Source organism: uncultured Aquimarina sp., assembly GCF_947492405.1.
GTDB lineage: Bacteria > Bacteroidota > Bacteroidia > Flavobacteriales > Flavobacteriaceae > Aquimarina.
Map to the genome: position 1 here is coordinate 576,717 of NZ_CANLMP010000002.1, position 57,671 is coordinate 634,387.

The window sequence follows — 57,671 nt, forward strand, 5'->3', positions numbered from 1 at the left end:
TATCTTCAGAAATAGACAAATCATCTAAGACTCTAAAAGCTTTATTAGTATACTTTTCGATTTCCAATCTTGTTTTTTCTTTAGCTCCAGTAGTTTCAAAAATACTTTTAACAGTCTGAATCTTCTCTGATGGATTTTCTGGGTTTAAAGAAAATAGACCTTCTAATTGTTTTTTTACACTACTATCTGCATCTTCAATTGCCTTAAGATACAGAAAAGTTTTTTTGTTTTCGATAATATCTCCACCAACCTGTTTCCCGAATGTAGCTGGATCACCAAACGCATCTAAGTAATCATCTTGTAATTGAAATGCAAGCCCCAATAATCTTCCAAAATCATAAATCGCAGATTTACAAATTTCAGAAGCATCAGCAATAATAGCGCCCATCTGCATAGCAGCAGCAACCAATACCGCTGTTTTATACTCGATCATTTTTAGATATTCTGGAATGGTAACATCGTCTCTAGTTTCAAAATCAATATCATACTGTTGCCCTTCACATACTTCAATCGCAGTTTTAGTGAACAACTTAGCTAATTCTTTAAATGTATCTCCATCATAGTTTTCGAAAAGTTGGTACGCATTAATTAACATAGCATCTCCAGAAAGAATACCTGTGTTAATATCCCATTTTTCATGCACTGTTTCTTTACCTCTTCTTAATGGAGCATCATCCATAATATCGTCATGTATCAAAGAGAAGTTATGAAAAACTTCAATCGCTAAAGCCGCATCTAACGCTTTCTGATATGAACCTCCAAAAATTTCGGAAGTCATTAACACCAATGTTGGTCTAAGTCTTTTTCCTCCTAGATTCAGAATATATGAGATGGGTTCATAAAGGTTTTTTGGCTCTTTTTGTATTGTATTTTTTGATAAGTAATCTAAAAAATATCCTTGATAATCTGAAATGGTATGCACTATATTTTTTTTATGCTAAAGTAAACGAATCTTTTCAATTGATATATATTAAAAACAAACTTCAATTCTACTTATTTAATAAACAACACATTAAGCCAATGTTAAAAAATTGTGAAACTTAGGAAACTTTTAATGTTTTTAAAGTTTCCTAACATATATTTGCCGACATAAAATTACCCTTAGATGAAGGAAAAAATAATTGAAAAAGCAAATGATATGTTTTTAAACCTTGGTTTTAAAAGCGTGACTATGGATGACCTTGCTTCTGAAATGGGAATTTCTAAAAAAACTATTTATGCACATTTTCAGAATAAAACAAAATTAGTAGAAGCTACTACTGACCATCTGTTTTGCACAATTAGCGATGGCATTGATGCTATTTTAGAAGAAAGTAAGGAACCTATTGAAGAATTATATGCTATTAAAGCTTTCGTGATGTATCACTTGAAGGATGAGAAAACATCTCCTCAATATCAGCTTCAAAAATACTACCCAAAAATACATAACAATCTCAAAGTAAAACAGTTCGAAACTATGCAAGAGTGTGTTATTGAAAACCTGGAAAGAGGCATTAAAAAAGGAGTTTTTAGAGAAAATATTGATATTGAAATTATATCAAGACTCTATTTTATGGGAATGATTGGAATAAAAGATCAAGAAATGTTTCCAAGGCAAATTTTTCCGGTATCAAAATTAATGGCGGATTACCTAGAGTATCATGTACGTGGAATTGCCACAGAAAAAGGATTAAAAATTTTAAACAAGCTAATAAAAGAACAATAAATTATGAGAAACAACCTTTGGTCTTTATGTTTCTTTAGCCTATTCACAGTATTTGGTTTTGCACAGGAAACTCCAGTTTCCTCTCAATATTCATTTACACTGGATGAAGCTATTGAATTTGCACTAGAGAATAGTTACCAGTCGATCAACGCCAGGCGTGATGTCGCTAAAGCTTTAAAACAAAAATGGGAAACCACGGCAACTGGTCTTCCTCAGATTAACGCAGCAATTGATTATCAAAACCAATTAAAACAACCTGTATCTTTATTACCAGCATCTGCTTTTGACAACAGAGAAAGTACTATTAATACCGTAGAAGAATTTTTTGACCTAACTGCAAATGGTTCTCCTGACCCTCTTGATGGTTTTATTCCTGTTGTTTTTGGAACCAAACAACAGCTTACAGCAAGTGCTACACTATCTCAGCTTTTGTTTGATGGATCCTATCTCGTTGGTTTAGAAGCAGCTAAGAGCTTTTTGCAATACAGCAATGATTCTGAGGAGAAAACACAACTTAATGTTCGTGAAAGTGTAATTAACGCTTATGGAAGTGTTTTAGTTTCTGAAGAAAGTGTGAAAATTCTTCAAAATAACAAGGCTGCTTTAGAAAAAAACTACGAAGAAAGAAAAAAGATTTTCGAAAATGGTTTAGCAGAAGAAGAAGATGTAGAACAATTACAAATTACATTGTTACAAATCACCAATCAATTGAATAATGCGGAAAGATTGTCCAAGATCGCATTACAAATGTTTAACCTTACTATTGGAGTTGATGTAGACTCTAATACTGTTTTGTCTGACGACCTCAATAGTTTAACGATCAAAAATGTTGATCAATCTGTGAGCTTGAAACCTTTTATGATTGAGAACAATATTGATTATCGACTAGGTTATTTATTAACTGAACAAAGAAGATTAGAGTTAAAATTAGAGAAAAGTAAAGCATTACCAACTTTATCTGCTTTTGTAAATTATGGTACACAAGCAAACAGTAATTCTTTTACGTTTTTAGATAGTGAGCAACGATGGTTTCAATCATCTATATTAGGAGTCAGTCTTAACATACCAATTTTTAGTTCTTTAGGAAGAAGTGCTAAAACACAAAGAGCCAGAATTGCTTTCGAACAAGCAAACACCTCTTTTATTGAGGCGCAACAACAAATTCAACTTCAATATAACAGTACACTCAGCGATTATCAGCTTTCATTGGAAACCTATGAAACTTCTAAACAAAACCTTTCTCTAGCTGAAAGGATAGAAAATAAAAATCAAATTAAATATACTGAAGGATTGGCTTCCAGTTTTGAATTAAGACAAGCTCAATTACAGCTATACAGTGTACAGCAAGAAGTGCTCCAAGCAATGCTGACTATCATAAACAACAAAGCTAAACTGGAATCAATTTTAAATACACCAAAAAACTAATATATACCCATGAAAAAGATACTTATCATATTATCTGTATTTCTTCTTATCGTTTCTTGTGGGCAAGAAGGCGGAAAATCTATAGAAAAAGTCATTGAAAAAGGCGATTTGACTGCAATCAGAGCTAAAAGAAGCGAAGTTGTTGCAGAGCAACAAGCCGTTGCTGATAAATTAAAACAATTGGATCAAGCAATTGCATCATTGGATACTATCAAAAAACTCCCTTTGGTAACCACTATTACAGCTAAAGACACATTATTTAATCACTATTTAGAGCTACAAGGAAGCGTAGAGACCAAAAAGAATATCGTTTTATATCCCGAAGCTGCCGGAACACTTGTTAGAGTCATGGTAAAAGAAGGACAACGAGTTTCTAAAGGTCAAATTTTAGCCAGAATAGACGACGGAGGACTAAGCCAGCAAGTTGCTCAAATGGAAGTTCAGGCAGCATTAGCCAAAACTACTTTTGAACGTCAACAAAAGTTATGGGAACAAAAAATTGGTTCTGAAATTCAGTACCTACAAGCTAAAACAAATTATGAGTCTTCAAAAAATGGTGTAGACCAAATGAAACGTCAATTAGCAAAAGCGACAGTAACTGCTCCATTCTCTGGGATAATAGATGATGTTATTGCCGAGCAAGGAAGTGTTGTTGCTCCAGGACAAACTGAATTGGTACGTATTGTAAATCTAAGTGATATGTATATCGAAGTAGAAGTTCCCGAAAGTTATATTTCGAGCATTGTAAAAGGGAAAGAAACTAAAGTATATTTTCCGGTTTTAGGAAAAACAATCGATACTAAAATTCGTCAGGTAGGAAATTACATCAACCCAAATAACCGCTCTTTTACCGTTGAGATATCAGTGCCTAATAAAGATGGGGTAATTAAACCTAATCTTACCGCTAAGGTAAAAATCAACGATTACACAAGCGAAAAAGCGATCCTAATTCCTCAAAGTATTATTTCAGAAAATTCTGAAGGCGATCAGTACACTTATATAACTTCTGGAAAAGACGGTAAAAATATAGCAGAAGCTAAACGTACGATCGTAAAAACTGGTAAAACCCAAGGAGATTATATCGAAATTCTTGATGGAATCACTAATGGAGATGATATTATAAGTGAAGGTGCAAGAAGTGTTAAAGATGGTCAGAAAGTAGAAATCATAAACTAAAGTCTTATGGAAGTAAATAAGAAAAAAGTAGATAAAGAATTTAAATTATCGTCCTGGGCAATAGACAACCCAACTACCATCTATGTAATGATGGCGATTTTCTTCATTCTTGGGTTATCAGCATATTTTTCTATGCCCAGAGAAAATTTCCCAGAAATAAATGAAACCAAAATTTATATCAGTGTTCCATATCCAGGAAACACTTCAGAAGATATAGAAAGATTAATCGTAGATCCTTTAGAAGATAAATTAAAGAATCTTGGTGGAGTTGTAGAAATCGTATCTACATCACAGGAAGATTATGGTATTATTACTGTAGAATTTGAAGAGAAGTTTACTGTTGCAGAAGCCAAACAAAAGGTGAAAGATGAAGTAGACTCAGAAAAATCCAATGAAGACTGGCCTACATTTAACGGAGCTAAAGTAGAGCCTAATGTTTTTGATTTGAGTATCTCAGAAGAAACTCCAATTATGAACATCAATATTACCGGAGATTATCCAGTTGATAAACTGAAATTGTTTGGAGAATACCTCGAGGATGAAATTGAAGATCTAAAAGAGATTAAAGGTGTAGATATTAGAGGTGCACAGGAAAAAGAAGTGGAAGTAGCTGTTGATATCTATAAAATGATGGCTGCAAAAGTAAGTTTTGATGATGTACTGAATACTATTAGAAATGGTAATATTACCATGTCTGCCGGAAACATGATTACCAGCGGACAACGAAGAACAATCAGAATTCTTGGTGAAATAGATGAGCCCTCGGAGCTGGATAATTTTGTCGTAAAATCTCAAGACGGCGCAGTATATCTTAGAGATATTGCAAAAGTTACTTTTAAAGAAGAAGACAAAACTACCTATGCCAGAGAGTTTGGTGATAATGTAGTAATGCTAGAGGTTAAAAAACGCTCCGGAAAAAACATGGTAGAAGCTGCTGATCAAATTAAAGTGATTGTTGCAGACGCAGAAGAAAATGTCTTTCCAACGGATCTAAATATTAGCATTGCTAATGATCAATCTACTAAAACCATTAATCAAGTGGATGATTTAGTAAACAATATCATTTTCGGAATCATTCTGGTAGTTGGAGTATTAATGTTTTTCTTAGGGTTTAGAAATGCCTTGTTTGTAGGGTTTGCTATACCTATGTCGATGTTTATATCCTTTATGATTTTGTCATTATTAGGATATACGATGAACACCATGATTCTTTTTGCCTTAATTATGGGATTAGGAATGCTTGTGGATAATGGTATTGTGGTTGTAGAAAATGTATACCGCTTAATGGAAGAAGAAGGTATGTCTAGGATTGAAGCTGCAAAAAAAGGAATAGGAGAAATTGCATTTCCTATTATTGTTTCGACGCTAACAACCGTTGCTGCTTTTGTACCTCTAGGTATGTGGCCAGGTGTAATGGGTCAGTTTATGATTTATTTCCCAATTACCTTATCTGTTGTACTAGGATCATCCCTTTTTGTAGCGATCTTTTTCAACTCTATGCTTGTTTCTAGGTTTATGGATATTGGAGAAAAAGAATTAACAGTAAAACAATTGATACGTTTAAGTCTTATTCTTGGTGGGTTCGGAATATTTATAATGATTGTTGGCGGTCCGGCAAGAGGTCTTGGTTCAGTAATGATATTTACTGCCATCATGTTCTGGATCTATAAGTACCTTTTAAAAAGAATGGCAACTTTTTTCCAAACAAGGATTTTGACTTGGTTAGAAAACACTTACCAACGCTTTCTTTCATTTGCATTAAGAGGATGGAGAACTTATGCTTTTGTCATTGGAACATTCCTGCTATTGTTTGTAGTATTTGGAGCATTTGGAGCATCTATAGGAAGTCAGCGAACTAAAGTAGAATTCTTTCCTGATAATACGCCAAATCAAATCATTGTATATATCGAATATCCACAAGGAACGGATATAGAAAAAACGAATAAAATCACTAAAGAAATTGAGAATCGTGTATATGCTATTATAAATGATCAGGAGTATATAGAAGGTGAAGACCATAACTTTTTGGTAGAAGCTGCGGTATCTCAGGTAGGTGAAGGCGCCGGAAATCCTCAAACAGATGGCGGTAGTAGTGCAGAAATGCCACATCGTAGTAAGATCATTGCAGCAATGAGAGAGTTTAAATTCAGAAAAGGAAAAGATTCTGAAAAATTACGATTCGAAGTACAAAAAGCATTAAAAGGAATTTATCCCGGTGTTGCTATTTCTGTGGAAAAAGATGCTGTAGGTCCACCTGCTGGATACCCTATTAATATCGAAATCGAAGGAAAGGATTATGATGAATTGATTAATGTCGCAGAACGTATGCGAAACTTCATCAATGAAAAGAATATCCCTGGTATCGAAGAACTAAAAATAGACGTAAACAAAGGAAAACCTGCTATGCAAGTAGCGGTTGATCGCCAAAAAGCTGGAGAACTAGGAGTAGCAGCAGGTCAGGTAGGAAATCAACTACGTCGTTCTATTTTTGGTGAAAAAGCCGGTGTCTACAAAAAAGAAGGAGAAGATTATGATATCTATGTGCGTTTTGATAAAAATGATCGCTATAATACCAGTGCTTTATTTAATCAAAATATTACGTTTAGAGATCAGGCAACGGGTCGACTTAAAGAAATTCCTGTTTCTGCAGTGGCTTCTAAAAAGAACACCTCTTCCTTTAGCGCGATAAAACATCGTGATACTAAAAGAGTGGTAACTGTATATTCAGGATTACAACCAGGTTACACCGATGCCGCAGCTATTGTAAGTCAAATACAAACTGAAATGGCAAGCTTTACAGGCAAACCAGATAGTGTGGATATTGATTACACAGGTCAGATCGAAGAGCAAAATAAACAAATGGAATTTTTAATGGGTGCATTTTTTGCTGGATTAGGGCTTATTATGTTAATACTAATTTTCCAATTTAGTTCTATCTCCAAGCCTACCATTATTATGATTGCTATCTTCTTAAGCTTTATTGGAGTTTTTGGAGGAATTCTAATCACTGGGGCAGCATTCGTAATTATGATGACAATGATGGGAATCATATCACTGGCAGGTATCGTAGTAAATAACGGGGTTGTACTTCTTGATTACACCCAATTATTGATTGATCGTAAGAAGGTAGAACTGAATATTCCAGAAAATGAACATCTTGCTAATGATGAAGTTATGAAACTCATTGTAAAAGGAGGAAGAGCACGTCTAAGGCCGGTAATTCTTACTGCAATTACTACGGTATTAGGTCTGATTCCTTTAGCGGTTGGATTTAATATTGATTTCTTCTCATTATTTGCCAATTTTGACCCTAAGATTTATATCGGTGGGGATAATGTGATTTTTTGGGGACCATTAGCTTGGGCTGTAATTTATGGATTGATCATCGCAACATTCTTAACCTTAATCATTGTACCTTGCTTATTCTTTATCGTTCATAAAGTAAAAGTAAGGTTTAGTAGAAATAAAATTACTAAAACAGTAATGGCAGAAGAGCAAGATCTTGAAAGTAATGAAGGAAGTGGAGAAATTCCTATACCTTCAGCTACGTAATTGAAAAACTTAATTGTACTAAAAAAAAACGCCGCGAATTCGCGGCGTTTTTTACTACTCAACATATTATTATGTTTATAGATTTTCTGATAATGGTATCGGTAAAACATTAAACACCTGATCTCCTGCTCTATCAATAGGCAAAGTATTAGATAACCCATATCGTCTAAGATCAAACATTCTATGGTTTTCTGCCCATAAAGAATAACGTCTCTGATTTAAAAGTTCAGTTGTTAAATCTGCAGTATTCTGTAAACCTGCATAATCTGCTAAACCAGCAGCATTACGAATTACATTAAGCGCATCCTCAGCATCTTGTAAGTTATTCGCTAATATACTTGCTTCGGCGTAAACTAAAATTAACTCTTCATTTCTAATAATATCAATATCAGATATATTAGAGACATATAACCTAGTCTCATTAGTTCCTGTTAGTCCATCCTGAATACTTGGATCTGGTCTAACCGCAGTTTTTGTAGTCACTCTTGTATCACCAGCTTCTGCTTCATTAATCCAACTATCGTGTACAATAATTTGATCTCCATTATTAGGTTCTGCCGCAGAGACCGATGCAACTCTAAAAACAGGATTTGCTCGATCTCCTCCACCGCCTAATCCGAAAACATACTTCGGACCTAAATCTAAATCACCTGAAAGACTAAAATACGAAGCATTCAATGCTGCTAAGGCTGTAGTTCCATCGCCATCATAAACTGCTGCAACTGATGATATTGCTCTATTAAACTGAGCAAACGTTGTTGGTGTATTAAAACCATCATAACCACTACTTAAAGAAAATGCAAATGACGATCCAGCACCACTTAAATCTGTATTCGCTTCATTCAATAAATTCCTGACAAATGTTAATACTTCTCCGATTTCAAGAAGAGGTCCCAAGTTATTTGGATCAGCTACATCTACTCTGGCCATTCCGTAAGACTTCAAAATTTGAATTAATTCATAAGCTATTATTGTCTTAGCGAATCCTAAATAACCATTTCTTTCCGCATCTGTAACTGTACTAGTATTGCTTGCTGCGTCTATTAAAATATTAGCATTTTTAATACATCTATAGCTCCCGTTCCATTGAGAAGTACTATAAAAAGAGTTATTATCAAGAGTTATTCCTTCTTTACCTAACAAATCCCCAGTATTTCTAGGATCTGCATCAAACAAATACAATTCTCTTGCCATAGTTCCACTTGCTGTGACCTCTACTCCTAAACCATTTCTGGTTGTAGACTCCACACCTACTGCTAATTCATTTAATTGAGCAACAGTAGCATTAGCAAGAACTCCTCCAACACTAGGACCATTTGGATCAACTACCTCATCTATTGAACAAGAAGTAGTTACAAAAGCGAAAAGGAATAATACAATTACATACCTAGTCGCGATTTTAAATATATTTTTCATCTTCTTTCTATTAAAAATTAACATTTAAATGCAAGTAAAATTGTTGCGAACTTGGGAATGGAGTTACCTCGATACCACTAGATAGACCTGCTCCACCATTTACGGAAACTTCAGGATCATAACTACTATAATCAGTGATCGTAAATAAATTTCTTCCAGACACCCCAAGTTTAATATCACTTACTGTATCTCCAAAAAGTGACTTAATATGGTCCGAAGAAATACGATAGTAAATTGCAGCTTCTCTTAATCTTACATAACCTGCAGGTTCAACAAAACGTTCTGCATTTGCAGGAGTTGCTAAACGAGCCTGCCCTTCTGGAGTTTCTAAATCGGGACTTGTTCCTCCTAAATCGGTAAGGAATCTAGATAAATTTAAGTTATCTCCACCTTTTTTCCACTGTAATAAGAATGAAACATCCCATTGTTTAAATAAGGTAAGCTGATTATTAAAAGCCATTTGAAAATCTGGTTCTACGTTTCCTACTTGAGTAAGAGTCCCATCAATATTACCCACTAACTGTGTTACAGGCTGACCTTCTTCTATAAAGAATGTACCCAATCCAGTTCCAAATCCAGCACCTGGTTGTGCAAAAGCAGGTACATCTAATCTCGTTACTTCGGATCTATTCAAGTAAAACTGAATCCCAGTATTCCAATAAAAATTATCTGAATCAAGTACATCTGCTCTTAAAGCTAATTCGATACCTTCATTCTTTAAGTCCGCCAAATTGGTAGTCTCAGTAGTAAAACCAGATGATGCTGGTAAAGATCTCGATAAGATCAAATCCTTAACATTCTTATTATAATATGTTGCTTCCAAAGAAACTCTACTATTCAAAAATCCAAGATCAAAACCAACCTCAAATTCGCTAGCTGTTTCTGGCTCAACGTCAGGATCTCCATTAAGGCCAGCAACAGATGAACCTCCGTTTCCTCCAATATTAGAAGAACCTAAACTTGTAAAAGTTGCACCAAAAGCAGCTGGATTTCCAGTCTCACCATAGGCAGCTCTTAACTTTAACTGGTTCATTGCTTCTATATTCCAAAAGTCAAAACTAGAAACATTTACAGCTAAAGATGCTTTTGGAAATCCATAAAACTCATTTGGATCACCATTTCTAGAAGATTTATCTAAACGGTACCCTAATGTTGCTATGAATTGATTTTTATAGTTAGCTTCTATTTGACCAAAATAACCAAAATCCTCTTCACTAGATAAAAACTGGTCAATGACCTGGTTTACAGATTGATCAACATTAGTTTGACCAACGGATAAATCGGAACCTCTACTATTTACTAAATTAGCTTCTTGATCTAAGTATGTAATACCAAGTTGTGTTGTTAAATCTAGATCATCTCCTAACATATCGTGATCCCAAATAGCAATAGCCTGAGCATTGATTTGAGTAAAATTATTTTTACCTTGAGAAATAAATCCTTCTTGCCCACCTACTTGTGCTTGATGCTCCTTTGGAACAAAAACATAGGTTTCATTTGCTAAGTAATCTATACCTCCATTAATTAAAAATCGAACTCTATTCCTATCATTAGTAAAAAGTTTTGTGTTCAATTTAAATCCTTGGATGATTCTATTATTTGTATCTTCATTTTTTGCCTGATCCCTTACAAATAATGGATTTCCTGGATAATTTGGATTATTTGGATAATTCCCATTAGCATCAGGAAATAAATTAACCCAAGGACGCGTAAATGCCAAGGTGTAACCATAACTTAATCCACCTTCATTCTCATTACCTGTAAAACTTCTGCTTGAGTTACTTCTAACAAAGTTGGTAGTAGATGTAAAATCAAATACATCAGAAATCTTATGATCAATATTTGCTCTTAAAGACAATCTATCAAATCCTGTGTTTTTTATAATTCCTTCTTCATCACGAAAAGAACCACCTACATAAAACTGTGTTTTTTCATTTCCACCTGTTACATTTAATCGCGTATCAGTTATGAAACCAGTATTTCCATAAATTTCATCTTCATAATCTATAAGACCACCATTAGCTATAGCATCTTCAAACCTTTGTCTCTCTGTAGCATCAAATGTATCTTCCACTGATTGCGCTGTCCAAGGTCTAAGTCCTAGTTTATTTTGAATTACTGTAATTCCTGTATCCTGGCTAAAACTAATTTTAGTTCTACCACCTTTACCTCTTTTTGTTGTAATTATTACTACCCCAGCATTACCTCTTTGTCCATAAATAGCTGCAGCTGATGACCCTTTTAAAACTTCAATATTCTCAATATCATTTGGATCTAAATCCGCTAATCTATTTCCTGAATTTTCTTCATTTCCTCGGTTTCCTCCAGATGCAAAACGCAATCCAGACGGAATCTCTACGTTATTTATGTATACTCCATCAACAATAATTAATGGTTGATTATTACCATTAATCGAAGATATACCTCTTAATCTTAATGCAAATCCTCCTCCAGGAGCACCAGAAGAAGCTGTTATATTTACACCGGTTACTTTACCATATAATGCGCCATCTACAGTAGTCTGACTAGTATTACCAACAAGTTCTTCAGAAGATACGGTAGAAACTGCATTCGCTAGATTTTTTCTCTTTATAGAAGAACCCAATCCAGTAACAACTATCTCGTCTAATGCTTCTAATGATTCTTCTACCTGTATTGTAATAGGTCCTGCATTATCAACGTTCACTTTTTTAGTTGTAAATCCAATAGAAAACACTCTTAGTGTTGTTGGAAGACTACTGACAGTAAGCGAAAAACTACCATCAATATCACTGGAAGTTCCGTTATTGGTACCGTCTTCTACGATGTTAATAAAAGAGACCCCTTCTCCGGTACTTTCATTGATTACCTTTCCAGTAATTGTCTCTTGTGCGAATAGCACAACTGGAAAGAAAAACAAGAATAGCAAAAGCCCCTTGCTAATTTGTGATTTTTTTTTCATAATGATTTGTTTATAAGTTTGGCTAAATCTATTAAAACATTCTTACAAAAAAAAGTTTAAGCTAACATATGTTAGTTCAGAACTCATTGATTTTCAAATCAATATATGTAAAAAACGTAATTATATTATGGTAAAACCATCTTTATTGAATGATTATTTCATTTTTATTTTACATCTTCATTTTCGCAAAAACTCCATATATTTAATATTAAACTTCTTATTTTTGCAGCCTTAACAACTAGCTATGTATAGAAGTCATTCTTGTGGTGAATTACGCACCTCGGATATTAACAAAGAAGTTACCCTATCAGGATGGGTACAAAAAGCACGAAATAAAGGCTTTATGATTTGGGTTGATCTAAGAGATCGATATGGTATTACCCAATTAATCTTTGATGAAGAACGTACACCTGCAGATGTTGTAGAAAAGGCTAAAACTCTAGGCCGTGAATTTGTAATACAGATTAAAGGAACTGTGATCGAACGCGAATCTAAAAATCCTAATATGCCAACAGGTGATATTGAGATTTTAGTTAAAGAATTACAAATTCTTAATGAAGCAATGGTTCCTCCGTTTACTATAGAAGATGAAACTGATGGTGGTGAAGATATCAGAATGAAATATAGATATCTGGATATAAGACGAAATCCTGTGAAGAACAGTTTGATGTTTCGTCACCAAGTAGCTATGAAAGTTCGTAACTATCTATCAGAAGAGGGTTTTATCGAAGTAGAAACACCATACCTTATTAAATCAACTCCAGAAGGAGCACGTGATTTTGTAGTACCTTCTCGTATGAATGAAGGACAGTTCTATGCACTACCTCAATCTCCACAGACTTTTAAGCAACTACTTATGGTTGGTGGAATGGATAAGTATTTCCAGATTGTAAAATGTTTTAGAGATGAAGATCTTAGAGCGGACAGACAACCAGAATTTACGCAGATTGACTGTGAAATGGCTTTTGTAGAGCAAGAAGACATTCTAAATATATTTGAAGGACTTACTCGTCATCTAATCAAAGATATTAAAGGTCAGGAAATTAGTGAATTCCCAAGAATGACGTATGACGAAGCTATGCGCACTTATGGTAATGACAAGCCGGATATTCGTTTCGACATGAAATTCGGAGAACTTAATGAAGTTGCTCAACATAAAGATTTTAAAGTTTTTAATGATGCCGAATTAGTAGTGGCAATTGCTGTTCCAGGTGGTGCTTCATATACAAGAAAAGAGATCGACAAGCTTATTGATTGGGTAAAACGTCCGCAAGTAGGTGCACTCGGAATGGTATATGTAAAATGTAATGAAGATGGAAGTTTTAAATCCTCTGTAGATAAATTCTATGATCAGGAAGATCTGTCAAAATGGGCAGAAACTACGGGTGCTAAAGCTGGAGATCTTATTTGTGTGCTTTCTGGACAAGCTAATAAAGTTAGAGGACAGTTAAGTGCTTTACGAATGGAACTTGCTGAAAGATTAGGGTTGAGGAATCCAGAAGAGTTTGCTCCATTATGGGTAGTAGATTTTCCATTATTAGAATGGGATGAAGATACAGAACGTTACCACGCGATGCATCATCCTTTTACTTCTCCTAAACCAGAAGATATTCCTCTTTTAGATTCTAAACCTGGTGATGTAAGAGCTAATGCATATGACCTAGTCTTAAACGGTAATGAAATAGGAGGCGGATCTATTCGTATTCACGATAAAGAAACCCAAGCTCTAATGTTTGATCATTTAGGATTTACTCCAGAAGAAGCAAAAGAACAATTTGGTTTCTTGATGGATGCTTTTCAATATGGTGCTCCTCCACACGGTGGAATTGCATTTGGGTTTGATCGATTAGTCGCCATTCTGGGAGGCCAGGAAACCATCAGAGATTTTATAGCCTTTCCAAAAAACAACAGTGGACGAGATGTAATGATAGACGCTCCTGCTAATATTGATAAGGAACAGCTTAAGGAATTACATATTCAACTAGATTTATAAAACAAAACATCCCGCCAAAAGCGGGATTTTTTGTTACCTTTAGTCTGAACCAAGTACTACCCTATACATGCCAACTAAAAATAAGACACTCCTTCATAGGTTTTTGATTTGGCGATATCGTCATATTTCTAATAAAAACTTTGTTCTTATACTAAGCATACTTGTTGGATTCTGTGCTGGTCTTATATCTCTTCTTCTTAAGAACATCACGCATTTAATCCAAGTGGTTCTGGAAAGTGATATTATTTCTTGGCAAACATCATTCTATTTTATCATTCCAGTAATCGGACTTCTTATTGTATATGTAATTACCAAATTTATAATCAAAAAGGATGTCAAATCGGCTATTCCTTTGATTTTATATTCTCTTTCTAAAAAAGATGGGAAGATAAAACCATTGAGTGGGTATTTACCGCTTCTTCTTGCTCCAATAACTGTTGGTTTTGGAGGTTCTGTTGGATTATTAGGACCGGCAGTAGGCTCTGGTTCAACTCTGAGTTCAAATATTAGTTCATTGTTTAAATTGGATAGTAAAACTCGATTTTTATTAATTGGTTGTGCCGCAGCAGGTGCTATTTCTGCTGTATTTAAATCTCCATTAGCTGGTTTGGTTTTCGCAGTAGAAGTATTTAGCCTTGATTTGACTCTAGCTTCGTTATTACCACTATTATTTGCTTCTGTGTCTTCGATCATTACCTCTTATTTCTTTTTAGGTGATGAAGTATTATTCAGTTTTGATGTTATAGAAAAATTTGATATTTATGACACTCCTTTTTATATAATTCTAGGAGTTGGAACAGCTATTGCTTCCATTTATTTTACCAAAATGTATTTTGGGATTCTACACTTTTTTGATCGCTTTCCGAAAAAAATTCATCGCTTATTAATTGGTGGGTTTGCTATTGGAGGTATGTTATATTTTATTCCTCCACTTTATGGTGAAGGTTTAGGCTTTATAAATGATCTTCTTAATGGAAATCACCTAGCTGCAATTGGAAATACTCCTTTTGATAATATGACTAGCAGTATTTGGATGATTATAGCCTTATTAACAGGAATTACAATATTCAAAGCCATTGCGATGACAGCTACCTTTGCGGCAGGGGGATCTGGAGGAATTATAATTCCTACCATGGTTATGGGTAGTGCTTTGGGCAATGTGGTTTCTAAAATAATAAACAACCTGGGTATGGGTTTTCAAGTATCTGAAGCTAACTTTACTCTATTAGGAATGGCTGGACTAATTGCCGGAGTGTTACACGCTCCTCTTACTTCTATATTTCTTATTGCAGAAATTACTTCCAGTTATGAACTTTTTGTTCCTCTAATGATTACAACAGCAATATCTTTTATTATCTCTAAAAATAGAATTGAACATAATATATATACTCGAGAACTTGCGGAACAAGGATATTTACTGACTCACGATAAAGATCAAACCGTGCTTACGCTTATGAAATTAGATGACTGCATAGAAACTAATTTCATCCCTGTAAACCCAGAAAATACGCTGAAGCACTTACTAAGCGAAGCAGTTGCTAAATCTAATAGAAACTTATTTCCTGTTATTGATAAATCAAAAATCTTATTAGGAATCGTTACACTTGATGATATAAGAGATATTATGTTTGATATTTCTTTATACCATAAAACAACTGTAGAAATGGTAATGACACAGGTCGCCACAGCAATTATTTATGAAGATGATGACCCGAAAACTGCTATGCGTAAATTTCAGGATACTGGAGCCTGGAACTTACCTGTCATTAAAGATGGAAAATATTACGGTTTTATTTCAAAATCGAAATTATTAACTGCCTACAGAAGAAAACTGATTAATTTCACTAGATAAAGTCAGTTTTCAATATACTTCGATACACTTTACAACTGAATTAATTACAAAACAAAACCTGCTAAAATTTTCTCAGCAGGTTTGTTTACTATTTAATAAAATCGAAATTATTTTTTGATTAATTGGACTACTTGTGTACGACCATTAAAAACTATTTTCATCAAATACATTCCTTTTGTAAGGTTTGGCGCTGAGATATCAACAGTATTTTGTTGAATATCAATTTGCTCATTTCCTAAAACTTTTTTACCTAAAATATCATACATTGCTACTTCTACCTCATTTAATTTTATATCATTTACTTGAAAAGAAACTTTTAATGAATTTGTAAAAGGATTAGGCCAAGCTTTTACAAAACTCGAATTCGAAGTATCAACTTCATCAACTCCAAGAGTTCTAGATGTAGGCTCTCCTATTAGGACTAATCCAAAAGTTGTCCCGAATGTAACTGTTCCATTAGAAACTGTAGCTAACGTTCCAGAAAAGTAATCCTGTAATTCTGTTCCATTTCCCCAGATTCCGAACACATCTAATGCTCCGATAAAATCGTTATCATTTCCAGTATACACAAGGGTTTTATCTTCGAAACCATTTTTAGCATACTCTCTTTTAAACGTATAAGGGTTGTCTTGTAATTTGGTATGTTTACCCGCTCCTACAGAAATATGTTCTCTTCTAAACTTCCCTATTTTCTGATAATGTTTCAATGTTAGAGAAGCTAAAGAATTGGGATTGTTTAATTCATCAAAATTCATATTAGATCGTAATGTCGCATCTCCGCTAGCACCACCGCCAGGAGTTAATGTTCTAGCCGTTTCATCTCCATAATAAATCTGTGCCGGTCCTGGTGTGAGTAATAGTTTAGTTCCTGCTTCAAAAGTTTTTTGTCGATTTCGATCAAATACCTCTTCAGTATCGTGATTTGTCAAAAAATTCATAGCACTTTTACCATCTCCAAGCTGATTCTGTAATAGATTATCGTATCTACTAAAAATGCTTTCTAATCCCTGATTTGCATTAAACCTAAACTCAAAGTTGATCAAATTAGCAAAACCATTGTTATAGTAATCCACATTAAAACCATCTCCGGTAAAATTTCTTCCCATAGTTGGAGCATTATAATTAAACACTTCTCCAGTCATCCAAAAGTCAAGATCATCTAATTTTTTATCCGGATTATTAGTCTTCCATTCTCTTAAAGCGATAATACCTTCAGTTTCTAGTTCTTTCCAAACAGCTTCTTCTACGTGTTTTACTGTATCCACTCTAAATCCGTCAACTCCATATTTTCTAATATAATCGGTTAACCATTTGATAATATAATTTCTTGGAGATCTGGTCTTTCCAGTTCTTGTAAAGAAGTCATTGAGTTCTGTTTCTTGTAACTCTTTTCTACCTTCCTGATCCCATTTATCCAATAACCAAGCTGGTAAACTTACATTGTCATTAGAGTCTGTTCTAATATCTGGTAGATTATTCACTAGCTCACATGGTATCGTACCTTCAGGACCTTGAAAATTACAATCAGGAGCTCTTCGAACCCATTCTTCTGGCCAAGATTGATTTTGATCTGTACTTGTATCTGGTCCAACATGATTTAATACTACATCGAGTAATATTCTAATTCCGTGTTCATGGGCTGTATCTACAAAAGTTCCAAAAAGTGCATTGGTTCCCAAATTGGCATCTATATTAGTCCAATCTTTTGCCCAATATCCGTGAAACCCATATCCCGCACCTGGAACCGATCCATAAATATTTTCGATAGGAGGTGTAATCCAAAGAGCGTTTACTCCTAGCTCATCAAAATATCCTTCTTCTATTTTATTAATTAACCCTTGAAGATCTCCTCCTTCATAATTTCTTAAAGGAGGTCCATCTTGTGGTCTGCCATATGCTATATCATTAGTAGTATCTCCGTTTTCGAAACGATCCGTAAGAACGAAATAAACCGTTGCGCTTTCCCAAACAAATGGTAGGTTTTTATCAGCTTGCGAATAACCCCACTTTACTGTAGAAAGTATAGTCATTACTCCGATTAGTAAACTTTTTTTCATTGTGCGAATTTTTAATTTTAGTTTGTGTTTGATTTATGTATAAAGTCGAATTAGTTTAAATTTGAATCATGTTTTGAACACCTTTATAGCCCAATTTAGAAGAACGAGTTTTTTATGAATCTATTAGATTGAGTTTTTACGAAAACCTTTGATTGTTAATAAATTATCCTAAAACCACTAAAAAAAGTAAATCGCATATCATGAAATATCTTATTCGAATATTATTTATCGTTGTTGTTATTCTTGTTGCTATTGGCTATTATCATAAGAATTCTGGAGATCACACTAATGGAGATAAATGGGTTGGAATCGGAATATTGGGTGCTACTTTTATTCTGATGCCTTTGTTTATATATCATAGATGGAAAAATAAAAAGGTGAAAGATTATATGTTAACTGAAGAAAACCTCAAAAAAATGAGAGATTTTAATACTAAGGAAAAATCTGACAAAAACTAAAATTCTCCAAATATTTACATTTTGATAACAAATTTTATTGTTTTAAAAGTTACCTTTATAATTCATATTATTATCTCATTACAATGGAAGGAACAGTAAAATTTTTCAATGAATCCAAAGGTTACGGGTTCATCACCAACGACGAAACAGGAAAAGACATCTTTGTACATGCTTCAGGATTAAACGGCGAAGCACTTAATGAAGGTGACAAAGTAGAGTATCAGGAAGAAGAAGGAAGAAAAGGAATTATAGCGGCTCAAGTTCGCGTAATTCACGACTAAGATAAAAATCTCTAAGTTTCATTGGCGCTATTTTATAGCGCTTTTTTTATTCGTTGACTTTGTATTTCTGTCTAAATATCTTACTCTGATTCATCAAAAATTGTAATATTTTAAGACGATCTTTTGTTTTTAGAACGGGTTCTAAATCCGTTTCTTCTTTTAAAAAATCTAAAAAATTATAAAACTGTGTCTCAGGTATTTTCAATTCTTTTATAAAAAATTCTTCCTTATACACATCTGTTATCTTAATTTTAGAATTAATTTCTTTTGACTTTTTTCCAAAAACTCCCGAAATCATGTTGATTAATAAACTTAGATCCATTGATATGGTTGCCAGATTATTACCATTTCCCAAAGCTATATTTTCCACTGGTGATTGAGCATCATTCGCCCAAGTCAATCTCATTCTCTTAATATCAGCAGCACTCCACAGTGGTAATCTATCCTCATAAGTAGGAATTTCTTCAATGTCCTTTTTCACCTCTCCAGATAAAGAATATTGGGATATCCTAACTTCAGCTAATTCATTAACTGCAAGTTCTAAAAAAATCTTAAAATCATCTGACTGCAAATCAGAATTATCAACTACGATCTTTTTTGATCGAAATCGTACAGAAGAAAACACAATACTATCACCTGGATTCGCTTCTATTGCAAAATACCCTAAGTCATTATTAATCGTACCTATTTCTTTTGTTAGATTGACAATATTGATAGGCTCTAATGCCAATGTATCCGCAATAATTCTCCCTCTAAGCCAAGAAGTCTTCTGACTAAAACACGAAAAAGTAATCAATAAAAAAGAAATACAGATAATTTTTTGCATTGGTTAACTGATAAATGATTGCGCTTGTATTTATTTTTTCAAGCTATTATTACTATTAAAAACTTCACTTTGATTTATTAAATATTCAAGGATTCTTAATTTGTTTCCAGATGTAAGTATTTCATTCGTTTCAGACTTCTGATTTATATAGTCAAGAAAATCGTACAACTTGGTTTCAGGTATTTTTAATTCATTTATCAAAAAACTACTATTATAAAAATCTGATATTTCTGGGACTGGAACCTCTTTTGATTTTTTGTCATCCGTTTTCTTAAAAAGACTCGCTATCATTCTACCGGTAGCTATAAAATTAAAAGCAGTTGCGTTTTTCCTATGATCAACAGTAGTATTCCTAACTGTTGCCGCTCCTTTTTCGTGAACAAAAGGAGTTAGATCTAGATACTTGGCACTATGCAATGGTAGGATATCTTCATACGTTTCTATTTTCTTGACATCTTCTTTAGATTTTCCTGTAAGATCATATTTCGAAACCATAACCTCATCTAATTCATTTACTTTAATTTCTAATCGAATGGATAGGTCTGCCTTCTTTAAGTCGCGTTTAGTAACTATATGTGCTTTTCGTTGATGTTGAACAGAAGAAAAAATAATCGTATCCCCTTTCGTAGCTTTTATTTGAAAAAACCCGACACCATCGCTAATCGTTCCAATACCTTTAGTAACATTTATAATATTTATGGATTCAGATTGAAGTGTATCCGTTACTATTTTGCCACGTATTATACTTTCGTTTTGAGAAAACCCAAAAAAACTTAATAAGAAAATTACAAAATATAGTGCCTTGTGCATTCATGTCGATTCTACAAAAAAGACGTAGATCTTCAGGCGCAGTTGCAAATCGCAGTTTACTATTCGGGTATTAGAAAAGAATCGATACTTTATCCGTTTTATCTATTTTTAATTTTGCCATAATTTTAAGAAATGCCATTGCAGTAATAAATGCATCTCCAGAGGCGGTATGTCTATCACTTTTAGAAATCATTAGATCGTCACACAATTCATCTAAACTATAATGCGTGTGTTTTCGATGACTGCGATATACCAGATGTTTCGTTTTACTAAAGAGAACACCTGTATCCAAAAATTTATTTTTCAATACTCCTAATCCGTGTCTCTCTAGTATCTTATTCATCATATTTCTATCAAAATTAGCATGATGTGCTATCAAAATAGAATTTCCAATATACTTAATAAACATCTCAATAGCAGTAGACTCTGATATGGTATCCAAATTATTATTTTTTCGAATTCCATGAATCTCCACGGTATCCGAATTAAAAACATCCTGCTCTAAGTATAATTCTAACTGATCTACCACATCAATAGCCTTATTATTGATGGCAATAGCTCCAATAGACAAAACTCTATCATCTATATAATCAAAACCTGTAGTTTCTGTATCAAAAGCAATAAAACGAACTTTCTCAATTGGTGATTTTTGTTGTTTTCTATCAAAAAGGGCAAGATAATCTACCCAGAAACCAGGAACCTCTTTACTATTTTTTCTTGACCATAAACCCATTTACATAAATGTTTTAAGCTGAAATCGAACTCTTAATACTTCTTGTATATCCCGTATAGGTCTAAAACATCTTTTAAGTCTTAGTTTATCGCTCTTGCTAAGTCTGGTTAACTTGATAAATCTTCCAGAATCTTTATGCATTAACCCTTGACGAGTTCTAAATTTAAGCAACACTCTAAATGCTTTGGCACAACTCTCGAAAAGTTCTTTATTATTAGGTTCTAGTTCCGCAAGTTTTTCATAACGAAGTAATGTATTATTCACTCCTTTTAAGTTATGATACAAGGTTAAAATTCGAGCGCCATCAATAAGCACCATCATTGCTCTCGTTTTAATATCAAAAGTATCCTTGTGTTCTCCATTTTGCTCTACTAAAAACTGTTTAAAAAACCCTAAAGGTGATGGTTTTTGTAATGCACTAACTCCCAATAAAGCCAAAAATCTGACGCTTTTATTCACACCATCAAAAATTACATCTGATAGCTTATTTGCCAAGCCTGAATCTCCATAAACCAATTGAAAATCAAAGAAAATAGATGATAATAATGTACTTTCTTCTGTGGAAGTTATCATCCACTCTTTAAATTGTGTTTCCCATTCCGAAACCGACATGCACCATCTTGGATTACTTGCCATCATTTCTGCTGGGCAATATTCAAAACCAATCGTGTGCAAGTTTTTAGTAACTTTTCTGGCTAGTTCTAAAAAGTACGCTTGAGTAGCTTCTCGTTTCTCTAAACTAACATCTTCAAATACAATGGCATTATCCTGATCTGTTAGTAATAGCTGCTCTCTTCGACCCTGACTTCCTAATACCAAAAAACTAAATTTTACAGGTGCTGGTGACGACATTTCTTCTAATGACAGTTCTATAGTCCGAACCACTAAAGCATCATTAATTTCAGAAATAAGGTTTAATATGTGTAGTGTTGGTATATCCTGCTCTAAATAGGTTTTAAGTAACTTTTCTACTTGTTTTCTTATATAACGAAGCCTTTCTATTTTCTTTACTCGCTTAATTTCTTTTATCAATACCGAAGGATTATTCCCAAAAGACACTAACAAATCATGATTAGAAAAAACACCTACCAGTTTTGTATTACGAGTTCCGTCTTTGGTAATACACAAGTGACTAATATTATTTTTGATCAATGCAATCTGAGCTTCGGCTACCGTAATTTTTTTATCATATGTCTTTACAGGAGCGGTCATTATATCAGTAACTACAGATGTAGCAGGAAACATGCCTGTTGCCACTTTTGCTCTTAGATTACTGTCGGTTATAATACCCAAAGGATATTTGTTTTCATCAACTACAACTATAGCGTTTGCTTTATTAAGATTCATCTTTAAGGCAATATCTTTTACAATAGCATTTGGTGAACATGTAAGTGGTTTTTTTCGATAGGAAATAGTACGCAAAGTAGAAAGATCCTTTGCGATATCAATAGAGATTGTATTATCAATCCTGTTACCTTTTGCTGTCTCGGTAAAATAGTTTCTGGCATGTGTCGCAAACGTTTCTAACAAAAATTTATTTACCTCTTTATTTCCGTCAATAAAAGGTTTAAAAACCTTAGATGCAATGGTGTAGACAATAGATTCTTCATCTGCCTTAGCAGACATTCGATAATCTTTCTTGATGATCATAATACGAAGCCCAAAAAGATCTCCGGAATCACAAATATCTACTAAATCTTGATCATTGTCTGAGTTACGATATAATCCAATCGCTCCTTCTCTTACAATATAAAATTCATCATGACATTTTTCATCTTGCTTAAAAACATATTCATCTTTTTCTAAATACAATACTCTGATCTGACCTGAAATCATAAGAAGTTCATGCTTTTCTAGCATGCTGAAAGGAGGAAACTGTTTTAAAAAATCCTGGATCCGCTCGGCAATTGTATTTTTCATAGTTTCAAAAGTGACATCAATTCAAATTACGTTTTTCAATAAAAAAGCGTTTCAATATATCACCGCACTCTTCCTCAAGTACACCACCGGTCATTTTTGTTTTAGGATGTAGTTTGGTTCCCATATTTATGCATCCTCGTTGTTCATCTCTAGCACCATATACAATTTTACCTATCTGAGACCAAAACAAAGCTCCTGCGCACATTTGGCAGGGTTCAATAGTTACATACAATGTACATTCTTTAAGATATTTACCTCCTAAAAAATTAGCTGCCGCTGTAATTGCCTGCATTTCCGCATGGGCAGTTACGTCATTTAATAGTTCCGTTAGATTATGTGCTCTTGCGATAACTCTATCAGACACAACTACTACCGCTCCAATAGGTATTTCTCCTTTATCATAAGCTGCCTCAGCTTCCTGAAGTGCTTTTCGCATAAAATGCGAATCGTCATATGGATCGAACATATATAATTGAATTTTAAGTAAAGCTAATAAATATAATCCTTCTTATTTCCATCCAATTAAAGTTTATCCAGAACTATTATATGGATTACTTTAAATATTTTTCGCAAATCGGATTAAATTAGTCATTAACAATCCCAGTTATTAAAAGTTTAAATTGTTCCAGCTCATTCCAAAATAGTACTTTTACAGTATGAAAGACACACTACTTTCTCATATTGAATATCCAGAAGATCTTCGGAAACTTTCTATTGATCAGCTACCTGATTTGGCTAAAGAATTACGAGACTTTGTGATTAATATTGTAGCCACCAAAGAAGGTCATCTAGGAGCAAGTCTAGGTGTTATAGAACTTACGATCGCGTTGCATTATTGTTTTGACACGCCTAATGATATTTTAGTTTGGGATGTTGGACATCAAGCATATCCCCATAAAATACTTACTGGCAGAAAAAAATCTTTTCATACCAATAGACAACTAGATGGTATTAGTGGTTTCCCAAAACGTAGTGAAAGTGAATATGACACTTTTGGTGTTGGTCATTCTTCTACCTCTATTTCTGCTACCTTAGGTATGGCAATTGCTTCAAAATTAAAAGGAGCAATCGAAAAACAACATATCGCTGTCATTGGCGATGCTTCTATCGCAAGTGGAATGGCTTTCGAAGGACTCAATCATGCTGGCGTTACAGATGCCAATATGCTGATCATACTTAATGACAATTCTATTGGTATTGATCCCAGTGTAGGAGCATTAAAAGAATATTTAACTAAAGCAAAAGTTGGGTACAAACCGAAGACAGATAACATTATCGAAGCATTGAATTTTTCGTATTTCGGGCCTATTGATGGACATGATTTATCTAAACTTTTGGAAACTTTAGAGAAGTTAAAGACCATTAAAGGTCCCAAACTTTTACATATTATAACTACGAAAGGTAAAGGGTTAAAACAAGCTGAAGAAAACCAGGTAACATATCACGCTCCTGGAAAATTTGATGCTGCTACAGGTGATTTACTTCCAAAAAAAGATACACAACAAGCTCCTAAATTTCAGGATGTCTTTGGACTTACAATTTTAGAATTAGCAAGAGAAAACAAAAAGATTATTGGTATCACTCCGGCTATGCCAACTGGAAGCTCACTAAAATATATGATGGAAGAAATGCCAGATAGAGCATTTGATGTAGGCATCGCCGAACAACACGCAGTTACACTAGCTGCCGGAATGGCCACCCAAGGATTAGTACCATTTTGTACTATATACTCTACTTTCTTACAACGTTCATATGATCAATTGATCCACGATGTTGCTCTACAAAATCTACCTGTTATCTTTTGTGTAGATCGTGCTGGTTTAGTTGGTGCCGATGGAGCTACACATCACGGTATTTTTGATATTTCGTATCTAAACTGTATACCGAATATGCTTATAGCAGCTCCTGCTAACGAAATTGAGTTAAGAAACCTTCTCTATACCGCTTCTTTGGGATTAGAACATCCTATTGCTATTAGATATCCAAGAGGAAGAGGTACGATTATAGATTGGCAATTACCTATGCAAAAAGTTGCTATCGGAAAAGGGAAATGTCTTACTAAATCAACATCCAACATTGCAATAATATCAACTGGTACTATTGGAACTAATATTGTTAATGCTTTACAATCCATTGAAGAAAAAATAAGTCATTATCATTTCTGTTTTATAAAACCTTTAGATTCAGATTTACTATATGAAATATTACAAAAACATAAAACCGTTATTACTGTCGAAGATGGTGTAATTAATGGTGGTTTTGGGAATGCAATTATAGCTTTTGCTAATAAAAACAGTTTTTCGACAACAATCATAAATCTTGGAGTTCCCGATCAATTCATTCATCATGGAACTACACAAGAATTACAAGAAATCTGTGGTATTTCTACTAAGGGAATCACCAATACAATCCTAAAATATACTTCATAAAAAAGAGGCTGTCTTAATAAGACAACCTCTTTATATTAAATTATAAGAATATCTTATTGAATTACAATTTTAGAAGTTGAAATAGCCGTACCATTTTCTGCTTCAATTCTCAATAAATAGATTCCTGATCCAAGATCTGTTTCTATTCTATGTGTATTAGTAAGTACCGTTTCATCCTTATAAACTACTCTTCCGTTTATATCGAATATTGATATCGTACTATTTCCTACATTTTCAGCAACTCTAATATCAAAAGCTCCTCTAGAAGGATTTGGATAGATTTGGAATATACCTGCATTCACATCATCAATACCTAAAGTGAAATCAGTACAATCTAGTTGAGATGTCGGTGGTAAATCAAATGCTGGTGTTTGATCTGTTCTACTATTAGAAAATCCTTGACTTGCACTAAATCCAACTCCTCTTTTAGCAAACACGTTCCAGATAAGACATTTATTGTTGTCGCTATTAGGCAACAAATCAGCAGCAGCAAGAATCCCATCCCTACCATCAACGAAACCTGGTTCACAAGCTTGTAATTTTAAACCATCAATTACCAACTGCATCGCTAGGTTATTTCCACCAGTTCCGTTATATAAATCTGGATCAAATCCATCTCTATCAATAAAAGCCCAAGTCATATCCCATAATATAGATGCCCATACAGATCCTACTCCGTGAGGAATAGAAAATTGAGTAGCATCACTAATACTAGCATAATCAACAGGGTTTGTTGTCGTATTTGTGCTATAAGGAAAAGGTCTAATCCCTCCTCCAGTAGTTGGTTGACCTACCGCATAAGTACCAATTCCTCTTGCCTTTTCACCTGTGTCACCAGGTTGAATAGTCATCATCAATGCAAACCAATCAGACCAACCTTCACCCATCTGCTCATCACCTCTCAAACAACCTGTATTAGCTGCTCCTCCAGTTAGACGATTAGAAATTCCATGTCCAATTTCGTGAACTATAATACCATTATCAAATGAACCATCTGCACCAACGATCCAGTTTTCTCTTAGTTCAGATGCCAATGTAGCATTTACTGCTCCACTCGCCAACTGTGTTACAAGTGCTTCTCCATCTGTCTGATTAATACTAAAAGCAGGAATGCTAATAAAAATACTACCTGCACCACCCATAACTATATCACCAGGAACGTTGTTTACTACTAATACAGCAACTGCACCAGCCTGTTGAGCTTCTAACACTTTAGAATCAAAATTACATTCTCCTCTTCTAATAACCGCAATATTCCCATTGATTTCCGCTGCATTGGTAATATCTGAGCACGCATCGTTAGGGTCTGGAGTAGCGTTGTCATCTACTGCCAATACCAAATCTGCTGTAATCCCAGCAGGGGCAAAAGGTGGTTCAATAGAACCATCGTCAAAAGAATTATTTACAACTCTGTATGAACCAGTTAATGGTGTATTATTTACAGTAAATAAAAATTGATTCTCTGGATTCCACAAAAACATTTGCATTCTTGGGTTAGCCCCATCTGGTGGAGTTCCAAAATTAGCATTGTTTATTCCTGATCCATCTTGCCCATCAGCAAGTACTTCATCTCCTTCTGCTCCTCCTTTACCATAATTGTTAACTTGAAAATTTCCTGATTCTTCATCGAACCCATACTGATACCAAACATCATGTGTTACGTTACTTACATAAAACATGTTCGTTATAGAAGCTTCCTGAAATTCAGAAATTGTAGCATTAGGATAGTATGGGTAATCAAATATCAGATTTGCACCACCGTCAGGTTGATTTCCCGGAGTGTTATCTCCATTTAAATCATCTGCAGCTAAAACGTTATTACCTTGCGTTGTAGTAAACTCTGCTCCAGCAGCTCCGTTTGTATCATGCCATCCGAATGGAGACGCTACTGCATTTGCAGGATTTGTCTCCATAGTTCTACTACCATGATTAGGACTCTCTATTGCTGGAATTTTGAACACATTGTACGTACCATCCATTAATAATGGAGCACTCTCGGATTTGGTGTTAAATCCAAATGAATTTGCTTTATTATTATTTACTCCTTTTTTAATAGAAGTATTATGATCAAAAGTACATTTAGTCATCCAATTGTCTTTACTAATCATTTCTCCACTGTTAGCATCAATTCTAACACTATACCAATTCTCACCGTCTTTAGCATGTATACTTAAATCCCAAGATAATATCAATTGATCATCTTTAAGTTCATATATAAGCTCTACCGGAATTTCATCAACTGAGATATTAGACTTAGACACTGTAAATTTAGAATTCCCAGACTTATTTACAATCGTTGCATTACCTACATCAGTAAGGTTAAGAGCAATTGCAGCTTTTTGAACGGCACTAGTTGCAGATAACTGAGCTGATACTGTGTTAACCTTAGCTTGTACATCATTGATAAGTTTACCAGAAAAATGTACAACTTTTCCATTTTTAACAGCAAAATTACCTATCGTATTTTTAATAGGGAATCCATTATGTTTTTGTACAACATAAACATTCGTTAAGTTCATGCTTTTTGAAAAAGATTGTGACTGTATTTCAAGATCACGAACATCTTTTACATCCATTCCAGATGTGACCAAGTAGTCTTTAATAATACTTACGTTATCCTGACTTTGGGCAAAACCAAGATGCACTCCAATTATAAAAATAAAGAGTTTAAAATAATTTTTATTCATAACAAAAAGTAATTAAATTTAATGACAAAATGCTTTTTATGACAACTAACTTATTAATTGTCTTAAAAAAACATTAAAATTTAGTTGCTAAAATATGTAATTACCTTTTCAATTACCCACTTTTATTGAATATTTTTTGTTTATAAAGCCAAAAAGCCTTAAAAATTAACATATGTTCAACGAAATATGACTAAATCAAAAGATTCATCAACATTTTTAATAATTAACTATGTTGATCGTATCTAGAGAAATTTCTATTAATATTCCGTATCCGAGTTCCATTGCGATTTAGAAAATTTTCTTAAAAAGAACATATTAAATTTCTAATCCTTTGATTTTCTGAAATTTCAACAATGCATTTCCATCCGTTAAACTTGCCACATAGTTACTAATACTGATTAACCTAGTATATATGTCTTCATTTTTATAGTCAAAGTTGTTCCCCTCAGCTTTTAGAATCAGTTTATCATAATTAGACGCTTGCTCGGTATTAAAATTATCTGTTGCGGTACAATATCGGTCCAATAAAGTAGCAAGAATCTCATATCCAGCGATCTCTTTTTCTACAACCTCTGAACTTTGATAAATCTTGTCAATACTAATTTTAATAATATCATCAATTTGTGCTTGATACCTACTTTTATCAATTAATGCTATATCAAAGTTCCCTGATAATATTTCTTCTTCGTACTTAACAAAAGTACGCGCTGCTTCCTGAATCAATGTATTAATAGCCAACGCTCGTAAATAACTCAAGCGATCCGCGGTTGTAGCCAGACTATTATATTTAGAAGTATTAATCGTGTCTTTTACCAGCTTAATCAAATATTCTAAAGCATATTCTTCTTGAATCAATCCTAAATTAATTCCATCTTCGAAATCTATAATAGTATAACAAATATCATCTGCTGCTTCCACCAAAAAGGTTAAGGGATGACGACTATAAATAGTTTCATTTCCTATCTGATGTGAAAGCAACCCTACTTCTTCCGCTACTTCCTTGAAAAAAGCACTTTCATTCTGAAAATATCCAAATTTCTTATGTGCTATATGAGATGTTGGTTTTTTTGGTAAGGATTCTTTTGGGTACTTCATAAAAGCACCAAGCGTGGCATACGACAATCGTAAACCGCCTTCTATACCTTGTCTGGATTCTGTCAATATTTTAAATCCATTAGCATTTCCTTCAAAATCTATCAGGTCCTGATATTGTTTGGGAGTCAAAGACTCTTTATATTTTTTTCCTTTTCCTGTTGCAAAATATTCTCCGATTGCTTTTTCTCCCGAATGTCCAAATGGAGGATTCCCAATATCATGAGATAGAGAAGCGGCCGCTACGATAGCTCCAAAATCATTAAATTGATATCCGTGAATTGTGGAAAGATGTGGATGTTTTTCTAAAATCTTTTTTCCTACTACTCTACCCAGAGAACGCCCCACTACAGAAACCTCTAAACTATGTGTTAATCGAGTATGTACAAAACTTGTTTTGGATAGAGGAATTACTTGTGTTTTATCCTGTAAACTTCTAAATGCCGAAGAGAATATAATTCTATCATAATCTACTTCAAAACCTAATCGAGTTTCATCTTGCTCTTTACGTAATCTTTTATTCGTATCTCCTTGTCTTTTTAAAGACAGGAGTTGTTCCCAGTTCATCATATTTTAAAAAATCGAATATCCAAAAAAGGGAAGTAATCTAAAGAATACTTCCCTTTTGCCCTATATAAATGGTCTTAATTAAGACCCACACATTAAACAATCATCTCCTTCAGCTTCTTTTGATTGTGCAATAATTGCACGAAGCTCTTCTGGAGTCAGCGCTGTACCTTCTGCGGAAACTTGTACTGCTTCAGGTTCTGGTTGTGTTTTGGGAGCAGATTGTGCCTCCATAACTTGTGCTGCAGCAACCGCTACTTGCTCTGCTTGTGGCTGTTCTTTCTTTTCCGTTTTAAGGGTGAACTTAATTGCGTCTACAGCAGATTTAGTTCTCAGATAATACATACCTGTCTTTAATCCACTCTTCCAAGCATAAAAATGCATCGAAGTAAGTTTCGCCATTGTGGCACCTTCCATAAACAGATTTAGTGACTGAGACTGATCGATAAAATATCCTCTGTGACGAGACATATCGATAATATCTTTCATACTCAATTCCCAAACTGTCTTATACAATTCTTTAAGATCCTGAGGAATGATATCTATATTCTGGATAGATCCATTAGCACGCATAATTGCATCCTTAAGATCATCACTCCAAAGATTTAATTGTACAAGATCCTCTAAAAGGTGTTTGTTTACCACGATAAACTCTCCTGATAATACACGTCTTGTATATATATTACTTGTATATGGTTCAAACGCTTCATTATTTCCTAAAATCTGAGACGTAGAAGCTGTAGGCATTGGTGCCACTAACAATGAGTTACGCACTCCATTTTCTAACACTTCTTTACGTAGATCTGCCCAATTCCAACGACCACTTAATTCTTCATCTTTAATTCCCCATAGATTATGTTGGAATTCTCCTTTAGAAATTGGAGATCCTTCATATGTTTGGTATGGACCATCAGCAGTAGCTTCTTCCATAGATGCCGTAACAGCAGCAAAATATAAAGTTTCAAAAATCTCTTGATTCAGTTTTTTAGCTTCATCACTGGTAAAAGGCATACGTAACTGAATAAAAGTATCTGCTAATCCCTGTACACCTAATCCTATTGGACGATGACGCATATTAGAGTTTTCAGCTTCTTTTACAGGATAATAATTACGATCTATTACTTTATTTAAGTTTTTAGTTACTCGTTTTGTGATTTTGAAAAGTTCTTCGTGATCAAAGGCTCCATTCTTTACAAACATTGGCAATGCAATAGATGCCAGGTTACAAACCGCTACTTCATCAGGGCTTGTATACTCCATGATCTCTGTACATAAGTTAGAAGAACGGATAGTTCCCAAATTCTGCTGATTAGACTTACGGTTTGCCGCATCTTTATACAACATATACGGAGTTCCCGTCTCAATTTGAGACTCCAGGATTTTCTCCCAAAGCTCTCTTGCTTTTATAGTTCTACGACCTTTTCCTTCTGCTTCAAAACGCAAATATTCTTTTTCGAATTCATCACTATGGATATCAAATAACCCAGGACATTCATTCGGACACATAAGTGTCCACTCTGCATCATCTTGTACACGCTTCATGAATAAATCCGGAATCCACATCGCATAGAATAAATCACGTGCTCTCATTTCTTCTTTACCGTGATTCTTTTTAAGATCTAAGAAATCAAAGATATCCGCATGCCAAGGTTCTACGTAGATAGCAAAAGAACCTTTACGTTTTCCTCCACCTTGATCCACATAACGTGCTGTATCATTGAATACACGTAACATTGGCACGATACCATTAGATGTTCCATTAGTACCTGCGATGTATGAACCCGTAGCTCTTACATTATGAATAGATAATCCTATTCCTCCCGCAGACTGAGAGATCTTAGCTGTTTGCTTTAGTGTATCGTAAATCCCATCAATACTATCATCTTTTGTTGCTAATAAGAAACAAGATGACATTTGTGGTTTTGGTGTTCCAGAATTAAATAATGTAGGTGTAGCGTGTGTAAAATACTTTTTAGACATTAATTCATATGTCTCTATAGCCGCATCCAAATCATTAAGGTGGATACCGATAGAAACTCTCATCAACATATGCTGAGGACGTTCTGCGATCTTACCATTAATTTTTAGCAAGTATGAACGTTCCAATGTTTTAAAACCAAAATAATCGTAACCAAAATCGCGATTGTAGATAATTGTAGAGTCTAATTTCTCTTTATTAGCCATAATCACATCATACACCTCATCAGAGATCAGAGGAGCTTTTTTCTCTGTTCTCGGATTTACATATTCATATAAGTCTGTAACTACTTCAGAAAATGTCTTTTTCGTATTCTTATGTAGATTAGAAACCGAAATACGAGCAGCCAATTTAGCGTAATCAGGATGCGCAATCGTCATCGTAGCAGCGATTTCTGCAGCCAAATTATCCAGTTCACTAGTAGTTACTCCATCATACAATCCCTCTATCACTCTCATTGCTACTTTCACTGGATCCACCAGAGCATTCAATCCGTAACATAATTTCCTTACCCTCGCGGTAATTTTGTCAAACATAATTGGCTCCTTGTGACCGTCTCTTTTTACTACATACATACGCTTTTGGTTTTTATAAAATTCTTCTTCTGAAGAACGTGATATTAATTTGTGTTATTTTTCTCCTTTATTGAAGTCTGTAATGTCTAATTATAAGTGATCTCCCCAGAAATCAGATACTAAAAAGAAACCTCTGTATTGTAATAACCAGAGTTATTCTTATTAAGTAAAATATAATTATATGACTTTCGCCTTCTTTTGTTTTTTGTAAAGCTTATAGAAGCTTTATCAAACTGAGCTAATCGCTATTTAAATAGAAGTCCTATTCCTGATTAGCTCAGAATGAATGTATCTTTATTCTGAAATGATTTTTAAAGCTTAAAAATCGGCATCAAAACTTATTTTATTTTCTTCTGTATCTTTATTAAGCACTCCCGCTTTTTGGTATTCTGAAACTCGTTTTTCGAAGAAATTAGTCTTTCCTTGTAATGAGATCATATCCATAAAGTCAAATGGATTAGCAGTTCCATATTCTTTTTCACACTCTAGTTCTACTAATAACCTATCCGTAACAAACTCTAAGTACTGAGTCATTAATTTAGAATTCATTCCAATCAAACTTACAGGAAGTGATTCTGTAACAAATTCTCTTTCTATATTTAAAGCATCTACTATAATTTCGCGAATTCTTTCTTTCGGCACTTTATTTACCAAGTGCTTATTATGCAAATGCACTGCAAAATCACAATGCACACCTTCATCCCTAGAAATTAATTCATTAGAAAAAGTAAGACCCGGCATTAAACCACGTTTCTTTAACCAAAAAATTGAACAAAATGCCCCTGAAAAGAAAATTCCTTCTACCGCAGCAAAAGCAATTAAACGCTCCGCAAAAGAATCAGATTCGATCCATTTTAATGCCCAATCTGCTTTTTTCTTAATAGCAGGAAAGTTATCAATTGCTTTAAATAAAATATCTTTTTCTTTTTCATCCTTCACATAGGTATCTATCAATAAAGAATAGGTTTCAGAATGAATATTCTCCATCATGATCTGAAAACCATAAAAGAATTTTGCTTCACTATATTGAACTTCGTTCACAAAATTCTCCGCAAGATTTTCATTTACGATTCCATCTGAAGCAGCAAAAAATGCTAATATATGTTTGATAAAATATCGTTCGTCATTTGTTAACTTAGTTGCCCAATCAGTAATATCCTGATGTAAGTCAATTTCTTCAGCCGTCCAGAAACTAGCCTCCGATTTTTTATACCAATCCCAAATATCATGATGTTTGATAGGAAAAATTACAAATCGGTCTTTATTTTCTTGCAAGATTGGCTCTACTGCATTCATCTTTTTTCTTTTAGCTAGTTTTATGTTTTTTTCGTTTCCGCTACGGACTAACAAAGATCAAAAAATGTGCTAGAAGTTTCACAAAAAGTTAGCAAACGTTTTCAACAAAGTTTTCAACACGACGGGAATTAACAGTGAAAACACGATGATTAACAGGTTCTATTTAAATATCTGATTTTCAAATAATTAATCACAAACCAAAAGATATAAACAACGATGTTAGTAACCTCAGTAGCTACTTATTTTTCACCTGCTAACAAGGTTTTTCATACTAAAAAAACAAAAGCTAAAAATCATCAATTTTACGGTAAAACCACAGGTTGATAACTGCGAAAAAAAATTACTTTTTTTTAATATTTATAACGAAAAAAAGAAAAATCATACACAAACTATGCATATGATTTTTCTTAATAATCTTTTAGTAGATTTTCAATTCTAAGGCCAAGAAAAAGTGTCTCCTGTAGCATGGTTTATATAATAACCGGTTCCATCAGATAACCAAACAAAACTTTCGGTCAAGGCTCCGAACTCATATATCTTGATAGATCCTGATCGATCTGCTTCATTGAAAACGAGTTCAGCCTTCTCATTATTACTACTTTCAATTGTAAGATCAATGATACTTCCTGTTTTATTATACGTCATTAACAAGAACTCTCCTTCCTCTGCATTAAATCTAACCTCATAAGAATTACCATCTTTACTAATTCTCCCCTCATAAAAAGTTCTACGAACACCACCTTCTTCGATATCGTAAGTAAAATAATAAAAAGTAGCATCTGATGTTACCGTATAATAAAGTGTTACTCCTCCAGCACTCCAAACCCAAGTAGTAGTACTTCTACCGCTTTTACCAATACTATTTTGTTGTTCTGCATCATTCGGAATTGATAGAAAAATAGATGAATATGTTAACGCTTGTGTTTGTAATATTGTAAGTGAGAAACCAGCACTATATGCATAGGTGTTTCCCTCCGCATATTGCAACATGCGATCAGGAACTTTAATATTCTCGATAGATGTCTGATATTGATCTATACGTTCTTGAACATTTTCTAATTGATTTTCGTTCTCTATAACTAATCCATCATCTTCGCTACTACAAGATTGGAACACAGCAGCAATTGCGATCATTAATAATATACTTACTTTCTTTAATTTTGAGTCCATTGTTTTTTCTTTTAATTGTTAGATAATTTACTCGATAATCGAGATTTAAATGCCCTGAGGCAATCTACTCTTTAGTGTTCTCAGAAGTTCTGAGGTAAACATTTTGATAGTATTCTTTAAAAAAATTAAATCTTTTTAAACTCTACTCTTCTATTTTTTGCTTTCGCCTCTGGCGTATTTTCTGTAACAATCGGAACACTTTCACCCTTACCATCCGTTTTTAATCTAGAAGCATCAATTTCAAATTCATTGACAAGTATTTCTTTGACTGATGTTGCTCTTTTTTCAGAAAGCTTTTGATTAAAAGTATCATCTCCATCTGTATCTGTATGACCTGTGATTAGAACTTTTACCTCGGTATTTTCAGAAAGAACATTAGCAATTTTTTTAATTGTACCATAAGATTCAGGTTTTACAGTGGCTTTCCCCGTATCAAAAGTAATTCCATACGTAACCAGCTTACCTTCTGTAATTAGCTTATTTCGCATATCAGGCTTACCAACTGCATATCTAACATTACCTAAATAGTAAAATGTGTTTTCGGTTGTTGTTTCTGAGAAAAATTTTAAATTTTTGATCAATACATTCTTTTCAAATGCTCTAGGGATATCAAACACCTTTTGTTCATCTATATACACTCTCATTCTTTGTTTTTGTTTCCAAATAGAAACGTGCATCTTTTTACCTCTACCCTTATTATCTTTATTTAGTTTTCCGAATTTTTTCTCAGAGCGCAGATTTAAATTACGATCTGAACAGTATTTATAAACATCAACCTGTCCGCCACCACTTATTCCTCCTTTAATAATAAAAGAGAATCCATTTTTTCCTGGAGTCCCTTTTTGTAATTCATATCCTGAATTTTCTACATCAGAAAAAACAACATGAAGATCACGTTTATAAGCATATTTAGAGACATCAAAATCGAACACTACATCATATTCTAATGTAAAGTTCTCAGGAAATTCTTCTATGAATTCTGGAACATAAGATCCAGTTCCAGTTCCTATTTGAATAAAACGACCTTCTTGGTTGTTCAGCGTAACCACCTCTGCCGAATTAGAAGAATTCCAACGTGCTGGCAGATCACCGATTTCATCCTGGCTAAAATCTTCGAAGGCAATTATTTTTTCTCCTGCCACAAAATCAAACTTAGAATAAGCCGCAAAAGAAGGTTCTCGGTTTTCTGTTTCATTGATCACGCTCTCTTCTTCATTATCAGAAGAAATGACTGCTCCTTTTTTCTTTTTGTTTTTATTCTTTCTTTTCTTCTTTTTAGGTTTTCCATCAACCGTTTCATCAATCGTTTTACTTGTCTTTTTTGACACTTTTTCTTCTGTTTTCTTTAAAACGGTTTTCTCAGCAGCTTTTTCTGCCGTTTTTGCCACTTTTTTCCAGAACTGAGCTTCTGCGTGTTGAGGTACTAGAAAGAGTAAAAGCAACACAGCTATTCCTATTATTTGTTTGAGAGTTTTCATAATTCTTATGTTTGGTTTTACCTCTTTGTGTGCTTTTTATAAAAAAGGTTAACTTTATCTTCGGAAAATAAGAATGAACCTATTACCCTATAGTCAGGTTACAACGTATGAAGGAAGAACTCTTAACGCTAAAAAAAGGTCATAATCAAGCTTTAGAAAAGATTTACAATGAGTATCGTAATGCTTTTTTACAGTTTGCTAAAAAATATGATCTAAATCACGATGCTCTTATAGATGTATACCAAGAAGCGTTTATTGCATTACGTGAGCATGCAATAAATGGCAAACTAGATCACATAAAAAGTTCTGTCAAGACATATTTATTTAGTATCGGAAAATACATGATCTACGATCAGCTCAAAAAGCAGAAAAAAACTATCTCTTATGAAAATAGCGTGGATTATAAAGAAACTTCTGATACAACAGAAATTTTTGAGGAACCACAGTTAACTCCAGAACAGCAATTATTAAGACAGCATTTTAAAAATCTGGGGAAACGTTGTCAGGAAATGTTAACCTTATTCTATTATCGGGGACTAACTATTGATGAGATTGCTGAAAGCTTAGGCTACGAAAGTAAAAATGTAGTAAAAAGCCAAAAATCTCGTTGCTTAAAATCCCTAAAAGAATTAATTAAAACCCCCGCATAAATGGAACGAGAAGAGTTAATAGACAAATATCTACAGTCAGAACTGACTCCAGCGGAAAAAGATCAGTTTGACAGCTTATTAGAAAATGATGCATCTTTTAAAGAAGATGTAGAATTACATAAGAACTTAAAGATAGTTTCTGGCACTGAAGATAGAGATCAGTTAAGAAAAAGTATGGCAGATTTTGAAGCTAAAATTGCAGCTAACGAAACCAAAGTCATACCCTTATTTAATTATAAAAAAATATTGGTTGCAGCCTCCATATTATTAGTAGTAGCCATTGGTGGAATTATGTTCCTAAATCCTTTTTCGGTAAACACTAATGAATTGTATGCAGATAATTTCGAACCTTATAAAAACGTGGTAACTCCAATTGTTCGTGGCGAGAATGATGAAAACGAAGAAATTATTGCATTCACTTCTTACGAAAGCAAACAATACGAACTAGCTACTGATCAGTTTGCAAAACTGTATGAAACAACAAAAAGACCTTATTTTCTTTTATATCAAGCAAATTCTTTACTAGCATCCGACAATGTCAAGGAAGCAATTCCATTACTAGAACAACACATTGCGCTAAAAGATGAACTATCAGAAAGAGGAAAATGGTATTTATCCCTGGCTTACCTAAAAGAGAACAGGAAAAATGAAGCCATTCTTTTATTAGAAGAAATTGTAGAAAAAGGAAGTTTCAAAAAAGGTACGGCAGAAAAACTTCTAAAACAGTTAAAATAATAAAGCTACAGCAAACTTCTTACTTTTCTAATGGTTACAAAAAGTATTGGGATTCCCAACAATAGCAACCACCAAAGATAAGAAGCATCCGTTTGAAGCGCTGCGGTATCTCCAGAAATCATAAATCCTGACCAATAATAAGGATGGGTTAGTAATTCGTCGTCTACTGTCTCTAAATACGTTAGTTTCGCATTACGTAAAGCTTTATCTTTTGGTAATGAAGCATCTAGATTTTTATAAAATTCTTGTATCAATTCTGAAGTAGTCCGATCGTTAACTTTCCATAACGTGGTGACTAGAGATTTAGCACCGGCATAACTAAATCCTCTTGCTAAACTAAGCATTCCCTCCCCTTTTTGAAGTTTCCCTAATCCCGTTTGACAACCACTTAGTGCTACTAAATCAGCATTGATACTATATCCGTAAAGATCCTTTACATATAATAAACCATTTTCGCTACTATCATCTTTAGCAAATGCTAAATACGAATAATCCGGATACTCATCATTAGTTGCTGCATGTGTAGCAAAATGAAGCATATTATAGGCGTGTGAATTTTTAGAAAAAGATGCCAACGAGGCCTCTTTTCCGGTAATAGCCTTGCCATCAAAAAATTCCGTTATCTGTGTAACTTCATCAGTATTATAAAGTAACGGTCCGAAATTCGGTCTGTTTTGAGAAACATTTTCATTACTATTTTCAAAACTAGGAGCATATGCCAATAACTTATTCTGTTCTAGCTTCAATTTATTTTGTTGCTCTCTAAGTAAAGTCACAGAATTTGTATAGGATATTTGATATTCTCTAATCAAATAGTCACCAGCACTCTTGGAGGTTGATAAAGCCTCAAATGGCAGGTAATTCAAAATATCATCTGGAATTATTATTAATTCTTTCGATTCAATTGTTTCTAAAGGTTTCTTTAGAATTTGTTCGTAAATGGAATTACCAATTCCATAAATATCAGGCAGTTCTTTTATATTTAGGTTGGATAACAAAGAATAAAAACTTGTTATTTTTTCTCGCCCATCATTTCCTAAATGTATTTTGTAGAAATTTTTGTTTTGATTTTCTAAAGTAATAACATAGAAATCAGTGTTTGTAGCAAAATAACTTATTAATGCTTTATTTTTTATAATCTTAGAGGTAGCCTCCTCTAAACTTACTACTTCAGAATTATATTTTAAATCATAATACTTAGGATAATCACGTTCCAGATCCGAGATGAAATTATAATATCTATTCTTAAGTTGAAATAAGGAATCAAAAACTACCATATTAGACTTCTGATTAAAAAACTTCTTTTCTAAATGAATAATATTCGCTCTAAACTGTTGTTCTCTATCTATAATTTCTTCCGGTACACCTCCATAAGAACTAGCTTGTGTACTCCTGGCAGCTTCTAATAATAATACACTTTTACTTTTTTCAGTAAAGTAAAAAGCATCAGCAATATAGGATGCTTCTTTAGTACTATTATAAAGATCATACGCTACTTCTACCATCTTATGAAAAGCAGGGTACATCTCTGATATCAGGAATTGCTTATCTACTTTACTTTCGAACTCAGGTTTTAACAAATCTAATGCTTCTATAATAGCATAAGATGTGGTTAATGCCATTTTAAGATCTTCTAACTGATTGCTTTTCTTATATAACAACTGAAGTCCTTCTAGTTTTTCCTTTAATATCTTAACTAAACCCAATTTAGACAACACTTTTTTCGGCTTAGGATTACTTTTAATATCGGTATCATTAAAACTTGGTGCTATCTGTATTAAAGAGTTTTGGTAAAACTCTAATGCCTTTTCTGGATTTTCTTTTGCTAGGTACAAGCTTCCTAATCTCGAAAAAGCATCTGCTATATCCTGATGTTTTTCATCTTGTCTATATGTTTTTGTTTTAGACAGATATGATTGGTAAAAAGTTTCTGCTTTATCGAATTGTCTGTCAGACACATAAATATCGCCATAAATGAGTTCTGCTATTCGCTCGAAAGCATCATTCTCCACATAGTACTTTTCACTTTTTTTAAGTGCTTGGAGAGCTAATTCTGTTTTCTTAAGTTTAATATAATTATCCGCTAGTTTTTGATATGTTGCAATTATATTATTCCTAAACTGATTAGAATTTCCGGCATAAGCTTTCTCATAAAAAGTTAGCGTTTTTAAAATAAGAGCATTTGATTCTTCATAATTTTTTTCATCCAAGTATACTTTTGACAATAACATATTTGTACTTGCAATGAAGCCTCCATTATTGCTTTTTAAATTCTTATTATAATATTGTTTTGATAGCTCATTTTTTCCTTGTCTATAATAAATATCTCCCTTATAATTATTCAAGGTATGTACTAAGTCATTCCTATCCAACCCCAACAAAGAATCCGGAGTTTTATTAATAATCTCAGAAAGATCTTCTATAGTTCGCAGGGATTTAGTATCATTTCTTATTTTATAATAATAATTTGCTTTATCTAAAACTAACCTGATTTTATATGCTAGTTTGTCATCTACCGTATTGTACAAACTATCGGAATTCATTAAAGAATCAGTTCTATTGATATAGTATACTACTTTATTAAGATTATTATGATAGTCGTTAGCAAAAATTAAATACGATAAAATTGTCAACTTTGCCTTAATGTCGTTTTCTTTTTGCGCTATCTTATAACCCTTTTCAAAATAGTATTCTAGACTATCCGAATTTGTATACAAAAACTGAAACCCCTTGTCAAGTAAATTATCTAATTTTGGGTTAGTTTCTTGACTTTTTGTGTTGACCGAAATCAAAACAATCAAGATAAAGAGTATTATGAGTTTACATTTTTTCATAAAAAAAAGCTTCATTTCTGAAGCTAATTTAATCATTATGAAATAAATAAACACTTAAAAAGTTCCTTCCACAGTAATTGATTCTTGAACATTTTCAATCTGAAAATTAAGTTCTAAAATAGCGAAATTGCTAGACTGATTAGAAGATTCAAAACTAACACTCTGAAAAGGACCATCTTGATAAGTCTCTAACGCTCCAAATTCTCCTAAAGGTTCTTGATTATTGTTATTCAGACTAGCTGAAAGTTCCAATAATGGTCTAATAAAAATTATGACATTCAGGTTTTCAAATTTCGGAGGGCAATTTGCTGTTCCACAAGGACCTGGAAGAGGAGGACGAGGAGGTATTCTAATAAATACTACATCTTGAGCTTCTTGAGCTTGAAGAATAATTTCTTCAAAACTTTCAATATCTTCGTTATTTGCAGCCAAATCCATTTCTATTTCATCTATCTGTTCCTCTAAATTTGCTATTTCATCAGGATCATCAGTCTGCCCCAGTAAGGTTTCTAAGGCATCTTTTTCTAAATTCAAAAGGTTATTTTCTCCTTCTAAATTAAAGATTATTAAATCTTCTGCTAGAAACACTCCTGTTTCCTCAGAATTTGGAATTGCATCATCAACCATATCATCATCACTACAGCCAAAAGGAACCACAGCGAGCATAAAAAGTCCGATACATACTTGAATTGTTTTCATAAAATTATTGTTTTGGTTTTTTTGTTAGTATTCCTTTTCCCTACAAGGTTAACATTAACGACAATAAAAATAATGAAATTTTATTTTTATAAAAAAACCTCTATCAAGTAATAGAGGTTTCAACAATTTTAACCTATTGGCAATTAAAACATGGTAATGGCGGTGGGGGAAGCGGGGGAAGTTGCGGACCTTTGGGTTTTTCCGCTGATTTCAATTCGATATTATCTTCTAATCCAACTTCCTCTCCAATTTCTACATTAGAGCACGAAACAAACAAACCAATACTAAAAAGTATGGTAAATACACTTAATTTCTTCATATTATTAAATATTAAAGGTTATTACTTACACGTGTCTTAAGTAATATAAATGTTACCTATGATATAGTAGAAATTTTATTTTCTAAGATCTGCAGCTACTTTTTCCAGCTCCATATACCAATCCTCTCCGAACTTACGGATCAATGCTTGTTTTACGAATTTATATACCGGTACTTGTAGTTCTTTACCAAGTGTACAAGCATCATCACATATTTCCCATTTATGATAGTTTACAGCAGAAAACTCTGTATAATCCTGTACTCTAACGGGATATAAATGACAGGATATTGGTTTTTTCCAATCCACTTCTCCTTGATTATAAGCCTCTTCAATAGCGCATAAAGCTGTCCTTTTTTCATCAAAGATAACATACGCACAATCAGCTCCATCAATGAGAGGAGTTTCTAACTCGCCATGTGGTGTTTTAATATATGTTCCTTGTTTCTCAATTGCTTCGATTCCCTCTTTTCGAAGGTATGATTTTACAATAGGGTAGATTTCTTCAAGTTTTTGTGCCTCTGACTCTTCTAATGGTGCTCCAGCTTCGCCATCAATGCAACAGGCTCCTTTACATGCAGAAAGATTACATACAAAATCTTTTTCTATAATATCTTCCGAAACTATGGTTTTTCCTAATTGAAACATATTGCGAAGATAGTTTTTATGAAAGATAAATTTTACTGATTATTTATCTTTTTATGCTACTTTTACTAAGCGAAGTCTATTTACTTTTGCGCCAACCTTAAAAATCTACTAAAATGAACTTTGACTTAAAAGAGATACTAACTGCGAGTATGATACTCTTTGCCGTAATTGATATTGTAGGTAGCATTCCTATTATTATTGATCTGCGCAAGAAAGTAGGACATATACAAAGTGAAAAAGCTTCTCTGGTAGCGGCTATACTAATGATCCTATTCCTATTTGTAGGTAAAGAGATACTTAACCTTATAGGCATCGATGTGAATTCTTTTGCTGTAGCTGGTGCTTTTATTATATTCTTTCTAGCGCTAGAAATGATACTAGGTATTCAATTGTATAAAGATGATGAACCAGAAACTGCAGCAGTTGTCCCGTTAGCATTTCCACTTATAGCTGGAGCCGGAACAATGACTTCTATTCTATCTCTTAGAGCAGAATACCAACCGATTAATATTGTAATTGCGATTGTTATCAATATCATTTTTGTTTATATAGTTTTAAAATCTTCTGGAAAAATTGAAAAGGTTTTAGGTAAACAAGGAATTAATGTGATCCGCAAGATATTTGGTGTAATTTTGTTGGCAATTGCAGTAAAATTATTTGCAACTAATATAAAAGGTCTATTCTAAATGAAGTATTTTATTTACCTCTTGATTATAGTAGCTTCTTCTTTGATACTATACAATGCTACCGTTTTAGATTTTAATAATCTACTAGAAGGAGATAGCAAAACTGCGCTTATTAGTATTCTGGCTTCTGCTTGTGTTGTTGTTTTATTATTGATTTTATTGGTTTCCAGAGCTATACAACAAAAACGTGGAAATAGATAAATTAGTTAAAGACCTCTAAGCAATAAATGGTATTAAGAAACAGGCTATGATTACTGGTGGTAGTGATATCACTGCAAGAATCATAAATAGGTTATGCAATTTCCTAAAGATAAGTGCTTTTTTTAAAGACTTCTTTAGTTTTACATCTTCGGTATTCTCGATATGATCTCTAATTAAATCTCCGGACACATATGAAGAATCTACAAGAATTTCATTATCCAAAAAGATAGAAGCACTATTATCTAATAACCTAAATGCTACAGCCACAATAAAGAAAAAAAGCGGGGAGCAAATTGCAATTGCGATTAGATACTCTGTTAATTCTGACATATTTTGATTTTGGGGGCTTATATTTATTTACACTCTTATTCTATTTTTGCAAAACTACTCGAAGAGAATATTTCTGATGATTACCCAAACAATTGACATTATCGATACTAGTAAACAAAAATTATGAATACTTCTAATTACAAGAACTCTTTTCAAACTTTTTTTGAAACCTATTCCATTCTCATTAAAAATATATTTTTTTAGTAATGATCTAGATACATACGAGGATTCTATATAGATACTATTTTTAAGCAAAATAGAACCACTATTATCCATTAACCGAAGTACTGCAGCAGCAATAAAAGATATAAATGCGGTAACAATAAGAAAATCATCAGAAATTAACATATCGCTTTATTTTAATTAAGTACTATCAGATATAGATAAAACTTTTTGAATCATTTTATCATCTTTATTAATAATCTTTTCGAACGCACTAGTTCCGAATAACTGCTGAGCCATAATAGCTTTCAGATATTTCTTTAATTGATCTCTATAATTTTGTAAATTAATATCTACACCTCTTTTTCTGGTATACGTCAGAAATCCATCTGCAAAATCATCATCAATTTCTATTTCTTGTTTAAATTGTTCTTCAGTAAGCTTGTTATAAAAATCTCTTTTTTTATCGAGCTCTTCGAATATGTATCCACCCATTCTTCCAGATCTCAGCATATAATCTAGCGTCTCTCCAACTCTAGTAGTATCCTTGCTTACAAAAATATCAGGTATAATTCCTCCTCCTCCATATACAGTTTTGCCTCCTGGTGTTTTAAATTTCAGAGAGTCTGCAACTTGTATACTATCGGCATTTTGTAATTCGCCATTTTTATAACGTTCTAAATATTCATTAAAATACTCCTTATTTCCATTCTCATATGGCTTCTGAATGGATCTCCCTGTTGGTGTGTAATATCTGGAAATCGTTAGTCTAATCGCACTACCATCTCCTAATGCCATTTCTCTTTGAACTAATCCTTTTCCATAAGAACGTCTTCCTACAATCGTTCCTCTATCATTATCCTGAATGGCTCCAGCAAAAATTTCGCTGGCAGAAGCAGAATTTTCATTAATTAACACATAGACATTTCCTTCTTCGAAACTTCCATTACGCGTGGCATAATTATTCTCTATGGCTCCTTTTTTGTTTTTAGTAAACATGATAAGTTTATCATTTTCTAAGAACTCATCCGCCATTTTTAAAGCAGGAGCAATAAAACCACCTCCATTATCCCTAAGATCAACAACTAAGGTCTCCGCTCCTAAATCCTGTAAGGAATCTAATGCATTTTTAAACTCTTTATATGTAGTTTCTGCGAAGCGATTTACTTTTATGTATCCCAAGTTTTCTTTTAGCATATAGCTAGCATCTACACTTCGTAATGGCACTCTACCTCGTTTAACAACTACATCAAATATACCTGTACCTTTTCTATAAACTTTTAACTGAACCTGGCTGTTTAGTTCTCCTTTTAGCTTATCCGCTAATCCATCTCTTCTTAAACGCTCTCCATATAGTGTATCCTGATCCGCCATTAGTATTCGATCTCCGGCCATAATACCGGATCGTTCACTTGGACCACCTTTTATGGTATTAATAACAGAAATAGTGTCTCTGTATGGATAGTAACTTACTCCAATACCAATAAAATCTCCCTGCATGCTTTCTGTGATCCCCTCTAACTCTTCTGGAGGTATGTATACAGAATGTGGATCCAGATTTTCAAGAATTCTGTTTACTGTAACATCTACGATACTATCTGTATTGATTTCATCGACATATTCGTAGTCTATATAATCGATTAGACGATTTAATTTTTCCTTTTTTGCATTATAGGAAAACAGCTTAGCAGATGGATTACTAAAATCGAGTTTACTTCCTAAAAAAACTCCCGCTCCCATCGCCAAACCAATAAATAATGGCAAGTATTTTTTTGAATAACCCATTAATCGTCTAAATCACTAATCTTTTCTATTTCTACTCCAGCTTTCTCTAAAAATAAAAGCCCTGAATTATCTTTATATCCTTGTTGATATACCACTCTCTTAATTCCCGCCTGATGAATCAACTTACTACACTCCTTACAAGGTGACAGCGTAATATACAATGTTGATCCCTTACAGGATTGTGTCGAAGAAGCTACTTTAGAAATTGCATTAGCTTCTGCATGAAGCACATACCATTTTGTGTATCCTTCTTCATCTTCACAAGGATTTTCGAAACCTGTGGGAGTTCCATTAAATCCATCAGAAATAATCATTCTATCTTTAACAATAACCGCACCAACTTTTTTTCTGTCACAATGGGACAACTTCCCCCACTCTCTTGCTATCCTAAGATACGCTTTATCATATTTTAATTGTTTTTTTTTTGACATATAAAAATTGGATGGTATCTATATTTATTAAAATACGAATATATTATGACTATGTGTCAAATACAACCCTAATTGACAATAAATTACCATATTTTATTTGAAATAATCATCGGAATAACCATTCCTATTACTATTGAAGAAACGACTAATATCCAATCTCGTTTAGAGAATCTAAAAAATGTTTGAATAATAAAATTGATCAACAAAACTATTAATACCACTAAAATTTGCGACATTTCAATTCCTAGACCAAATTCAAGGATGGAAAGTACTTTGTATTCCCCAACATCAATTATCATTTTGAAATAACTTGAAAATCCTAACCCATGTATTATTCCAAAAAATAAAGCCGTAACATATAGTATCCCCTTTTTATCATTTTGTGAAGTTTTTTTTGCCGTAAAAACATTAAACAAAGCGGTAGCTAATATGGTTATTGGAATCAAAAACTCTATTAAATCAGAGTTAACATTATCAACTAAAAAAGATGTCAGAAATAGGGAAATTGTATGACCTAAAGTAAACAAAGTTGTCAAAAACAATATTCTTTTCCAATTATTAAAGGAGTAACCTATCACAAGGACAATAAAGAACAAAACATGATCATATGCTTGCCAATCCAACACGTGAAAGAAGCCTTCTTTGAAAAAGTACTTAAATTCCGACATAATTTTAGGGTTTTGAGGTGGCCTAATGTACAATTAAAAAGAACAATTTAGAAGTTTTGTAAGAAGTCTTATAAAAATTTTAGGAATATTAACCATTTAAAGATGTTGAATGGTCTTTTATCGAAATTCTATTATTCTTAAAGTGCTAAAAAGGCTTTCGAATACATAAATCACTAATTTTAAGATTCACAAATTATAAATTTTAAAAAACTTGTATATGGATATTCAAAAATGGTTAGATAAAGGGTTAGGTTTTATTGTAGATTTTGGTCCAAAGGTTATAGGCGCAATTCTCATATGGATTATAGGTTCCTGGGTTATTAAAAAATTAATGAAGGGTATCTCTAAAATAATGACCGTAAGAAATTATGATGAAAGTTTACAAAAATTCCTTACCAATCTACTTGGATGGATCTTAAAAATCGTATTAATACTTGCTGTCCTTGGAACAGTAGGTGTAGAAACCACTTCTTTTGCTGCAATATTAGCTGCTGCTGGTTTAGCCGTAGGTCTAGCTTTGCAAGGATCTTTGGCAAATTTTGCCGGAGGTGTACTCATTATGATTTTTAAACCTTTCAAAATTGGAGACTTAATAGAAGCTCAAGGAGTTTTAGGTGTTGTAAAGGAAATAGAAATTTTTACTACTAAATTGTCTACTCCGGAAAACAAAGAAGCTATTGTTCCTAACGGAACCTTATCTAATGGTAATATTATCAATTACACTTCTCAAGGAACACTGAGAGTTGATCTTAATATAGGGATTGGATATGGAGATGATATCAAAAAAGCAAAAGATGTTATCATGAAAGTTCTTACTGATAATCCTAAAGTTTTAAAAGACCCTGCTCCTACAGTTGCTGTTAGTGAACTTGGAGATAATGCTATTAATCTTGTCGTTAGACCGAATGCTAATGTCGCAGATTATTGGGACGTTTACTTTGGCGCTTTAGAAGATTCTAAAAATGCATTGGATGCTGCTGGAATTTCGATCCCTTATCCACAAAGAGATATTCACGTCCATAATGTTAAATAATCAACCGAATTAGAAAAAGGCCTCATTAAAAGAGGCCTTTTTTCTTTTACAACTATTCCTCTCTGAAATAAGTTAATTTTAGCTATTTTACTTAAGAAGATCTATGGGTATTGTACAATTCTCTACCTAAATACATATCATTAGATACTCCTCCCTAGTTATATTGCAGCGATATAATGAACCATACCTTCTAATCATATGAAAGCGATAACCACTTTTATCCATGATGATTTTTTATTACAAAATGAATTTTCTAAAATTCTCTATCATACCTATGCGAAGAACTTGTCTATCATAGATTATCATAATCATTTATCCCCAGAAGATATTTGTAAAAACAGAAAATTTAATACTATTACTGAAGCCTGGTTGCAAGGTGATCATTATAAATGGCGCGCTATGCGAACATTGGGTATTTCTGAGGATTTTATTACAGGAAAATCCACTGACAAAGAAAAATTCATAAAGTGGTCAGCAACTGTTCCATATACCATAAGAAATCCATTGTTCCATTGGTCACATATGGAACTTAAAAAACACTTTTCGATCAATGATTTATTGTCACCAAATACAGCCGAAAAAATTTATGAAATAAGTAACGAACGACTTCAAGATATTAATCATTCAACACAAGGGTTACTAAAAATGAACAGAGTTGATATAGTCTGCACCACAGACGATCCAATTGATACTCTTAATTTTCATAATACATACGCTTCTCAAGAAAAACCAATGAAGCTATTACCTACTTTTAGACCAGACAAATCATATGCTGTAGAAAACTCTTCGTCTTATATAGAATATCTTGATCAATTGGGTGACAAATCCAACATCCAGATTAAGAACTTCGAAGATCTTCTGTTAGCACTTGAAAATCGAATTGATTATTTTCATACTGCTGGATGCAGATTATCTGATCACGGTTTAGAGAATTTATATTACTTCTCTCCAGGAACTTATAATATTGATCAAATTTTCAAAAAAATAACATCTCAAAAATCACTCGACACTGTAGAGATTCATTATTTTAAATTCGTGGTTTTATCTCATCTAAGTACTTGTTACCATAAAAGAGGATGGGTACAACAATTTCACTTAGGCGCTATTAGAAATAACAACAAAAGGCTTTTACGGAAACTTGGTCCGGATACTGGATTTGATTCTATCGGTGATTATTCTCAAGCTAAAAACCTAAGTAGTTTTTTAAATTCATTGGATGAAACCGATCAATTAGCTAAAACCATTATCTACAATCTAAATCCATCAGACAATGAAGTTTTTGCCTCTATGGTTGGTAATTTTAATGATGGTAGCGTTAAAGGAAAAGTTCAATATGGCGCTGCTTGGTGGTTTTTAGATCAAAAAGATGGTATGGAAAAACATGTAAACACTTTATCTAACCTTGGTATGCTAAGTTGTTTTGTCGGAATGCTTACTGACTCACGAAGTTTTTTGTCGTTTCCAAGACATGATTATTTTCGTCGCATCCTTTGCAATTTACTTGGAGAAGATGTAAAAAATGGAATGTTACCCAACGATGAAAAGTGGTTAGGAAAAATTGTTTCTGATATCTGTTACAATAACGCTAAAGAGTATTTTCCTTTTTAAAAGTAGTAGGGAAGGTATCACAAAAACCTCCCCTACAAACAATTCAAAAACTAACAAAATGTGAACTCTTATTATTATTTAAGTATCGTTAAATATGTTCCTTTAAAACTTTGGTTTAGCACCGTCATTTCCATAGCAGTACTTCCTTTATCAGGAATAACTTCAATAGAAGCTTGTCCATTAGACATTTTTATAGATTCACTGCCCATCGGAGTACCTAAATCTTTTTTTGTTTTTCCTCCAGATAAACATTGAAAATATATTCTTTCTTCATAATCTAAACATCGTAATCCAGTTTTATCCCTTGCAGTAGCAATGACCAAATAGTTTCCGTTTTCTAATTTTTTATAAGAAAGTGCTAACGAATTAGCAACATCATTCTTTTTATATCTATAATTAATGTTAAGACTGTCTGTAACTTTTTTCCCATCTTTAAAACCAACCGCTTTTAGTTTATTAGCGCCCTCTTTAAAAAGCACATCCCAGGTAAGTCCAGAAGCAGGAAATACACTTATGTCTTTTTTCTTTTTACCTAAAGTCTTACCTTCAAAATATAGCTCTACGTTATCACAATTACTATAAATGCTCACTGTTCTTGGCGTATCATTAGGGCCTTGTCTTTCTGTCCATGTATGAGATTCTATATATACAAAAGGATCTTTTGCCCAATAACTTTTAAAAACATAGTATGCATCTTTAGGGTTTCCTTCCCTATCCATAATCCCTTTTTGATTCATGTATGGAATATCATTTTCCGGTCTTAACGGAGTTCCGAAATCCTTAAATGCCCATTGCACGTTACCTACAAAAGATTCATTAGTTTCTGCTATTTTTAGGTGCCAGTCAAAAAGGTCTACGATATAATTTTCACTCCAATCACCAATCTTTGCAATATTAGTAACTGAAGTTTGTGTTATTGCTTCTGTCCATCCATCAGAATCCACAGCTCCTTGACCATCAATTGGATTTTCAGTATGTCTACCATAATGACTAGAACCTCCATATTCTGCATGAAGAAAATGAGGATATTCTTTAATATACTTTTTTAATGCTTTCTCATATGTTGTATAGCTACCAGAGTACCAACCTGACCAGATTGAGGGGGAGAATACATCAACAATATCAGAACCTGCATAATATTTCCTGATAGCTGTCATTCTTGTGGGATCCAAGGTGTGTGACAATGTATTTAATTCTATTAAAAAGTTATTTAGTTTCTCTTCATTATCACCATCTTTAAAATCCGGTAACCAATAAATTTCATTACCCAAAGACCATATAATCACACTTGGATGATTATAGTTCTGATTAATAATCTCCGATAACATATTTTTAGTATTGGTTTTCCATTTTTCATTCCCTATTCCTCCTCTACACCATGGCAATTCATCCCATACCAGAATCCCTAATTCATCACACATTTTATAAACCTCAGGATCTTGCGGATAATGGGCTAACCTTATAAAGTTAGCCCCCATTTCCTTAATAGCCTTAATATCTTTGCGATGTAATGTATTAGGCATAGCTGCACCATATCCTGCGTGCTCTTCATGACGATGTGTTCCCCGTAATAGTACCCTCCTACCATTTAAATAGAATGGTCCGTTTTTCTTAAATTCGAACCAACGAAAACCAAATCGATCTATTAACTTATCAACTTGCTTTCCGGATTTTAATAATAAAACTTCTATTTTATATAAATTAGGAGCGTTAATATCCCAGAGTAATGGTTTATTTGTGTTTTTGAAATCTATTGTTAATTGGCTGTTATCTACTTTTTTCGAAACAGTTTGTATCTTTTTTCCACTTGGTTCAAATAAATTGGCTACTAAATCATAGTTCTCTTTTGCCGTTATACCTTCTATTTCTAAATCTAATTTCAGTGATGCTTTTTCTTTAGAAACATCTGGAGTGGTAATTTTTAGATTCGCAATACTAGATGTATGCTTTTTAATAAGCCATACATCCCTGGTAATTCCTCCATAAATAAAAAAATCACTTTTCTGAGAAGGTATTATTTCCCGATTATAGCTGTTATCTACACGAACCAATATTTCATTTTTTCCAATCTTTAACTGATCCGAAATATCAAAGGAAAAACCGATATAACCTCCAATATGTTCTCCAGAAAGTTCACCATTTACATACACCTGAGTAGTAATGTTTGCACCTTCAAAATACAATTGATACACTAGTTCCTTATCTATAACATCTATTTGGATATATTTTCGATACCAACTGGCACTTCTTCTATAACCAGGTTGAAGATCTACGGTATCAAAATTATTCCAAGTATGGGGTAAATTAATTGATACCCAATCGGTTTGTTTATGTACCTGATCTATGCTTTCTAAATTCAATTCGAGATACTCCCAATCATTATTAATGTTCTCTTTTGATCTGTATTCTTGTGCTGAACAGTATGCAGAAAGAAAAACAAACACTACAATCCTAATTAAATTATATGAAGAAAAAACAGTATTATTCATAAGGTTCTACAGCTTTATTTTATACTAATTCTTCTTAATGTTGCTTCTAAAAAATAATAATCCGCATAATTAATTGGCCCATTAATCTCGTCATTTTTTGGCCAGTTTCCAGTACTATGATTTAGAATGAACGGTATGTTTGATTCATTTTGTATCACATACTTCATCGATGAAAGATTACTCATAATTCGATCAGAAAAATCTAAATATTTTTTATCATCAGTATATTCGTACAACTCAATCAATCCCGAAGCGATTATTGCTCCTGCAGAAGTGTCTCTAGGTTCACTAGGAATATTAGGCGCATCAAAATCCCAATAAGGTATTGCATCCTCCGGAAGATTTTCATGATTCATGATAAAATCTGCGATTTTTTTAGATTGTTCCAAAAATTCAACATTCTTAGTATATCGATATGCCATTGTATATCCATAAAGTCCCCAGGCTTGTCCGCGTGCCCATGAAGATTCATTCTTAAATCCTTGATGCGTAACCCTAGATCTTATATCTCCCGTTATGGTATCATAATCTACCACGTGATAGCTACTATTATTGTTTCTAAAGTGATTTTTCAATGTTGTTTTGGCGTGTTGTTCTGCTATTTCATAATATTTAGAGTCCTCAGAATAATTTGATGCTTCAAAAAGTAATTCCAGATTCATCATATTATCAATAATCACAGGAAACTGCCATTCTTCTTTATTAAAGTCCCAAGAACGTATAGACCCAACAGTTTCGTTATATCTGGTAGATAACGTTTGAGCACTTTGTATAATAATTTTCTTGTACGATTGATCATTGGCTATTCTATATCCGTTACCAAAACTACAGAACACTTTAAACCCCATATCATGGGTTCTATCATTATATTTTTCTTTCTCTATAAAAGCTGTCCATTCTTTGGCTCTATTACTGTATCTAGCATCACCAGTTATTTTATATATTAGCCATAAATTCCCTGCAAAAAAACCACTTGTCCAATCCTTTGATGGTACTTTTTTTATGGTTCCATTTTCATCAGCACTTCTTGGAAAAGTTAGTGAATCTAATGGATACTCCAATAGGTAAGAAAACCTATCAGAATATTTGACAACGGTATCTTGCTGTATTATCAATTCTTCTTTATTATCTGATGATACATCTTTACATCCTATAAAAAACACTAACATGATGATCAAGAATACCGGAGTTATAAATCTTTTTTCTCTTATCATAGCATAGATATCAATTAATATCCCGGGTTTTGTGGTAATAAGTTCGGATTTCTCGCTAACTCATCCGCAGGTAATGGTAATAAATAATCTTGATTTGGATCAAAGTTTGCTTTTACTCCTTCTAAACCTGATGCATTAAACACTTCATTACCGAGTCTTCTTCTAACGATATCATACCATCTTTTAAACTCAAATGCAAGTTCCCATTTACGTTCTTCTAAAACAACCGTTCTTAAGTCATCTTGTGATAATCCAGAGATATCTGCCGGAAAATCAGAACCGTTACCACTTCTTGCTCTAGCTCTCACTCTATTTATATATTCATGGGCTTCATTTGATCCTGGGTTTATTTCATTTAATGCTTCTGCAGCTATTAATAATACCTCTGCATAACGCATCATCATATAGTTAGCTTCTGATCCTCTGCCGTTTCCAGTTGCAGTAGCTCCTATGGCACGAGTATACTTTGCTATATGTGGTCGATTCACACCTCTACCGGCACCACTTTCTCGAAAAACAGTAAAAGGCCTTTCCTCTAACGTTTGGATACCAGTAACAGGATCTGTTATATTAAAAACCCCTGTAACATCTAGACTAACTAACTTTCTGTAATCTCTTTCATCCCAGGTATTAAATACTTCTAAAGAAGGAACACCAACTGACCAACCACCACCAAGACCATATTGTTGATCATCTCTAAGACCTGTCAATGCTGCTTGATAATCCCTACCATCATCTCCATTACTAGCACCAATAAAATCTAATACAAAAATGGGTTCCGAAGAGCTATCAATTTTACTAGAATCAAATAAATCTTGAAAATCTGGTTCTAACCCTAAATTGTAAGTTCCTTCATTATCAATCACTCCTTTGGCTTCATCATAAGCTTTCTGGTATTCACCTATAGTTAAATATACTAATGCTAAATACGAGTGCGCTGCGGATTTAGCGGGTATCGATCTGGCTGCTTGATTATCTGGCAACCATGTTTTAGCAAACTCAAAATCTGCGATAATGTTTTCGTATACATCTGCAGCGGGAGTTTTGCTAATAGAACTTGCCGCTTCTAGATCAGTTACTGGTTCATCTAAATAAGGGATGTCTCCAAATTGTCTTACTAAATGAAAATAAGCAAATCCTCTTGCAAAATATGCCAAGGCAGTAACTGGATTTTTTATTTCATCTGCTACGTTTACTTCTTCTGCACCAGCAATTGCTTGATTAGCAGCAGCTATCATTTGATAAGTTTTAAGCCAAGATCTGTCAATCATTGCATTATCGGTAGAAACATTAAACTCGTCATGTTCTATTCTTCGTGGTGCTGTTGTCGGGTCACCGATAGCAACCATATCGCCACGTAACATTAACGCTAAAGACATTCTTCTTCCCCAAAAATTTTCATGAGTCATATGTCCATAAGCACCATTTGCTGCTGTCTGTATATCATTTACATTGTTAAAAAAACCATCAGGAGCTAACAGCCCTACTGGCTCTTCTTCTAGGTCAGAGCATCCTATTATTGATAATCCTATCAATAAGAATAAATATTTATATTGTTTCATAATATATGCTTTAAATTATTGATTAAAATTTTACACCAAGACTAAAATTCACAGATCTAACCGTTGGATAATTCCCAAAATCAAATCCATTAAATGTGTTTTGACTACCTGAACCTCCACTTCCTAAAAAGTTCACTTCAGGATCTAATCCAGAGTAATCTGTAAATGTTACTAAGTTTTGAGCACTTATAGATACTCTTATATTATCCATACGCAACCTATCAGTAACCTGTGAAGGTAAATTGTAACCTAAGGCTATATTCTTTAATCTGATATAGCTTCCATCTTCTACAAAACGAGAAGAAATTTGTTTTCCTCTTAGTTTGGCAGAAGGTATGTCGGTATTTGTGTTTGTTGGTGTCCAGGCATTTAATACATCTGTAGTAGCATTAGAGTCTCCATTAAATAACTGCACATTAGTAAGATTCATAACATCTCCGCCATAGGCACCTTGAAAAAAGATACTTAAATCAATGTTTTTATAGGTAAAGGTGTTTGTGATACCTATTGTAAAATCTGGATTAGGATCTCCTATTATTTGTTGATCATCGGTAGTAATTACTCCATCTAAATTACCATCTTCATCCGCTAAATCCGTGAATAATTGATCTCCTGCTTCTCCGCCTTCAAAAATAGCGGTTCCTTCTGGTAAAGCTCCACCTTGGTAAACACCTCGATATTCGTATCCCCAAAATACACCAACAGCTTCTCCTTCTCTTAAAATATGTGTGCGATCTATATTAAAATACCCTGGAGAAGCATCTTGAAATATATCCTCACCATTTAGCAAACTAACAAACTCATTTTTATTTGTAGACCAATTAAAATCTGTAGTCCAACTAAAATTTTCATTGCTAATATTTCTTGTGTTTAAGGTAATCTCAAATCCTTTATTGTTGATCTCTCCTACATTTCTTAAACTAGCTGCCGTTAGAAATCCTAAATATTCTGGTTGACTAGAATCTGCTATGATAAGGTCTTTGGTATCGATGTTATAATAATCTAATGAAAGAGAAATTCTATTAGAAAACAGTCCTAGATCCAAACCGATATTAGTTTGATAAGAAGATTCCCATTTTAGATCTGGATTTGCCACTTGATTTGGCGTCACATTAATGACAGTCTGTCCATTAATAGGCGTAAAGACGGAAGCAAAACTGGCTAGTGATCCATAAGCTACAATTGCTTGATTACCGGTTACACCATAACTTGCTCTTAATTTTAGATTAGAAACAGTTTGACTATCTTTTAGGAAGTTTTCATTTGATATTTTCCAACCAATGGCACCTGAAGGGAAAATTGCATATTTCTCATTTTCAGAAAAATTCGAAGAACCATCTCTTCTTACAGTTGCGGTTAATAAATATTTATCATCATAATCAAAATTCAACCTCCCAAATTGAGATTGAATTTCGATTTCTGAAAATGAAGAGGTAGGGATTAATTGGGTAGACCCCGTTTGTAAAGCGTGGTAGGAAAAAGAATCCGAAGTAAACCCTTCTGCTCCCGCAGAAAATCTATCTGTAGAATTTTTTTGATATGAGTATCCCGCTAATAAAGTTAGGTTTCCTTTTCCTATCTCTGTCTTATAGGTCAAATAATTCTCACTTAGTATGCTTGTACTCCTAGAGTTTGTTATGGTTGCTCTTCCTCCAGTACCTCCTCCAGCAGTAGTGATTAATGTAGAAGGACTGAAAGTCCCCTGAGTGCCATTGATCGTACTAAAACCAAAAGTAGTCTTGAAGGTAAGGTTTTCAAATATATCATAATTGGCATATAAATTTGCTCTATAATTATCTGTTTTCGTTTCATCTATACTTTCAGTAGCAATTGCGAATGGATTATCTACATTATCACCGACAGAATTAATCGTATTAAGACCGTTGGCATCCTGTACTCCCAGATCTGGGGTAAATCGAAATAGTAATGAAACTACATCATCTCCACCACCATTTACCGTTGTACCGGTTGATTGTGTAGGAACTCCATCTTTGTTTCCTCTACTACCAAATATATTAGATCCTAATTTTAACTTGTTAGTTACCTGCGCATCAATATTTGATAAAAAAGAAACCCTTTCGAATTCAGAGTTTATAATAACACCTTCTTGTTTGAAATAGGTTGCAGATGCATAAAAGTTTATTTTATCACTTCCTCCAGAAAAAGAAAACTGATGATTCGCAGTACTACCACTTCTATATAACAAATCTTGCCAATCAGTATTAGCAGGTCCTTGAACATACCCTGGATTAATAGCTTGTTGATATACCGCAAATTGATCGGCATTTAATAAATCTAATCGATTGGCAGTATTTTGAATAGAATAGGTAGTATTTACCTCAACAGATAATTTGCCTTTTCTTCCTTTTTTTGTAGTAACTAAAACGACACCATTAGAACCTCTAGAACCATAAATAGCTGTTGCAGATGCATCTTTTAAAATCTCTATGGATTCAATATCATTTGCTTGTGGAAAAACACCTCCTACAAATCCATCTACAACTATAAGAGGAGCACTACTTGCATTAATAGAAGTATTTCCTCTAATCCTTACATTTATAGGAGCACCAGGTTCTCCTCCATTATTAGATTGAACTACAACACCAGCTGCACGACCCTGAAGCGCCTGTGCTGCGTCTAACACTGGGAAAGCATTCAACTCTTCTGATTTTACCGAAGATACCGAACCTGTTACATCACTTTTCCTTCGAGATCCATATCCTACTACTACAATTTGCTCTAAAGACTCTACAGAAGCAGTTAAAGTAACATTAATATTTTTGTTATTTCCTACCTTTATTTCTTGATCTGCAAACCCTACATAAGAGAATACTAAAACTGAATTTTCATTGGGCACACTTATCGTGTATAAACCATCAAAATCGGTTGTGGTTCCATTAGTTGTATTTTGTACTGTAACATTGGCTCCAGGAATAGGAACTCCATTCTCTGAGGTAACGGTTCCGTTAATATCAATTTGAGCAGATAAACCTGACCCCATCATTATTAATAGAATTGGAATACACTTTCTTAGTAATTTTAAGTATGTATACTTTTCATTCATGAGTATTGATTTATGTTAGTAAGTATTTCTAATAGAGGTATATAATCAGAAGACAAAAAAATACGATGCACAGCGAGAAAAGCAGCTGTAAAAAAATATATCTATTTTGTTTCCAATTCATACTCAAACCTAGTCAAAA

43 protein-coding genes (1 of these 43 only partly in view) are annotated in these 57,671 nt (G+C 33.5%); 15 read left to right on the forward strand and 28 right to left on the reverse strand.

All coding sequences use genetic code 11. The features are described from left to right. Positions 1-922, reverse strand: partial view of a polyprenyl synthetase family protein gene (locus tag Q0829_RS08855; protein WP_298541810.1) — the 5' portion only. The gene continues 53 nt to the left of window position 1, outside the view; only the first 922 of its 975 coding nucleotides appear in the window; the start codon lies at positions 920-922; its stop codon lies off the left edge, out of view. A gap of 183 nt (positions 923-1,105) precedes the next feature. On the opposite strand from Q0829_RS08855, the gene Q0829_RS08860 reads away from it, so the two are divergent. Genes Q0829_RS08860 through Q0829_RS08875 form a run of 4 tightly spaced genes read left to right on the forward strand, consistent with a single transcriptional unit; the run spans position 1,106 to position 7,858 of the window. After that, entirely contained in the window at positions 1,106-1,705 is a 600-nt protein-coding gene (locus tag Q0829_RS08860) for a TetR/AcrR family transcriptional regulator (RefSeq protein WP_298541811.1), read from the forward strand. Positions 1,706-1,708: 3 nt separating this feature from the next. Next, positions 1,709-3,130 carry a TolC family protein gene (locus Q0829_RS08865; RefSeq protein WP_298541812.1) on the forward strand — a complete coding sequence of 474 codons (1,422 nt, stop codon included), beginning with the start codon at positions 1,709-1,711 and terminating at the stop codon, positions 3,128-3,130. A 9-nt stretch (positions 3,131-3,139) separates the two neighbouring features. Further along, a complete protein-coding gene (locus tag Q0829_RS08870) occupies positions 3,140-4,306 on the forward strand; it encodes an efflux RND transporter periplasmic adaptor subunit (protein ID WP_298541813.1) in 1,167 nt (388 codons plus the stop codon). A 6-nt stretch (positions 4,307-4,312) separates the two neighbouring features. Beyond that, positions 4,313-7,858 (forward strand): efflux RND transporter permease subunit, encoded by a 3,546-nt coding sequence (locus tag Q0829_RS08875; protein WP_298541814.1) that lies wholly within the window; start codon positions 4,313-4,315, stop codon positions 7,856-7,858. 75 nt (positions 7,859-7,933) lie between these two features. Here the strand turns inward: Q0829_RS08875 and Q0829_RS08880 are convergent, their stop codons facing one another. Both Q0829_RS08880 and Q0829_RS08885 read right to left on the reverse strand, forming a co-directional pair. Then, the gene (locus tag Q0829_RS08880) at positions 7,934-9,274 is read right to left on the reverse strand and encodes a RagB/SusD family nutrient uptake outer membrane protein (RefSeq protein WP_298541815.1); all 1,341 of its coding nucleotides are present in this window, start codon (positions 9,272-9,274) and stop codon (positions 7,934-7,936) included. Between the two features lie 10 nt (positions 9,275-9,284). After that, on the reverse strand, positions 9,285-12,215 hold the full coding sequence (locus Q0829_RS08885) for a SusC/RagA family TonB-linked outer membrane protein (RefSeq protein WP_298541816.1): 2,931 nt from the start codon (positions 12,213-12,215) through the stop codon (positions 9,285-9,287). A 244-nt stretch (positions 12,216-12,459) separates the two neighbouring features. Here Q0829_RS08885 and aspS point away from each other — a divergent pair, with 244 nt between their 5' ends. Both aspS and Q0829_RS08895 read left to right on the forward strand, forming a co-directional pair. Then, on the forward strand, positions 12,460-14,208 hold the full coding sequence (gene aspS, locus Q0829_RS08890; RefSeq protein ID WP_298541817.1) for an aspartate--tRNA ligase: 1,749 nt from the start codon (positions 12,460-12,462) through the stop codon (positions 14,206-14,208). A 67-nt stretch (positions 14,209-14,275) separates the two neighbouring features. Further along, a complete protein-coding gene (locus Q0829_RS08895; protein WP_298541818.1) occupies positions 14,276-16,060 on the forward strand; it encodes a chloride channel protein in 1,785 nt (594 codons plus the stop codon). A 107-nt stretch (positions 16,061-16,167) separates the two neighbouring features. Here the strand turns inward: Q0829_RS08895 and Q0829_RS08900 are convergent, their stop codons facing one another. Next, complete coding sequence (locus Q0829_RS08900; RefSeq protein WP_298541819.1) at positions 16,168-18,117, reverse strand: alpha-amylase family glycosyl hydrolase; 1,950 nt, start codon at positions 18,115-18,117, stop codon at positions 16,168-16,170. Between the two features lie 200 nt (positions 18,118-18,317). On the opposite strand from Q0829_RS08900, the gene Q0829_RS08905 reads away from it, so the two are divergent. Then, positions 18,318-18,575: a hypothetical protein gene (locus Q0829_RS08905; RefSeq protein ID WP_298541820.1), complete on the forward strand. Its 258-nt coding sequence runs from the start codon at positions 18,318-18,320 to the stop codon at positions 18,573-18,575. An 83-nt stretch (positions 18,576-18,658) separates the two neighbouring features. Then, positions 18,659-18,856, forward strand: a complete 198-nt coding sequence (locus tag Q0829_RS08910; protein WP_118459283.1) for a cold-shock protein — start codon at positions 18,659-18,661, stop codon at positions 18,854-18,856. 46 nt (positions 18,857-18,902) lie between these two features. Here Q0829_RS08910 and Q0829_RS08915 read toward each other — a convergent pair whose 3' ends face one another. The 5 genes from Q0829_RS08915 to Q0829_RS08935 form a co-directional block, all read right to left on the reverse strand. Next, the gene (locus Q0829_RS08915; protein WP_298541821.1) at positions 18,903-19,682 is read right to left on the reverse strand and encodes a hypothetical protein; all 780 of its coding nucleotides are present in this window, start codon (positions 19,680-19,682) and stop codon (positions 18,903-18,905) included. Between the two features lie 30 nt (positions 19,683-19,712). Beyond that, entirely contained in the window at positions 19,713-20,492 is a 780-nt protein-coding gene (locus Q0829_RS08920; protein WP_298541822.1) for a hypothetical protein, read from the reverse strand. Positions 20,493-20,562: 70 nt separating this feature from the next. Further along, entirely contained in the window at positions 20,563-21,225 is a 663-nt protein-coding gene (locus Q0829_RS08925) for a 3'-5' exonuclease (protein WP_298541823.1), read from the reverse strand. Next, entirely contained in the window at positions 21,226-23,145 is a 1,920-nt protein-coding gene (locus tag Q0829_RS08930; RefSeq protein WP_298541824.1) for a DUF294 nucleotidyltransferase-like domain-containing protein, read from the reverse strand. A gap of 16 nt (positions 23,146-23,161) precedes the next feature. Beyond that, positions 23,162-23,611, reverse strand: coding sequence for a nucleoside deaminase (locus Q0829_RS08935; RefSeq protein ID WP_298541825.1), 450 nt, complete (start codon positions 23,609-23,611; stop codon positions 23,162-23,164). A gap of 190 nt (positions 23,612-23,801) precedes the next feature. Between Q0829_RS08935 and Q0829_RS08940 the strand changes: the two genes are divergently transcribed. Further along, positions 23,802-25,574 carry a 1-deoxy-D-xylulose-5-phosphate synthase gene (locus Q0829_RS08940; RefSeq protein ID WP_298541826.1) on the forward strand — a complete coding sequence of 591 codons (1,773 nt, stop codon included), beginning with the start codon at positions 23,802-23,804 and terminating at the stop codon, positions 25,572-25,574. A 53-nt stretch (positions 25,575-25,627) separates the two neighbouring features. Here the strand turns inward: Q0829_RS08940 and Q0829_RS08945 are convergent, their stop codons facing one another. The 6 genes from Q0829_RS08945 to Q0829_RS08970 form a co-directional block, all read right to left on the reverse strand. Beyond that, on the reverse strand, positions 25,628-28,261 hold the full coding sequence (locus tag Q0829_RS08945) for a T9SS-dependent M36 family metallopeptidase (RefSeq protein WP_298541827.1): 2,634 nt from the start codon (positions 28,259-28,261) through the stop codon (positions 25,628-25,630). Positions 28,262-28,576: 315 nt separating this feature from the next. Continuing rightward, the gene (gene dgt, locus Q0829_RS08950) at positions 28,577-29,920 is read right to left on the reverse strand and encodes a dGTP triphosphohydrolase (RefSeq protein ID WP_298542796.1); all 1,344 of its coding nucleotides are present in this window, start codon (positions 29,918-29,920) and stop codon (positions 28,577-28,579) included. A gap of 81 nt (positions 29,921-30,001) precedes the next feature. Then, entirely contained in the window at positions 30,002-32,473 is a 2,472-nt protein-coding gene (locus Q0829_RS08955) for a ribonucleoside-diphosphate reductase subunit alpha (RefSeq protein ID WP_298541828.1), read from the reverse strand. 318 nt (positions 32,474-32,791) lie between these two features. Then, positions 32,792-33,769 carry a ribonucleotide-diphosphate reductase subunit beta gene (locus Q0829_RS08960; protein ID WP_298541829.1) on the reverse strand — a complete coding sequence of 326 codons (978 nt, stop codon included), beginning with the start codon at positions 33,767-33,769 and terminating at the stop codon, positions 32,792-32,794. A gap of 435 nt (positions 33,770-34,204) precedes the next feature. Further along, positions 34,205-34,939 carry a hypothetical protein gene (locus Q0829_RS08965; RefSeq protein WP_298541830.1) on the reverse strand — a complete coding sequence of 245 codons (735 nt, stop codon included), beginning with the start codon at positions 34,937-34,939 and terminating at the stop codon, positions 34,205-34,207. A gap of 125 nt (positions 34,940-35,064) precedes the next feature. Further along, positions 35,065-36,417 carry an OmpA family protein gene (locus Q0829_RS08970; RefSeq protein ID WP_298541831.1) on the reverse strand — a complete coding sequence of 451 codons (1,353 nt, stop codon included), beginning with the start codon at positions 36,415-36,417 and terminating at the stop codon, positions 35,065-35,067. 107 nt (positions 36,418-36,524) lie between these two features. Between Q0829_RS08970 and Q0829_RS08975 the strand changes: the two genes are divergently transcribed. Together Q0829_RS08975 and Q0829_RS08980 are read left to right on the forward strand one after the other, a co-directional pair. Continuing rightward, entirely contained in the window at positions 36,525-37,067 is a 543-nt protein-coding gene (locus Q0829_RS08975) for a sigma-70 family RNA polymerase sigma factor (protein ID WP_298541832.1), read from the forward strand. Beyond that, positions 37,068-37,802, forward strand: coding sequence for a hypothetical protein (locus Q0829_RS08980; RefSeq protein ID WP_298541833.1), 735 nt, complete (start codon positions 37,068-37,070; stop codon positions 37,800-37,802). Positions 37,803-37,807: 5 nt separating this feature from the next. Here Q0829_RS08980 and Q0829_RS08985 read toward each other — a convergent pair whose 3' ends face one another. The 4 genes from Q0829_RS08985 to Q0829_RS09000 form a co-directional block, all read right to left on the reverse strand. Beyond that, on the reverse strand, positions 37,808-40,636 hold the full coding sequence (locus Q0829_RS08985; RefSeq protein WP_298541834.1) for a CHAT domain-containing protein: 2,829 nt from the start codon (positions 40,634-40,636) through the stop codon (positions 37,808-37,810). Between the two features lie 54 nt (positions 40,637-40,690). Next, the gene (locus Q0829_RS08990) at positions 40,691-41,335 is read right to left on the reverse strand and encodes a hypothetical protein (RefSeq protein WP_298541835.1); all 645 of its coding nucleotides are present in this window, start codon (positions 41,333-41,335) and stop codon (positions 40,691-40,693) included. Between the two features lie 133 nt (positions 41,336-41,468). Further along, positions 41,469-41,654, reverse strand: coding sequence for a hypothetical protein (locus Q0829_RS08995; protein ID WP_298541836.1), 186 nt, complete (start codon positions 41,652-41,654; stop codon positions 41,469-41,471). Positions 41,655-41,729: 75 nt separating this feature from the next. Next, positions 41,730-42,299, reverse strand: coding sequence for a DUF3109 family protein (locus Q0829_RS09000; protein ID WP_298541837.1), 570 nt, complete (start codon positions 42,297-42,299; stop codon positions 41,730-41,732). A gap of 113 nt (positions 42,300-42,412) precedes the next feature. Between Q0829_RS09000 and Q0829_RS09005 the strand changes: the two genes are divergently transcribed. Both Q0829_RS09005 and Q0829_RS09010 read left to right on the forward strand, forming a co-directional pair. Further along, complete coding sequence (locus Q0829_RS09005; RefSeq protein WP_298541838.1) at positions 42,413-42,985, forward strand: MarC family protein; 573 nt, start codon at positions 42,413-42,415, stop codon at positions 42,983-42,985. Further along, entirely contained in the window at positions 42,986-43,186 is a 201-nt protein-coding gene (locus Q0829_RS09010) for a hypothetical protein (protein ID WP_298541839.1), read from the forward strand. 15 nt (positions 43,187-43,201) lie between these two features. On the opposite strand, the gene Q0829_RS09015 is transcribed toward Q0829_RS09010, so the two are convergent. The 5 genes from Q0829_RS09015 to Q0829_RS09035 all read right to left on the reverse strand — a co-directional run bounded on the left by Q0829_RS09015 (position 43,202) and on the right by Q0829_RS09035 (position 46,562). Further along, positions 43,202-43,516, reverse strand: a complete 315-nt coding sequence (locus tag Q0829_RS09015) for a hypothetical protein (protein ID WP_298541840.1) — start codon at positions 43,514-43,516, stop codon at positions 43,202-43,204. Between the two features lie 54 nt (positions 43,517-43,570). Next, complete coding sequence (locus Q0829_RS09020) at positions 43,571-43,864, reverse strand: hypothetical protein (RefSeq protein WP_298541841.1); 294 nt, start codon at positions 43,862-43,864, stop codon at positions 43,571-43,573. 15 nt (positions 43,865-43,879) lie between these two features. Continuing rightward, positions 43,880-45,442 carry a S41 family peptidase gene (locus Q0829_RS09025; protein ID WP_366892947.1) on the reverse strand — a complete coding sequence of 521 codons (1,563 nt, stop codon included), beginning with the start codon at positions 45,440-45,442 and terminating at the stop codon, positions 43,880-43,882. Positions 45,443-45,462: 20 nt separating this feature from the next. Next, positions 45,463-45,894: a dCMP deaminase family protein gene (locus tag Q0829_RS09030; RefSeq protein WP_298541843.1), complete on the reverse strand. Its 432-nt coding sequence runs from the start codon at positions 45,892-45,894 to the stop codon at positions 45,463-45,465. 83 nt (positions 45,895-45,977) lie between these two features. Continuing rightward, on the reverse strand, positions 45,978-46,562 hold the full coding sequence (locus Q0829_RS09035; protein ID WP_298541844.1) for a HupE/UreJ family protein: 585 nt from the start codon (positions 46,560-46,562) through the stop codon (positions 45,978-45,980). Positions 46,563-46,779: 217 nt separating this feature from the next. Between Q0829_RS09035 and Q0829_RS09040 the strand changes: the two genes are divergently transcribed. Both Q0829_RS09040 and uxaC read left to right on the forward strand, forming a co-directional pair. Further along, the gene (locus Q0829_RS09040) at positions 46,780-47,595 is read left to right on the forward strand and encodes a mechanosensitive ion channel domain-containing protein (protein ID WP_298541845.1); all 816 of its coding nucleotides are present in this window, start codon (positions 46,780-46,782) and stop codon (positions 47,593-47,595) included. A gap of 198 nt (positions 47,596-47,793) precedes the next feature. Continuing rightward, positions 47,794-49,203, forward strand: coding sequence for a glucuronate isomerase (gene uxaC / locus Q0829_RS09045; RefSeq protein ID WP_298541846.1), 1,410 nt, complete (start codon positions 47,794-47,796; stop codon positions 49,201-49,203). 74 nt (positions 49,204-49,277) lie between these two features. Here uxaC and Q0829_RS09050 read toward each other — a convergent pair whose 3' ends face one another. From Q0829_RS09050 to Q0829_RS09065, 4 genes are read right to left on the reverse strand one after another with little or no spacing between them, the layout of a single operon-like run. Beyond that, complete coding sequence (locus tag Q0829_RS09050; protein WP_298541847.1) at positions 49,278-51,692, reverse strand: glycoside hydrolase family 2 TIM barrel-domain containing protein; 2,415 nt, start codon at positions 51,690-51,692, stop codon at positions 49,278-49,280. Positions 51,693-51,706: 14 nt separating this feature from the next. Further along, the gene (locus tag Q0829_RS09055; protein WP_298541848.1) at positions 51,707-52,906 is read right to left on the reverse strand and encodes a glycoside hydrolase family 88 protein; all 1,200 of its coding nucleotides are present in this window, start codon (positions 52,904-52,906) and stop codon (positions 51,707-51,709) included. Between the two features lie 14 nt (positions 52,907-52,920). Beyond that, positions 52,921-54,468 carry a RagB/SusD family nutrient uptake outer membrane protein gene (locus Q0829_RS09060; RefSeq protein ID WP_298541849.1) on the reverse strand — a complete coding sequence of 516 codons (1,548 nt, stop codon included), beginning with the start codon at positions 54,466-54,468 and terminating at the stop codon, positions 52,921-52,923. Positions 54,469-54,490: 22 nt separating this feature from the next. After that, positions 54,491-57,532, reverse strand: a complete 3,042-nt coding sequence (locus tag Q0829_RS09065) for a TonB-dependent receptor (protein WP_298541850.1) — start codon at positions 57,530-57,532, stop codon at positions 54,491-54,493. Positions 57,533-57,671 lie beyond the last annotated feature (139 nt).

Bases quoted from the DNA above. Each gene is read 5' to 3' on its own strand.
- Q0829_RS09065 (WP_298541850.1), bottom strand. From the start codon at position 57,532: ATGAATGAAAAGTATACATACTTAAAATTACTAAGAAAGTGTATTCCA.
- uxaC (WP_298541846.1), top strand. From the start codon at position 47,794: ATGAAAGCGATAACCACTTTTATCCATGATGATTTTTTATTACAAAAT.
- Q0829_RS08915 (WP_298541821.1), bottom strand. From the start codon at position 19,682: ATGCAAAAAATTATCTGTATTTCTTTTTTATTGATTACTTTTTCGTGT.
- Q0829_RS08980 (WP_298541833.1), top strand. From the start codon at position 37,068: ATGGAACGAGAAGAGTTAATAGACAAATATCTACAGTCAGAACTGACT.
- Q0829_RS08910 (WP_118459283.1), top strand. From the start codon at position 18,659: ATGGAAGGAACAGTAAAATTTTTCAATGAATCCAAAGGTTACGGGTTC.
- Q0829_RS08895 (WP_298541818.1), top strand. From the start codon at position 14,276: ATGCCAACTAAAAATAAGACACTCCTTCATAGGTTTTTGATTTGGCGA.
- Q0829_RS08965 (WP_298541830.1), bottom strand. From the start codon at position 34,939: ATGGACTCAAAATTAAAGAAAGTAAGTATATTATTAATGATCGCAATT.
- Q0829_RS08970 (WP_298541831.1), bottom strand. From the start codon at position 36,417: ATGAAAACTCTCAAACAAATAATAGGAATAGCTGTGTTGCTTTTACTC.
- Q0829_RS08870 (WP_298541813.1), top strand. From the start codon at position 3,140: ATGAAAAAGATACTTATCATATTATCTGTATTTCTTCTTATCGTTTCT.
- Q0829_RS08985 (WP_298541834.1), bottom strand. From the start codon at position 40,636: ATGAAAAAATGTAAACTCATAATACTCTTTATCTTGATTGTTTTGATT.
- Q0829_RS09050 (WP_298541847.1), bottom strand. From the start codon at position 51,692: ATGAATAATACTGTTTTTTCTTCATATAATTTAATTAGGATTGTAGTG.
- Q0829_RS08925 (WP_298541823.1), bottom strand. From the start codon at position 21,225: ATGGGTTTATGGTCAAGAAAAAATAGTAAAGAGGTTCCTGGTTTCTGG.
- Q0829_RS09035 (WP_298541844.1), bottom strand. From the start codon at position 46,562: ATGTCGGAATTTAAGTACTTTTTCAAAGAAGGCTTCTTTCACGTGTTG.
- Q0829_RS09000 (WP_298541837.1), bottom strand. From the start codon at position 42,299: ATGTTTCAATTAGGAAAAACCATAGTTTCGGAAGATATTATAGAAAAA.
- Q0829_RS08865 (WP_298541812.1), top strand. From the start codon at position 1,709: ATGAGAAACAACCTTTGGTCTTTATGTTTCTTTAGCCTATTCACAGTA.
- Q0829_RS08975 (WP_298541832.1), top strand. From the start codon at position 36,525: ATGAAGGAAGAACTCTTAACGCTAAAAAAAGGTCATAATCAAGCTTTA.
- Q0829_RS09020 (WP_298541841.1), bottom strand. From the start codon at position 43,864: ATGTTAATTTCTGATGATTTTCTTATTGTTACCGCATTTATATCTTTT.
- Q0829_RS08990 (WP_298541835.1), bottom strand. From the start codon at position 41,335: ATGAAAACAATTCAAGTATGTATCGGACTTTTTATGCTCGCTGTGGTT.
- Q0829_RS08860 (WP_298541811.1), top strand. From the start codon at position 1,106: ATGAAGGAAAAAATAATTGAAAAAGCAAATGATATGTTTTTAAACCTT.
- Q0829_RS08955 (WP_298541828.1), bottom strand. From the start codon at position 32,473: ATGTATGTAGTAAAAAGAGACGGTCACAAGGAGCCAATTATGTTTGAC.
- Q0829_RS08940 (WP_298541826.1), top strand. From the start codon at position 23,802: ATGAAAGACACACTACTTTCTCATATTGAATATCCAGAAGATCTTCGG.
- Q0829_RS09015 (WP_298541840.1), bottom strand. From the start codon at position 43,516: ATGTCAGAATTAACAGAGTATCTAATCGCAATTGCAATTTGCTCCCCG.
- Q0829_RS09005 (WP_298541838.1), top strand. From the start codon at position 42,413: ATGAACTTTGACTTAAAAGAGATACTAACTGCGAGTATGATACTCTTT.
- Q0829_RS08945 (WP_298541827.1), bottom strand. From the start codon at position 28,261: ATGAATAAAAATTATTTTAAACTCTTTATTTTTATAATTGGAGTGCAT.
- Q0829_RS09040 (WP_298541845.1), top strand. From the start codon at position 46,780: ATGGATATTCAAAAATGGTTAGATAAAGGGTTAGGTTTTATTGTAGAT.
- Q0829_RS08885 (WP_298541816.1), bottom strand. From the start codon at position 12,215: ATGAAAAAAAAATCACAAATTAGCAAGGGGCTTTTGCTATTCTTGTTT.
- Q0829_RS08930 (WP_298541824.1), bottom strand. From the start codon at position 23,145: ATGAAAAATACAATTGCCGAGCGGATCCAGGATTTTTTAAAACAGTTT.
- Q0829_RS08995 (WP_298541836.1), bottom strand. From the start codon at position 41,654: ATGAAGAAATTAAGTGTATTTACCATACTTTTTAGTATTGGTTTGTTT.
- Q0829_RS08875 (WP_298541814.1), top strand. From the start codon at position 4,313: ATGGAAGTAAATAAGAAAAAAGTAGATAAAGAATTTAAATTATCGTCC.
- dgt (WP_298542796.1), bottom strand. From the start codon at position 29,920: ATGAACTGGGAACAACTCCTGTCTTTAAAAAGACAAGGAGATACGAAT.
- aspS (WP_298541817.1), top strand. From the start codon at position 12,460: ATGTATAGAAGTCATTCTTGTGGTGAATTACGCACCTCGGATATTAAC.
- Q0829_RS09055 (WP_298541848.1), bottom strand. From the start codon at position 52,906: ATGATAAGAGAAAAAAGATTTATAACTCCGGTATTCTTGATCATCATG.
- Q0829_RS08920 (WP_298541822.1), bottom strand. From the start codon at position 20,492: ATGCACAAGGCACTATATTTTGTAATTTTCTTATTAAGTTTTTTTGGG.
- Q0829_RS09060 (WP_298541849.1), bottom strand. From the start codon at position 54,468: ATGAAACAATATAAATATTTATTCTTATTGATAGGATTATCAATAATA.
- Q0829_RS08905 (WP_298541820.1), top strand. From the start codon at position 18,318: ATGAAATATCTTATTCGAATATTATTTATCGTTGTTGTTATTCTTGTT.
- Q0829_RS09030 (WP_298541843.1), bottom strand. From the start codon at position 45,894: ATGTCAAAAAAAAAACAATTAAAATATGATAAAGCGTATCTTAGGATA.
- Q0829_RS08880 (WP_298541815.1), bottom strand. From the start codon at position 9,274: ATGAAAAATATATTTAAAATCGCGACTAGGTATGTAATTGTATTATTC.
- Q0829_RS09010 (WP_298541839.1), top strand. From the start codon at position 42,986: ATGAAGTATTTTATTTACCTCTTGATTATAGTAGCTTCTTCTTTGATA.
- Q0829_RS08935 (WP_298541825.1), bottom strand. From the start codon at position 23,611: ATGTTCGATCCATATGACGATTCGCATTTTATGCGAAAAGCACTTCAG.
- Q0829_RS08960 (WP_298541829.1), bottom strand. From the start codon at position 33,769: ATGAATGCAGTAGAGCCAATCTTGCAAGAAAATAAAGACCGATTTGTA.
- Q0829_RS08900 (WP_298541819.1), bottom strand. From the start codon at position 18,117: ATGAAAAAAAGTTTACTAATCGGAGTAATGACTATACTTTCTACAGTA.